This window comes from Pseudomonas sp. Irchel 3E20 (assembly GCF_900187645.1).
Taxonomy (GTDB): Bacteria; Pseudomonadota; Gammaproteobacteria; order Pseudomonadales; family Pseudomonadaceae; genus Aquipseudomonas.
In genome coordinates, this window is record NZ_FYEE01000018.1 from 1 (window position 1) to 57,256 (window position 57,256).

General features: G+C 63.5%; 50 protein-coding genes and 2 pseudogenes (1 of these 52 cut by a window edge). 25 read left to right on the forward strand and 27 right to left on the reverse strand.

All coding sequences use genetic code 11. The features are described from left to right. Positions 1–256: 256 nt before the first annotated feature. The 9 genes from msrQ to mrcB form a co-directional block, all read right to left on the reverse strand. The gene (gene msrQ / locus CKW13_RS22700) at positions 257–877 is read right to left on the reverse strand and encodes a protein-methionine-sulfoxide reductase heme-binding subunit MsrQ (protein WP_095111013.1); all 621 of its coding nucleotides are present in this window, start codon (positions 875–877) and stop codon (positions 257–259) included. Beyond that, a complete protein-coding gene (gene msrP, locus CKW13_RS22705) occupies positions 877–1,890 on the reverse strand; it encodes a protein-methionine-sulfoxide reductase catalytic subunit MsrP (RefSeq protein ID WP_095111014.1) in 1,014 nt (337 codons plus the stop codon). The genes msrQ and msrP overlap by 1 nt, the downstream gene beginning before the upstream one ends. A 63-nt stretch (positions 1,891–1,953) precedes the next feature. Further along, positions 1,954–2,811 carry a CDP-diacylglycerol--serine O-phosphatidyltransferase gene (gene pssA / locus CKW13_RS22710; RefSeq protein WP_095111015.1) on the reverse strand — a complete coding sequence of 286 codons (858 nt, stop codon included), beginning with the start codon at positions 2,809–2,811 and terminating at the stop codon, positions 1,954–1,956. A 144-nt stretch (positions 2,812–2,955) separates the two neighbouring features. Next, positions 2,956–3,972, reverse strand: coding sequence for a ketol-acid reductoisomerase (ilvC, locus tag CKW13_RS22715; RefSeq protein ID WP_003228216.1), 1,017 nt, complete (start codon positions 3,970–3,972; stop codon positions 2,956–2,958). 49 nt (positions 3,973–4,021) lie between these two features. Beyond that, positions 4,022–4,513 carry an acetolactate synthase small subunit gene (gene ilvN, locus CKW13_RS22720; RefSeq protein WP_017133046.1) on the reverse strand — a complete coding sequence of 164 codons (492 nt, stop codon included), beginning with the start codon at positions 4,511–4,513 and terminating at the stop codon, positions 4,022–4,024. A gap of 2 nt (positions 4,514–4,515) precedes the next feature. Further along, on the reverse strand, positions 4,516–6,240 hold the full coding sequence (locus tag CKW13_RS22725) for an acetolactate synthase 3 large subunit (protein ID WP_095111056.1): 1,725 nt from the start codon (positions 6,238–6,240) through the stop codon (positions 4,516–4,518). A 431-nt stretch (positions 6,241–6,671) separates the two neighbouring features. Continuing rightward, positions 6,672–7,001, reverse strand: coding sequence for a YqcC family protein (locus tag CKW13_RS22730; protein ID WP_095111016.1), 330 nt, complete (start codon positions 6,999–7,001; stop codon positions 6,672–6,674). Continuing rightward, entirely contained in the window at positions 7,001–7,729 is a 729-nt protein-coding gene (locus tag CKW13_RS22735) for a M48 family metallopeptidase (RefSeq protein WP_095111017.1), read from the reverse strand. Before CKW13_RS22735 ends, CKW13_RS22730 begins: the two co-directional genes overlap by 1 nt. A 15-nt stretch (positions 7,730–7,744) precedes the next feature. Next, a complete protein-coding gene (gene mrcB, locus CKW13_RS22740) occupies positions 7,745–10,069 on the reverse strand; it encodes a penicillin-binding protein 1B (RefSeq protein WP_095111018.1) in 2,325 nt (774 codons plus the stop codon). Positions 10,070–10,186: 117 nt separating this feature from the next. Between mrcB and CKW13_RS22745 the strand changes: the two genes are divergently transcribed. From CKW13_RS22745 to CKW13_RS22755, 3 genes are all read left to right on the forward strand, one after another. Next, complete coding sequence (locus CKW13_RS22745; RefSeq protein ID WP_095111019.1) at positions 10,187–11,743, forward strand: bifunctional aminoglycoside phosphotransferase/ATP-binding protein; 1,557 nt, start codon at positions 10,187–10,189, stop codon at positions 11,741–11,743. A gap of 92 nt (positions 11,744–11,835) precedes the next feature. Then, a complete protein-coding gene (locus CKW13_RS22750; RefSeq protein WP_095111020.1) occupies positions 11,836–12,180 on the forward strand; it encodes a pentapeptide repeat-containing protein in 345 nt (114 codons plus the stop codon). A gap of 246 nt (positions 12,181–12,426) precedes the next feature. Beyond that, positions 12,427–12,699, forward strand: a complete 273-nt coding sequence (locus CKW13_RS22755) for a TfoX/Sxy family protein (protein WP_095111021.1) — start codon at positions 12,427–12,429, stop codon at positions 12,697–12,699. Positions 12,700–12,974: 275 nt separating this feature from the next. On the opposite strand, the gene deoC is transcribed toward CKW13_RS22755, so the two are convergent. The 4 genes from deoC to CKW13_RS22775 all read right to left on the reverse strand — a co-directional run bounded on the left by deoC (position 12,975) and on the right by CKW13_RS22775 (position 16,543). After that, on the reverse strand, positions 12,975–13,721 hold the full coding sequence (gene deoC / locus CKW13_RS22760) for a deoxyribose-phosphate aldolase (RefSeq protein WP_095111022.1): 747 nt from the start codon (positions 13,719–13,721) through the stop codon (positions 12,975–12,977). Between the two features lie 136 nt (positions 13,722–13,857). After that, positions 13,858–14,625 carry a heme ABC transporter ATP-binding protein gene (locus CKW13_RS22765; RefSeq protein WP_095111023.1) on the reverse strand — a complete coding sequence of 256 codons (768 nt, stop codon included), beginning with the start codon at positions 14,623–14,625 and terminating at the stop codon, positions 13,858–13,860. Next, entirely contained in the window at positions 14,625–15,608 is a 984-nt protein-coding gene (locus CKW13_RS22770) for an iron ABC transporter permease (RefSeq protein WP_176465171.1), read from the reverse strand. Before CKW13_RS22770 ends, CKW13_RS22765 begins: the two co-directional genes overlap by 1 nt. Positions 15,609–15,658: 50 nt before the next feature. Then, a complete protein-coding gene (locus tag CKW13_RS22775) occupies positions 15,659–16,543 on the reverse strand; it encodes a hemin ABC transporter substrate-binding protein (RefSeq protein ID WP_095111025.1) in 885 nt (294 codons plus the stop codon). 184 nt (positions 16,544–16,727) lie between these two features. Between CKW13_RS22775 and CKW13_RS22780 the strand changes: the two genes are divergently transcribed. After that, positions 16,728–17,045, forward strand: coding sequence for a Rieske (2Fe-2S) protein (locus CKW13_RS22780; RefSeq protein WP_095111026.1), 318 nt, complete (start codon positions 16,728–16,730; stop codon positions 17,043–17,045). On the opposite strand, the gene sfsA is transcribed toward CKW13_RS22780, so the two are convergent. Together sfsA and CKW13_RS22790 are read right to left on the reverse strand one after the other, a co-directional pair. Continuing rightward, the gene (sfsA, locus tag CKW13_RS22785; RefSeq protein WP_095111027.1) at positions 17,042–17,755 is read right to left on the reverse strand and encodes a DNA/RNA nuclease SfsA; all 714 of its coding nucleotides are present in this window, start codon (positions 17,753–17,755) and stop codon (positions 17,042–17,044) included. The genes CKW13_RS22780 and sfsA overlap by 4 nt on opposite strands. Then, positions 17,755–18,927, reverse strand: a complete 1,173-nt coding sequence (locus tag CKW13_RS22790; RefSeq protein WP_095111028.1) for a pyridoxal phosphate-dependent aminotransferase — start codon at positions 18,925–18,927, stop codon at positions 17,755–17,757. The genes sfsA and CKW13_RS22790 overlap by 1 nt, the downstream gene beginning before the upstream one ends. 339 nt (positions 18,928–19,266) lie before the next feature. Between CKW13_RS22790 and dksA the strand changes: the two genes are divergently transcribed. From dksA to CKW13_RS22805, 3 genes are all read left to right on the forward strand, one after another. Beyond that, a complete protein-coding gene (gene dksA, locus CKW13_RS22795) occupies positions 19,267–19,710 on the forward strand; it encodes an RNA polymerase-binding protein DksA (RefSeq protein WP_095111029.1) in 444 nt (147 codons plus the stop codon). 130 nt (positions 19,711–19,840) lie between these two features. Then, complete coding sequence (locus tag CKW13_RS22800; protein ID WP_095111030.1) at positions 19,841–20,857, forward strand: class I SAM-dependent rRNA methyltransferase; 1,017 nt, start codon at positions 19,841–19,843, stop codon at positions 20,855–20,857. Between the two features lie 82 nt (positions 20,858–20,939). Continuing rightward, on the forward strand, positions 20,940–23,888 hold the full coding sequence (locus CKW13_RS22805; protein ID WP_095111031.1) for a DUF748 domain-containing protein: 2,949 nt from the start codon (positions 20,940–20,942) through the stop codon (positions 23,886–23,888). A gap of 51 nt (positions 23,889–23,939) precedes the next feature. Here CKW13_RS22805 and CKW13_RS22810 read toward each other — a convergent pair whose 3' ends face one another. Then, positions 23,940–24,833: a PA4780 family RIO1-like protein kinase gene (locus tag CKW13_RS22810; RefSeq protein WP_095111032.1), complete on the reverse strand. Its 894-nt coding sequence runs from the start codon at positions 24,831–24,833 to the stop codon at positions 23,940–23,942. Positions 24,834–25,453: 620 nt separating this feature from the next. Here CKW13_RS22810 and CKW13_RS25090 point away from each other — a divergent pair. Together CKW13_RS25090 and CKW13_RS25095 are read left to right on the forward strand one after the other, a co-directional pair. Continuing rightward, positions 25,454–26,386, forward strand: a pseudogene (locus tag CKW13_RS25090) (cache domain-containing protein); the annotation flags it as partial. A 129-nt stretch (positions 26,387–26,515) separates the two neighbouring features. Then, positions 26,516–27,244 carry a methyl-accepting chemotaxis protein gene (locus tag CKW13_RS25095; RefSeq protein ID WP_371856253.1) on the forward strand — a complete coding sequence of 243 codons (729 nt, stop codon included), beginning with the start codon at positions 26,516–26,518 and terminating at the stop codon, positions 27,242–27,244. A gap of 124 nt (positions 27,245–27,368) precedes the next feature. Here CKW13_RS25095 and CKW13_RS22820 read toward each other — a convergent pair whose 3' ends face one another. Beyond that, a complete protein-coding gene (locus tag CKW13_RS22820) occupies positions 27,369–28,646 on the reverse strand; it encodes an acetyl-CoA C-acetyltransferase (protein WP_095111034.1) in 1,278 nt (425 codons plus the stop codon). A 122-nt stretch (positions 28,647–28,768) separates the two neighbouring features. Here CKW13_RS22820 and CKW13_RS22825 point away from each other — a divergent pair, with 122 nt between their 5' ends. Both CKW13_RS22825 and CKW13_RS22830 read left to right on the forward strand, forming a co-directional pair. After that, the gene (locus CKW13_RS22825; protein WP_095111035.1) at positions 28,769–30,121 is read left to right on the forward strand and encodes a 3-oxoacyl-ACP reductase; all 1,353 of its coding nucleotides are present in this window, start codon (positions 28,769–28,771) and stop codon (positions 30,119–30,121) included. Between the two features lie 2 nt (positions 30,122–30,123). Next, complete coding sequence (locus CKW13_RS22830; RefSeq protein WP_095111036.1) at positions 30,124–30,978, forward strand: MaoC/PaaZ C-terminal domain-containing protein; 855 nt, start codon at positions 30,124–30,126, stop codon at positions 30,976–30,978. A 15-nt stretch (positions 30,979–30,993) separates the two neighbouring features. Here CKW13_RS22830 and CKW13_RS22835 read toward each other — a convergent pair whose 3' ends face one another. Then, complete coding sequence (locus tag CKW13_RS22835; protein WP_095111037.1) at positions 30,994–31,443, reverse strand: DMT family transporter; 450 nt, start codon at positions 31,441–31,443, stop codon at positions 30,994–30,996. A gap of 396 nt (positions 31,444–31,839) precedes the next feature. Between CKW13_RS22835 and CKW13_RS22840 the strand changes: the two genes are divergently transcribed. After that, the gene (locus CKW13_RS22840; RefSeq protein ID WP_095111038.1) at positions 31,840–33,333 is read left to right on the forward strand and encodes a collagen-like triple helix repeat-containing protein; all 1,494 of its coding nucleotides are present in this window, start codon (positions 31,840–31,842) and stop codon (positions 33,331–33,333) included. Between the two features lie 158 nt (positions 33,334–33,491). After that, positions 33,492–35,159 (forward strand): ShlB/FhaC/HecB family hemolysin secretion/activation protein, encoded by a 1,668-nt coding sequence (locus CKW13_RS22845; protein ID WP_095111039.1) that lies wholly within the window; start codon positions 33,492–33,494, stop codon positions 35,157–35,159. A gap of 19 nt (positions 35,160–35,178) precedes the next feature. Here CKW13_RS22845 and CKW13_RS22850 read toward each other — a convergent pair whose 3' ends face one another. The 6 genes from CKW13_RS22850 to CKW13_RS22870 form a co-directional block, all read right to left on the reverse strand. Next, positions 35,179–37,038, reverse strand: a complete 1,860-nt coding sequence (locus CKW13_RS22850) for a phospholipase effector Tle1 domain-containing protein (protein WP_176465169.1) — start codon at positions 37,036–37,038, stop codon at positions 35,179–35,181. Between the two features lie 161 nt (positions 37,039–37,199). Further along, positions 37,200–37,670 carry a hypothetical protein gene (locus tag CKW13_RS22855; RefSeq protein WP_176465170.1) on the reverse strand — a complete coding sequence of 157 codons (471 nt, stop codon included), beginning with the start codon at positions 37,668–37,670 and terminating at the stop codon, positions 37,200–37,202. Between the two features lie 3 nt (positions 37,671–37,673). Beyond that, entirely contained in the window at positions 37,674–38,138 is a 465-nt protein-coding gene (locus CKW13_RS22860; protein ID WP_218192069.1) for a hypothetical protein, read from the reverse strand. A gap of 6 nt (positions 38,139–38,144) precedes the next feature. Beyond that, on the reverse strand, positions 38,145–38,441 hold the full coding sequence (locus CKW13_RS24305; protein WP_141234012.1) for a hypothetical protein: 297 nt from the start codon (positions 38,439–38,441) through the stop codon (positions 38,145–38,147). A 250-nt stretch (positions 38,442–38,691) separates the two neighbouring features. Further along, positions 38,692–39,102: a response regulator gene (locus tag CKW13_RS22865; RefSeq protein WP_095111041.1), complete on the reverse strand. Its 411-nt coding sequence runs from the start codon at positions 39,100–39,102 to the stop codon at positions 38,692–38,694. A gap of 50 nt (positions 39,103–39,152) precedes the next feature. After that, positions 39,153–39,362, reverse strand: coding sequence for a Flp family type IVb pilin (locus CKW13_RS22870; protein WP_095111042.1), 210 nt, complete (start codon positions 39,360–39,362; stop codon positions 39,153–39,155). A 326-nt stretch (positions 39,363–39,688) separates the two neighbouring features. Here CKW13_RS22870 and cpaB point away from each other — a divergent pair, with 326 nt between their 5' ends. The 8 genes and pseudogenes from cpaB to CKW13_RS22910 all read left to right on the forward strand — a co-directional run bounded on the left by cpaB (position 39,689) and on the right by CKW13_RS22910 (position 47,148). Continuing rightward, positions 39,689–40,642, forward strand: a complete 954-nt coding sequence (gene cpaB, locus CKW13_RS22875) for a Flp pilus assembly protein CpaB (protein WP_095111043.1) — start codon at positions 39,689–39,691, stop codon at positions 40,640–40,642. Between the two features lie 68 nt (positions 40,643–40,710). Next, positions 40,711–41,886 (forward strand): type II and III secretion system protein family protein, encoded by a 1,176-nt coding sequence (locus tag CKW13_RS22880; RefSeq protein WP_371856254.1) that lies wholly within the window; start codon positions 40,711–40,713, stop codon positions 41,884–41,886. Beyond that, positions 41,883–43,076 carry a pilus assembly protein gene (locus CKW13_RS22885; RefSeq protein ID WP_095111045.1) on the forward strand — a complete coding sequence of 398 codons (1,194 nt, stop codon included), beginning with the start codon at positions 41,883–41,885 and terminating at the stop codon, positions 43,074–43,076. Before CKW13_RS22880 ends, CKW13_RS22885 begins: the two co-directional genes overlap by 4 nt. Beyond that, positions 43,073–44,355, forward strand: a pseudogene (locus tag CKW13_RS22890) (CpaF family protein). The gene CKW13_RS22885 and the pseudogene CKW13_RS22890 overlap by 4 nt, the downstream one beginning before the upstream one ends. A 17-nt stretch (positions 44,356–44,372) precedes the next feature. Further along, positions 44,373–45,257, forward strand: a complete 885-nt coding sequence (locus CKW13_RS22895) for a type II secretion system F family protein (protein ID WP_095111046.1) — start codon at positions 44,373–44,375, stop codon at positions 45,255–45,257. A gap of 1 nt (position 45,258) precedes the next feature. Next, positions 45,259–46,140: a type II secretion system F family protein gene (locus CKW13_RS22900; protein WP_095111047.1), complete on the forward strand. Its 882-nt coding sequence runs from the start codon at positions 45,259–45,261 to the stop codon at positions 46,138–46,140. A gap of 10 nt (positions 46,141–46,150) precedes the next feature. Further along, positions 46,151–46,885 carry a tetratricopeptide repeat protein gene (locus CKW13_RS22905; protein WP_095111048.1) on the forward strand — a complete coding sequence of 245 codons (735 nt, stop codon included), beginning with the start codon at positions 46,151–46,153 and terminating at the stop codon, positions 46,883–46,885. Continuing rightward, positions 46,882–47,148: a DUF3613 domain-containing protein gene (locus CKW13_RS22910; protein WP_095111049.1), complete on the forward strand. Its 267-nt coding sequence runs from the start codon at positions 46,882–46,884 to the stop codon at positions 47,146–47,148. Before CKW13_RS22905 ends, CKW13_RS22910 begins: the two co-directional genes overlap by 4 nt. A gap of 763 nt (positions 47,149–47,911) precedes the next feature. On the opposite strand, the gene CKW13_RS22915 is transcribed toward CKW13_RS22910, so the two are convergent. Further along, positions 47,912–48,685 (reverse strand): response regulator transcription factor, encoded by a 774-nt coding sequence (locus CKW13_RS22915; RefSeq protein ID WP_095111059.1) that lies wholly within the window; start codon positions 48,683–48,685, stop codon positions 47,912–47,914. A 133-nt stretch (positions 48,686–48,818) separates the two neighbouring features. Beyond that, positions 48,819–49,289 carry a prepilin peptidase gene (locus CKW13_RS22920; protein WP_095111050.1) on the reverse strand — a complete coding sequence of 157 codons (471 nt, stop codon included), beginning with the start codon at positions 49,287–49,289 and terminating at the stop codon, positions 48,819–48,821. A 75-nt stretch (positions 49,290–49,364) separates the two neighbouring features. On the opposite strand from CKW13_RS22920, the gene CKW13_RS22925 reads away from it, so the two are divergent. Both CKW13_RS22925 and CKW13_RS22930 read left to right on the forward strand, forming a co-directional pair. Then, positions 49,365–49,805: a TadE/TadG family type IV pilus assembly protein gene (locus tag CKW13_RS22925; protein WP_095111051.1), complete on the forward strand. Its 441-nt coding sequence runs from the start codon at positions 49,365–49,367 to the stop codon at positions 49,803–49,805. After that, entirely contained in the window at positions 49,802–52,549 is a 2,748-nt protein-coding gene (locus CKW13_RS22930) for an ATP-binding protein (RefSeq protein WP_095111052.1), read from the forward strand. The genes CKW13_RS22925 and CKW13_RS22930 overlap by 4 nt, the downstream gene beginning before the upstream one ends. Here the strand turns inward: CKW13_RS22930 and CKW13_RS22935 are convergent. Further along, entirely contained in the window at positions 52,546–54,525 is a 1,980-nt protein-coding gene (locus tag CKW13_RS22935) for a pilus assembly protein TadG-related protein (protein WP_095111053.1), read from the reverse strand. The two genes, CKW13_RS22930 and CKW13_RS22935, sit on opposite strands and share 4 nt — an antisense overlap. Positions 54,526–54,713: 188 nt before the next feature. Between CKW13_RS22935 and acs the strand changes: the two genes are divergently transcribed. Together acs and CKW13_RS22945 are read left to right on the forward strand one after the other, a co-directional pair. Beyond that, positions 54,714–56,651 (forward strand): acetate--CoA ligase, encoded by a 1,938-nt coding sequence (gene acs, locus CKW13_RS22940; protein WP_095111054.1) that lies wholly within the window; start codon positions 54,714–54,716, stop codon positions 56,649–56,651. Between the two features lie 48 nt (positions 56,652–56,699). Beyond that, a protein-coding gene (locus tag CKW13_RS22945) for an oxygenase MpaB family protein (RefSeq protein ID WP_095111055.1) crosses the window boundary here: on the forward strand, positions 56,700–57,256 show its 5' portion. Its footprint extends 316 nt past the window's final position; 557 of the gene's 873 nt are visible here — the first part of the coding sequence; the start codon lies at positions 56,700–56,702; the stop codon falls past the right edge of the window.

Below are 57,256 nucleotides of genomic sequence, written 5' to 3' on the forward strand. Positions count from 1 at the left end.
CTTTCAAAGTTTCGCTGGGAAATCTTTAACAACTTCAACCACTTGCGCTGACGATCACTCGTTAGCGGGAGGCGAATTCTACAGCGTTACTCGCTGCTGTCAACACCTCTTTTTCAACTCCTTTCGGACTTCGATGACCTGAAGCTCCGCGCTGTCGAAACCTGCATAACTCTTTGTTTACCAAGGAGTTTTCCGTTTCGACTGCGCCGGAAGTGGGGCGAATTATAGGCGCATGGAACCTGACGTCAAGAACTAATTACGCTTTTGTTACAGAGAGCGCACGCTTGTTAATCAGTCGCGGGATTCGCCGAGCTATGGGCGGGATGCGCAACAGCATGAGAACACCCCCTACCGCGGCATAGATAGCCCACTCCTTAAGGTCTGCCCGAACGATCCAGAGCATATGCAACAAGCCAAGCCCAAGAATTACGTAGACCAGCCGATGTAGTTTTTTCCAACGAACGCCCAGCCGCCGCTGACTGTAACGGTTGGAAGTCACTGCCAACATCAACAGGCAAAAGAACCCCAATGCACCGACGATGATATAGGGACGCTTGCGTAACTCCACACCCAACTGGGACAAGTCCAGTCCTAAAACGAATACCAGGTAAGCACTCAAGTGCAACACGACATAAGCAAAGCACCATAACCCCAATTGACGGCGTACGACGACCCATCCTGGCCAGCCTGTCAGTTTTTGCAGAGGGGTCATGCTCAGGGTTACTAATAGAAGAATCAGCGTCCCCAACCCCAGGCGATCCACCAACACCTTCCCCGGGTCCGGCCCCAGCGCAAAAGCCCAAGCCTGATACACCCAAAGCAATGGCCAGGCCGATGCTGCAGTAAAGACACTAAGACGCCAGTACAGATAACGCATCAGTAATTCTTCCGCAGATCCAAGCCTGTATATAAAGAAGCGACCTCTTCCGAGTAGCCATTGAACATCCGGGTTTCACGCACGTTGGGACTGAATAGTCCGCTTGGGAGGCGACGCTCGCGGGCCTGGGTCCAACGCGGGTGGTCGACGGTAGGATTCACGTTGGCATAGAAACCGTACTCATCCGCTGCGATGCTTTGCCAGGTAGTCTTTGGCTGCTCGCTGACGAGGCTGATTCGCACAATGGACTTGATACTCTTGAAGCCGTACTTCCAGGGCACCACCAATCGCAAGGGCGCACCATTCTGATTCGGGAGCTCGCGCCCATACATCCCGACGGCGAGGATAGCGAGCGGGTTCATGGCTTCGTCCAGCCTCAAGCCTTCAACGTAAGGCCAATCGATCAGAGCAAAACCTGAACGCTGCCCAGGCATTACCTTAGGGTCCTGCAGGGTTTCGAAACGAATGAATCGCGCCTTGGAAGTAGGTTCGACCTGCTTAAGCAGTGCCGAAATCGGGAAACCCAGCCACGGAATGACCATCGACCAAGCCTCGACGCAACGCAGACGATAGATGCGCTCTTCCAACTGATAGGGCTTCATGAAGTCTTCGAGCGCATATCGCCCAGGCTTGGCGACCTCCCCATCGATCACCACACTCCATGGCTCGGTTTTAAGCGCACCGGCGTTGGCGGCGGGGTCGCCCTTATCGGTACCGAACTCGTAGAAGTTGTTGTAATGCGTGGCGTCCTTGAATGGCGTGATCGCTTCATCCTTGACGTTAACCGCTTGCCACTGGGCGTGAGAGAGTTTCTCGGCAAACCAAGTCGGCGCTCTACCCGGTTCGACATCCGCATACCGGGAAGGCTCCTGGGCACTGGCCCAGCTCGGCAGGGTGCTGGCAGCCAAGCCTGTAACCGCACCACAGAGCAGGCTGCGGCGAGAAAGGTAGAGGGACTCTGGCGTGACATCCGATTCGTGGCAATCGGATGACTTGGTGGACTTGATTAACATGGAAACTCCGCAGCATTGGTGAACTGATTCACCCATAGACTGCGGAGTATGGTGGAAATTACATCACTCGGCGTTTTTGTGACGACGCAGGCGCAAGAGGTGCTGGACCGGCCCGGAAGCCGCATAGACGAGGAATACCAGCAGCAGGGTACGCGGCGGGTCGATGAAGACCACGGCAAACACCAATACTACGGCCAGAATCGCAACAAAGGGCACTCGCCCCTTGAGATCGAACTCCTTGAAGCTGTTGTACTTGATATTGCTGACCATCAGCATGCCCGCCGCCGCTACCATCAGCGCCACCAGGAACGACATTTTCGAGCCCTGGATCCCGTAGTCACTGAACGCCCAGACAATACCAGCCACCACACCTGCCGCCGCCGGGCTGGCAAGACCGATGAAATAGCGTTTGTCGGCAGTCCCCACCTGGGTATTGAAGCGCGCAAGGCGCAACGCCGCACCGGCCACATAGATGAAGGCGACCATCCAGCCAACCTTGCCCATGTCGCCCAGCGCCCAGCCAAATGCCAGCAACGCAGGCGCAACGCCGAAGGCGACCATGTCGGACAGCGAATCGTACTCAGCGCCAAAGGCACTCTGGGTATTAGTCATACGGGCAACGCGGCCGTCCAGGCCGTCGAGCACCATGGCCACGAAGATCGCGATTGCGGCGAAGGCAAAGTAGTTGCCCGCCCCTTTGACATCCCCAGCGCTCAGGGCACTTTGGGCGCTCATGGAATTGATGATGGAGTAGAAACCGGCGAACAGGTTCGCGGTGGTGAAGAGGTTGGGCAAAAGATAGATGCCACGATGCCGGACTTTACGGCCTTCAGCGTCATGCCCTTCTTCGACATGCTCATCGATGGGTAGCAGGCTTTCGGCGTCAGAGGCCTGGTGTGGCTCTTCGGGACGTTCGCTCATGGACAATACCTTGCAACGGTGTGGAGAATTTCGACAGGTGTTTGCGGCAACGGTTCGCCAGCAAACGATGCAGCTTTATACCAGATGCCGCCCGCCAAACGAAAAAACGCGGCCTAGGCCGCGTTTTCCGTACAAGTTGACGACTTAGTTCTTGGCTTTGTCGACGATCTTGTTGGCGCCGATCCACGGCATCATGGAGCGCAGTTGCTCGCCGATGATTTCAATGCCATGGGCGGCGTTGTTACGACGCTTGGCGGTCATCGAAGGGTAGCCGGTAGCACCTTCGCTGATGAACATCTTGGCGTACTCGCCGTCCTGAATGCGCTTCAGGGCGTTGCGCATGGCCTGACGGGATTCGGCGTTGATGACTTCCGGGCCGGTCACGTACTCGCCGTACTCCGCGTTGTTGGAGATCGAGTAGTTCATGTTGGCGATGCCGCCTTCGTACATGAGGTCTACGATCAGCTTCAGTTCGTGCAGGCACTCAAAGTAGGCCATTTCCGGCGCGTAGCCCGCTTCAACCAGGGTTTCAAAACCAGCCTTGACCAGTTCAACGGTACCGCCGCACAGAACGGCTTGCTCGCCGAACAGGTCGGTTTCGGTTTCGTCCTTGAAGGTGGTTTCGATGATGCCGGTACGACCGCCACCCACGCCTGCCGCATAGGACAGAGCAACGTTCTTGGCGTTGCCCGAGGCGTCCTGGTAGATCGCGATCAGGTCAGGGATACCGCCGCCCTTGACGAACTCGGAGCGCACGGTGTGGCCCGGTGCTTTGGGCGCGATCATGATGACGTCGAGGTCGGCACGTGGCACAACCTGGTTGTAGTGGATCGCGAAGCCGTGGGAGAAGGCCAGGGTGGCGCCTTTCTTGATGTTCGGTTCGATTTCGTTCTTGTACAGCGAGGACTGGAACTCGTCCGGGGTCAGGATCATGACCAGGTCTGCAGCGGCGACGGCGGAAGCAACGTCAGTCACTTTCAGGCCATGGGCTTCAGCCTTGGCAACAGTGGCCGAGCCTTTACGCAGGCCAACAGTCACGTCAACGCCGGAATCTTTCAGGTTGCACGCTTGAGCATGGCCCTGGGAGCCGTAACCGATGATGGCAACTTTCTTGCCCTGGATGATCGACAGGTCGCAGTCTTTATCGTAGAAAACTTTCATGAATTTCCCCTTTATATCCAGGCCGTTCAGGCCATTCGCTAATTGTTGTTTAGATGCTCAGCACTTTGTCGCCACGGGCAATCCCGGTCACGCCACTACGGACGGTCTCCAGAATCGCAGCAGTGCCGATTGACTGAATGAAACTGTCGAGCTTATCGCTGGTTCCGGTCAGTTGAACGGTATACACGCTCGCACTGACGTCGACGATCTGCCCACGATAAATATCGGTGGTGCGCTTGATCTCGGCGCGCTGGGCGCCGGTGGCCTTGATCTTGACCAGCATCAGCTCGCGCTCGATGTGCGCGCTTTCCGACAGATCGACCAATTTAACCACTTCGATCAGCTTGTTGAGGTTCTTGGTGATCTGCTCGATTACTTCATCGTGCCCCACGGTGGTCAACGTCAGACGCGACAGGGTCGGGTCCTCGGTCGGCGCCACGGTCAGGCTTTCGATGTTGTAGTTGCGTTGCGAAAACAGGCCCACTACACGAGACAAGGCGCCCGGTTCGTTTTCCAGAAGCAAGGAGATTATGTGCCGCATGATTAAGTACGCTCCGTCTTGCTCAGCCACATATCGCGCATGGAGCCGTCTTTGATCTGCATCGGATAGACGTGCTCGCTGGTATCGACCTGAATGTCGAGGAACACCAGGCGATCCTTCATGGCGAAGGCTTCTTCCATCTTCGGCTTCAAGTCCTTGAGGTCAGTGATGCGGATGCCCACATGACCATAGGCTTCAACCAGTTTGACGAAGTCAGGCAGCGATTCCATGTACGAGTGGGAGTGGCGGCTGCCGTAGCTCATGTCCTGCCACTGGCGCACCATTCCCAATACGCCGTTGTTCAGGCTGACGATTTTCACCGGCAAGCCGTACTGCAGGCATGTGGACAGTTCCTGGATGTTCATCTGGATGCTGCCTTCACCGGTGACGCACGCGACGTCGGCGTCCGGGAAGCTCAGCTTCACGCCCATGGCCGCCGGAAAACCGAAGCCCATGGTGCCCAGGCCACCGGAGTTGATCCAGCGGTTGGGCTTGTTGAACTTGTAGTACTGCGCCGCAAACATCTGGTGCTGGCCCACGTCGGAGGTCACAAAGGCGTCGCCCTTGGTCACTTCGCACAGGGTTTCGATCACGGTCTGAGGCTTGATGATGCTGCCGTCGCCCTTGTCGTAAGGGAATAAGCCGCGGTCGCCGCGCCATTCATCGACCTGCTTCCACCAACTGGCCACCGCTTCTTTGTTCGGGGTTTCGCCGATGTCCTTGAGCGCGGCGACCATCTCGGTCAATACGCTTTCGACCGGGCCAACGATAGGCACGTCTGCCTTGATGGTCTTGGAGATCGAAGCCGGGTCGATGTCGATATGAATAATCTTGGCATTCGGGCAGAACTTGGCCGGGCCGTTGATGACGCGGTCATCGAACCGCGCACCAACCGCGAGAATCACGTCGGCATGGTGCATGGCCAGGTTGGCGGTGTAGCTGCCGTGCATGCCGAGCATGCCGATGAACTGGCGATCGGTGCCAGGGTAGGCGCCCAGGCCCATCAGGGTGTTGGTAACCGGCAAGTTGAGCATTTGCGCCAGTTCGGTCAACGGCGCCGAGCCGCCGCCGAGGATCACGCCACCGCCGGCATAGAGCACCGGACGCTTGGCCGCCAGGAGCATTTCCGCCGCTTTGCGGATCTGGCCGGAGTGGCCACGGACCGCGGGGCTGTAGGAACGCAGCTTGGCTTTTTTCGGGAAGATGTATTCGAACTTCTCGGCCGGGTTGGTCATGTCTTTTGGAATGTCGACCACGACCGGGCCAGGACGACCGGATTGCGCCAGATAGAAGGCTTTCTTCATGATTTCCGGGATTTCCGAGGCGTGCTTAATCATGAAGCTGTGCTTCACGATCGGCCGGGAGATACCGATCATGTCGGTTTCCTGGAACGCATCGGTACCGACCATGGTGCTGGGCACCTGGCCAGAGATGATGACCATCGGAATGGAGTCCATGTAGGCCGTGGCAATACCGGTAATGGCGTTGGTCGCGCCAGGGCCGGAAGTCACCAATACAACACCGGCCTTGCCGGTGGCGCGGGCATAGCCGTCAGCCATATGGGTTGCGGCCTGCTCATGGCGAACCAGGATGTGAGTGACATCCGGTTCCTTGAACAGCGCATCGTAGACATGAAGAAGAGCACCACCCGGGTACCCGTAGATGTACTTGACGCCTTCGTCGCGCAAAAAGCGCACGAGCATCTCACCACCAGATAAAAGCTCCACGTTGTTCACCTCTAAAACGCCAGAATACCGTCCACAAAAAGCCGACGGGTCTTAATAGGTTTACTTCTCGGCAGAGCATGAGCGACGGTGGTCGCCGACTACGTCAGCACTGACTGAGCAAGTATTGGGAGCTCCCCAAGTGTTGCGGGGTTTTCCCACCCAGCGCGAGGTAACGCGTTGCGGGTGTAACAGGTCGGCGCGGATGTGCGCCTCATGATCTGCCGAGTGGGCCTGCTTCTGGCAGTCCCTCTACAGCGGACTTTGGATTCTTCTGTTTCGCCCTCTGCAAGTCAAGCAATAATTGCGCTTTTTTGCAGCTAAGCGCATGAGAATGCAGAAAAAAGTGATTGACGGAGGGATAAAACTCGCCTGAGCCCGCTCAAGCGGTAGAAAAATGCGAGAGGCCGCCCCTAAACGCGACAGCCTTGCGCTTATTTCGCGCCGACGATCAATTGATCGAACTGCGCCAGCAACCGGCGCAACTGGGCGCCCCGCCCCGGGCGCTGGGCGAAGACCATCTCAGCCATCTCCAGAATCCCGGAAGCGCTGGGCAGCGGCAGATCCTGCTCCAGAATGACTTTCATCCGTGGCAGGAAGATCCATTGCAGCCACTGCTCGAACTCCAGCGTATCGACACTGAACGGCTCGACGCTGGCCAGGGCCTCGGCGCTAGGCGCTACCTCATCCCACCAGCCCTGGACCCGCAGCTCACGCTCGATCAGCAGCAGTTGGTCGGCGATTTGCCCCAAACGCGCGTCCATCACAGATTCACCTTGGCCTTCTGCCGGGCTAACGCGGCGCCGGCAGGATCACCCTGCTTCTCCCGCGCCTGGGCGATCAGGCCCCAGAGGCTGGCTTGCAGGTCGGGGCGGCCGTTGGCGAAGGTCAAGCCACGCCGGGCGAATTGCTCGGCTTGCGCCGCGTCGCCTTGCGCCATGCGCACCTGGGCCAGGCGATAGAGCACTTGCGGTTCACGTGGGGCAACACGCTGGGCCCGCTCCAGGCTGGAAGACGCGCCATTGAGGTCGCCGCCGGCCTGTTGCTGCTGGGCGGTGGTGAGCAGCGCCAGCACCGGGCCATCCAATTGCTCGTCGGCCGAGAGGCCGCCCGCGTTGGCCGACGGAATGCCGCTGGGCGTCGATGGCATGTTGTAGGTCGGATTGATCGGCGCCGTTTGGATCGGCGCAGAGTCGATCGGCCCAGGCGTGATCGGCCCCGGCGTAATAGGTGCGCTGCTGATCGGCGCCGAAGTGGTCGCGCCGCCACCGGGGATCATCACCACCACGCCCGAGTCCTGGGGAATCGCCTGGGCCTGGGCCTGGGCCGGGCGCTGCACGGTGGTCTGGCGGAAACCCCCATTGGCCGAAATCCGCTCGTTATTGGACACAGCGGTCCCGGAATCCACTACCGGAATCGAACCGCGCTGTACGTTGGCGCAGCCACTGACCATCGCCAGTGCTGCCATCGCCGGAATCCACCACTTGTTCACGTCAAACCCTCTCGCTTAATTCATCCAGCCCTTGACCCAATCCATCACCGAATCGCCGGATGCCGGGGTTTCCCCTGCACAGGCCGCGCCGGGAGGCGGCTCGCTGCCGCGAATATACGGCATCTGCACCGCGCCCGGACAACTGGCTTCAGAGCCCTGCCCGGTGCGTGAATCGACCCACGCCAGAACGATGTTGTCCGGCTGCGGCATGTCCAGCGGCAATGGGTCGGCCTTGCGCATGAAACTGCTCCACACCTGCAATGCCCCTGTAGCGCCGGTAAACGGCGTCTTGCCGTTGTCATCACGGCCCATCCACACCACCGCCAGCAAGTCCTGGCTGAAACCGGCGAACCAACTGTCCCGCGAATCGTTACTGGTGCCGGTCTTGCCGGCCAGCGCCAGGGTCTTGGGCAGCACGTTGTAGACCGAGCTGCCCGTGCCCTCGCGCATCACCCGTTGCATGGCGCTTTGGATCAGGTAGATGGAACCCGGGTCAAAGCGTTGCTGGATCTGGAATGGATAACGCTTGAGCGGTTCGCCCTCGGCGGTCAGTACGCTGCGGATGCCCCGCATTGGCGTGTTGAAGCCGCCGTTGGCCAGGGTCTGGTACATGGTGGCCACTTCCATCGGGCTCAGGCCGCCGGCCCCCAGCAGCATCGATGGGAACGCCGGGAATTCCCGGGTCACGCCCAGGCGAGCGAGGGTCTTGAGCACATTGGGCACGCCCACTTCCAGGCCCAGGCGCGCCGTGGACAGGTTGTAGGAGTGGGCCAGCCCTTGATAGAGGAACACGGTGCCATGGGAGCGGCGGTCGTAGTTCTGCGGCTTCCACACCTGGCCGTCCGCGCCCTTGACCGAGAACGCTTCGTCGGAGAGCCAACTGGTGAGGGTGTACTGGCTCGGTTTCTCCAGCGCGGTCAGGTAAACCGCCGGTTTAATCAGCGAGCCGATGGGCCGCACCGCGTCCAGGGCCCGGTTGAAGCCGGCGAAACTGGCCTGGCGGCTGCCGATCATGGCCTGTACTTCACCGGTTTCCGGGTTGGTGACGACCATGGCCGCTTCAACCTCGTCCGCGCCTTTGCGCCCGGCCAGGCGTTTGAACGTGTCGTTGACCGAGGCCTCGGCTTTCATCTGCAGGATCGGGTCAAAACTGGTGAAGATACGCAGCCCTTCTTCGGTCAAGTCTTCGTCGCGGTAGTCTTCGCGCAACTGGCGCTTGACCAAGTCAAGGAACCCGGGGAAGGAACTGTCGGCCAGGCTGCCACGCTTGGTCACACCCAAGGGCATCTTCTTCGCGGCGGCCACTTGCTCGGCGCTGGCGACGCCCTGCTGCTCCAGCAGGTCGAGCACCAGGTTGCGCCGCTCCAGGGCGCGTTCGGGGTAACGGCGCGGGTTATAGGAGGACGGCCCCTTGACCATGCCCACCAGCAGCGCCACCTGATGCAACTTGAGCTCGGACAGAGGCTGGCTGAAAAAGAACTGGCTGGCCAGCCCGAAACCGTGCACGGCGCGCTGGCCGTCCTGGCCGACGAACACCTCGTTGAGGTACGCCTCGAGAATCTCGCGCTTGTCGTAATGCAACTCCAGCAGCAACGCCATCATCGCTTCGGTCAGTTTGCGCGACAGGCTGCGCTCGTTGGTCAGGTAGAAGTTCTTGACCAATTGCTGGGTCAGGGTACTGCCGCCCTGGCGCATTTTGCCCGACGAGGTGTTGACCCAGACCGCCCGCGCAATCGACTTGGGCGATACGCCAAAGTGCTGGTAGAAGTCGCGGTCTTCGACCGTGACCAGGGTCTCGAGAAGGAACGGCGGCACCTGGTCGATTTTGATGAGGATGCGGTCTTCCAGGTTTTTCGGGTACAAGCCGCCGATCAGCAGCGGCTCCAGGCGCACCACCGCGACTTTCGCGCCCTTGGCGCCAGAGAGCTCGGCTACGTAGTCGCCAGAAAAGCGCACACGCACCGGTTGCGCCTGCTCCATGCCTTCATAGAACTGGAAGCCACGGGTGTTGAGTTCAACGGTATTGCCGTTGACCGAGGCCGCGCCGGGGCCGTTGGCGATACTTTCGCGGCGATAGCCCAAGGCGTCGAGTTCGGTAAGGAAATCGTCCTTGCTCAGCTTTTGCCCGACGAACAGCTCCAACGGGCGGGCATACACTTTGGCGGGGATGGTCCAGCGCTTGCCGGAAAACTTCTCTTGGACCACGGCATCGAGGTAAACCGCAAAGCCAGCGACGATCACAAGGCCTACCAGGCCCAGCTTCAACGCCCAGCCGAGCCAGGGGCGCAGGCCGCTAGAGGAGGTTTTTTTACGGGAACGGGGGGATCGGGTACGAGTCATGGCGGCGGATTATACGCACTTTACTCATCGTCAACAGGCGCTGTCCGAGGTTTGCACGACCGCCGCATGCGGCCATAATGGCGCCCTTGAATTTTCCCCGACTCAGAAGGATCGCCTGTGAGCCAGTCATTGATCGCCGCCCTGCAAAACCCGGCCCTCTACCCCCATACCGTAGAAGGTTTCCAGGTCATTGAGACGCACATCTCTTGGGTACTGCTCACCGGCCCTTACGCTTATAAAGTGAAGAAACCGGTCAATTTCGGTTTCCTGGACTTCACCGACCTGGCCTCGCGCGCGCATTTCTGCGCCGAAGAACTGCGCCTGAACCAGCGCCTGACCCAAGACCTGTACCTAGAGGTGCTGCCCATCACCGGCAGCGCCGAAGCCCCGCAACTGGGCGGTGACGGCCCGGTCATCGAATACGCGCTGAAAATGCGCCAATTCCCCCAGAGCCAATTGCTCAGCACCCTGCAAGCCAACAGCGAGCTGACCGCCAGCCACATCGACGACATGGCGCGCCAGATCGCCCGCTTCCACCTCGACTCCCCGCAAGTGCCCGCCGCCCACGACGCCGGCACCCCGGACAGCGTGATGGCACCGGTGTTGCAGAACTTCGAGCAAATCCTGCCGTTCCTCAGCGACAAGGCCGACCTGGTGCAACTTCAAGCCCTGCAAGCCTGGGCGCAAGCCAGCTTCGAGCGCCTCAAGCCGCTGTTCGCCCAGCGCAAGGCCGAGGGTTTTATCCGCGAATGCCACGGTGACATCCACCTGGGCAACGCCACGCTGATCGACGGCGCCGTGGTGATTTTCGACTGCATCGAGTTCAACGAACCCTTCCGCTTCACCGACGTCTGGGCCGACACCGCGTTCCTGGCCATGGACCTGGAGGACCGCGGCCTCAAGAGCCTGGCGCGGCGGTTCGTCAGCCAATACCTGGAGCTGACCGGCGACTACCAGGGTCTGGTGCTGCTCAACTTCTATAAAGCCTACCGCGCCATGGTGCGCGCCAAGGTCAGCCTGTTCAGCATGCCGGCCGACGCCACCCCGGTGCAAAAGGCCACTACCCTGCGCCAGTACCGCAACTACGCCAACCTGGCGGAAAGCTACAGCACCATCCCGTCGCGTTTCCTGGCCATCACCAGCGGCGTCTCGGCCGTGGGCAAAAGCCACGTGGCCATGCGCCTGGTCGAAGCGCTGGGGGCGATCCGCCTGCGTTCGGATGTGGAGCGCAAGCGCCTGTTCGGTGAACAGCAGCAAGCCAACACCGTCGAAGCCGGGATCTACAGCGCCCAGGCCAGTGCCGACACTTACGGGCGCCTGCACCAGTTGGCCGACACCATCCTGCGCGCCGGTTTCCCGGTGGTGATCGACGCCACCTACCTCAAGCGCGACCAGCGTGAAGCCGCCGCCAAAGTCGCCGAAGCCACCGGGGCGCCGTTTTTGATCCTGGACTGCAACGCCCCGCAAGCCGTGATCGAGAGCTGGCTGGCCCGGCGCCAGGCCGACCGCAACGACCCCTCCGATGCCACCCTGGACGTGATCGCCGCCCAACAGGCCAGCCGCGACGCCCTCAGCCCTGCCGAAGTGCTGTGCAGTAAGCGGGTCGAAACCAATGAAAGCGGCACCCTCGACGCGTTGGTGGCGCACATTCGCCAGCGTCTGCCAGGGCTCTAAGCCCTTTTTGCAGCCGTGAAGCCAAGGATGGCTTCACGGCTGCAAAATACTGGCACTATACTGGCGTCATAAATCCAACAGGTGACGCCCTCATGAGCCAGCCCAAATTGCTCGATACCCCGCTCTTTGCGCTCTTGCACAAAGACGACATCTCAGGCTTCAACCGCGAACGGCCCAAAGACACCCCCATCGACATGCGCGGAGGCGACTTCCGTGGCCTTGACCTGCGGGAACTGAACGCCGAAGGCATCGACTTCACCGATAGCTACTTCCGTTCCGCCGACCTGCGTGGCCTGGACCTGCGCCATTCGTCGCTTGAGGGCGCCAGCCTGGCCCACGCGCAAATCTCCGGCACCTACTTCCCGCCCGAGCTGAGTGCCGATGAGATTCTGATGTCGGTCAATTTCGGCACGCGCCTGCGCTACCGCACCCGCTGACCGCGCCGAGCGCTCAAGCCCGACGCTTTGCTCCCCGTGCTAGATCCTTGCGCAGTGCGCTCGCTGTGCAGAGCGGCTCGCCCTCAAACTTCTCCTACAGGCACTTAGGGCCTTTCCTAAGCCTTGATTTCTAGTTTCTTAGACGCTTTTGAATCAAAACCTACCAAAGAATCACGATTTTCCTACTGAACGCTACACTCCTTGCAGGCATGCCCACGCACCGTTCGGCCGTCGCAAGGAGGCTTGATGAATGATGAATTGCAACACCTGAAAAACCTTGGCAAGACGTCGGCGCAGTGGCTGCATGCCGTGGGCATCCATAGCGCGTCGGACCTGCGGCGCCTGGGGGCAGTGGATGCCTACCGGGCCGTACGCACCCGGGGCTTTCGCGCTTCTAAAGTGTTGCTTTATGCCATTGAAGGCGCATTGATGGACGTGCACTGGAACGACATTCCCGCCGAGCGCAAGGAGGCCTTGAACCGGCAACTGGACGCGATTTCTGCCCGGCACAAAAGTTAAGGCACAAAGACTGCGCCACAGCCACCCGAAAAAAACACCAAACCCCAGTATTTACGGGTGCTCCGGGCCAATCCAGGGCCCGCGCAGAAGAATTTGATAAACAGCCGTTGACTTAAGAATGAGAATCGTTATTATTGGCGCAACTGGTCGCGAGATCAGTCGATAATCTGGAAGGCCAGTGGTTCGGACTCTCAGCTTATCTCCTCATCAGGCTAATCACGGTTATTTGACCCGGCTCATCGCCGGGTCTTTTTTTGCCTGCACAAAAGTGCGCCTCAGGCTTGCAGACACGCCGACAACTCGTCCAACAGGCCGATGGCGCCCATACGCAAGCGCTCAGGATTGAGCCATTCATCGCCAAAACGGCTGTGCACTAGGTCCACGTACAGGCGCACATCGTCCAGGGTACGGATGCCGCCGCAGACCTTGATCCCCACCGGCGCCTCGCTCTCGGCAATGGCCGTCAGGATGATCCGTACCGCCTGCTCCGTGGCGCTGACCGGGCTTTTACCGGTGCTGGTCTTGATGAAGTCGGCGCCGGCCTCGATCGCGTCGAGGCTCGCGCGGCGAATCAGTTGCGGGTCACGCAGCACGCCGGTTTCCAGGATCACCTTGAACCGCACCCGCCCCTCGCACACAGCGCGACAGGCTCCCAGCAGGGCCTTGGCCGGCTCTGCCTCGGCAGCGATCAACGCGTGATAGGGGTAGACCACGTCGACCTCATCCACCCCCGCCGCGATGGCTTGCTCGATGTCCGCGATGATCGGCGCAATACGGCTGCCGCCGAACGGGAAGTTGGCCACCGTGACCAGCCGCACGCTGGGGCAATCGAGTTGGCGCAGGGTTTTCCGGGCCAGGGCGACGAAGCGCGGGTAGACACACACCGATGCCACCGGGCCGAATGGTGTCAGTGCGCGGCGGCACAATTCGACAATGTGTGCGTCATTATCCGCGGCGTTGAGTGAAGTCAGATCAAGTAAACCGATAGCAAGGTGCGCCAGCTCTTTGCCTGTTGATTCCATAAGCTCTCCCGCTGCCCGTGCAGCCTCTACCTGTCAACGGCACAAAGGGTAAAGAGCCTGTGGCGGCGTGTCTCACGCCGGGAGCAAGTAAGGAAGCCAGCTACTCGATTCCGGGAAAGGTCTTAGGAACGCCTCATCAGCGGGCAATAATCAGCGGATGACCGCGCTCCGGGTGTGGCTGCACCAGCACCTCCAGGCCAAACACCGCTTTGAGCGGCACCGGCAGCAGGACCTTGGCCGGGCTGTCCAGGGCGAAGGACCGGCCGTCCTGCAGCAGCAGAATGCGGTCGCAGTAGCGGGCCGCCAGGTTCAGGTCATGGAGGATCACCAGCACCGCCGCGCCGCGGTCGGCGAAGGTGCGGATGGCGTGCAGCGTGGTGTGCTGGTGCAAGGGGTCGAGCATGGAGGTCGGCTCGTCCAGCAGCAGGGTTTGCCCCGCCTCCCCCGGCCACAGCTGCGCCAGGACCCGAGCCAAGTGGACGCGCTGGCGTTCACCGCCCGACAGCGCCAGGTAACTGCGCCCGTGCAAATGGCCGACATCCGCGGCGGCCAGTGCGGCCTCGATGATCTCGTCGTCGCGAACCCGGCCGCTGTGGTGGGGCAAGCGGCCCATGCCCACCACTTCTTCGACACGAAAGGCAAACTCCAGGGTCGAGGCTTGCGGCAACACCGCCAGCCGCTGGGCCCGTTGCATACCGGGCCAGTGGGCCAGTTCGTCCTGGTCCAGCCAGACCTTGCCTTGATCCGGCTTCAACTCGCCACACAAGGCGCCGAGCAAGGTACTTTTGCCCGCGCCGTTGGGGCCAAGCACCCCCAGCACTTCGCCAGGGTTAAGGTGCAGGTTGATATCCGCCAGCACGGTTTTGTCGCCGCGCCGAATGTGCAGGTTTTCTACGCGCAACATCAGGCACGGCCTCGCAGCAGCAAATATAGGAAGAACGGCGCGCCGATAAATGCGGTAACAATGCCAATAGGCAGCTCCGCCGGTGCCAGCGCCAGGCGCGCCACCAGGTCGGCGAACAGCAGCAGAGTCGCCCCGGCCAGCACCGAGGCCGGCAGCAGCACGCGGTGGTCCGGCCCGGCCAACAAGCGCACCAGGTGCGGCACCACCAAGCCGACGAAACCGATCATCCCCGCCGCCGCCACGGCCGCACCCACGCCCAGTGCGGTACAGAACACCAATTCACGCTTGAGGCGCTCGACGTCGATGCCCAAGTGGCCGGCCTCCGATTCGCCCAGCAACAGGGCATTGAGGGCCTTGGCCCGGCGTGGCAGCCACAGCGCCACCGCCGCGCTGACCAACAGCAACGGCCACAACCGCGCATAACTGGCGCCGTTGAGGCTGCCCAGGTTCCAGAACGTCAGGGTGCGCAATGTGGCGTCGTCGGCCAGGTAAGTGAACAGGCCCACCACTGAGGTGGCCAGCGCCGTCAGGGCGATGCCCGCCAGCAGCATGGTGGCGACGTTGGTCTGGCCATTGCGCCGGCCCAGGCGATAGACCAGCGCAGTCACGCCCAAGCCACCGATAAACGCGCACACCGACAACAGATACGGCCCCAGCCCTTCGGGCAAACCACCAAACGCCGAGCCGAAGACGATGGCAATCGCCGCGCCCAGGGCCGCGCCGCTGGAAACCCCCACCAGGCCCGGGTCCGCCAGGGGGTTGCGGAACAGCCCCTGCATGGCCACGCCAGACAACGCCAGCACCCCGCCCACCGCCAACCCCAGCAGGGTGCGCGGTAGGCGGATCTGGCCGAGGATCAATTCCGCCTGCTCCAACCCCTCGGGAGCCAGCGGCACACCGAGCAGGCGCAGGGCCGCGCGCAAGGTATCGAACAACGGCAGGCTCACCGGGCCCAGGGCCAGCGACAGCCAAGTCGCCAACAAACACAGCAGGCCCAGGCCGATGAACAGCGCGCGCGGCTTGACCAGCGTCCTCATGGGGCGGCTTTGGCCGCAGGCGCCTGGGCATAGAACTCACCCGCCAGCGTCAGCAGGCGCTGGGGCAGACGCGGCCCCAGGCCCCCGACGAGCAGGGTCGGGTCCAGCTCGAACACCCGGCCGGCCTTGGCCGCAGGGGTGCTGGCGAAGATCGGGTTTTCCCTGAACAACGCCGCCCGCGCCGCTTCGCCGAACAGGCTGCGGTCGGAGAACACCAGCACGTCCGGGCTGAGGCCGGCCAGGGACTCGACGGAAAACGGCTTGTAGCCCGTGTGGCTGGCCAAGTTGCGCCCGCCCGCGCGCTGCACCACCCAATCGGCGGCGGTGTCCTTGCCCGCCACCAGCGATTTGCCGCCGGCATTGCCGATCACCACCAGCACCCCCGGGGCCTGGGCGCGGGTTTGCGCCTCGCGCACCCATACGGCCTGCTGGTCGAGGCGCTGTTGATACACCGTGAACAGCCGCGCAGCCTCTGCTTCAGCACCAAGTAGCGTGCCCAGGCGTTGCAGGTTGGCCTGCAAGACGGGCAGCTCAGGCTCGGCAGAAAACAACTCGACCTGCACCCCGGCGCTGCGAATTTGCGCCAGCACCGGCGGCGGGCCCATTTCATCGGTGCCCACCAGGATCTGCGGGCGCAGGCTCAAAATGCCCTCGGCCGACAACTGGCGCTGATAGCCAATGCTAGGCAGTGCCTTGAGCGCCTCGGGGTGCTGGCTGGTGGTATCGACCCCGACCAATCTAGACTCCCCGCCCAGGGCACTGACCCACTCGGACAACGCGCCCCCGGCACTGACCCAGCGCTGTGCCACATCGGCCGCGAACGCCGTCGGGTTGAACAGCAGGGCGGCACAGAACGCGACGGTGAGGGTACGCAGGCGCATAGCAGGTTTCCTTTATGGCTAGGCTGGTTGTGTCAGGCCGCGCGGTGGGGGCCTCTATACAGCGGTGCACGGCTGGCGAAGCCGGCATTTGATAATTGTTTGCATTTGAACGTCAAGCACTGACATTTCCCCTTACCGTGGGATGATCGCCCAGGCCCGCCGCCTGCGGCACTTGAGGAAAGACATGAAGTTTCTATGCAACAGCAGTGAACTGGCCGACGCCGCCAGTCGCGGTTTTGAGGTCGAGGGCCAGAAGCTGCTGGCCGTGCGCCGCGACGGCCAAGTCTATCTCTACCTCAATCGCTGCCCCCACCGCGGCATACCGCTGGAATGGCAACCCGACCGTTTTCTCGACGACAGCGCCAGCCTGATCCAGTGCGCAACCCACGGCGCCTTGTTCCTAATGGAAACCGGCGAGTGCATCGCCGGCCCCTGCGCCGGAAAATCCCTGGCGGCCCTGCCCTGCCGGGAAGACAGCCAAGGCATCTGGGTCGGGCTTTAACGGCCCAACTGCACGGGCAAGCGCCGTTCCACGCGGATCTCCTCGCAGGTCAGGCTCACGCCGTAGGCCAGAACTTCCACGCCTGCCGTAACCGCCTCACGCAACGCGGCGGCATAGCCCGGGTCGATTTCCTCGGCCGGGCGCACGGCGTCGATGCCGGTGAGGTTGACGCAATACAACTGCACCGCACGCACGCCGTCACGGGCCAACGCCGCCAGTTCACGCAGGTGCTTGGCGCCGCGTGCCGTTACCGCGTCGGGAAACGCCGCCACTGGCGTGCCATCAAAGCCCAGGGTGACGCTCTTGACCTCAACGAACGCCGCGCCTTGCGGGTAGTCCAGGCGAAAATCGATGCGGCTGTTTTCCTGGCCGTATGGCACTTCGCGCTTGAGCCCGGTGAACCCGGCAAGTTCGGTGATCTGCCCGGCGCGCAGGGCCTCCTCGATCAAGCCGTTGGCCCGCGCCGTATTCACACAGGCCAGGCGTCCTTGAGGGGTCTGGCTGATTTCCCAGGTGCCGGGCAGTTTGCGCTTGGGGTCGTTGGAACGGCTGAACCAGACCACCCCACCGGGCGCCATGCAATTGAGCATCGAGCCGGTGTTGGGGCAGTGGATGGTCAGCAGTTCGCCTTCCAGGGTTTCGATATCGGCCAGAAAACGCTTGTAGCGGCGCAGCAAGCGGCCCTCTTCCAGGGCAGGAGAAAAGCGCATCAGCCTTGCCAACTGCGCAGGCCGCGGGCAATGCGCTCCACCGCTTCTTGCAAGCGCGGCAGGCTCTGAGTGTAGGCAAACCGCACGTGATGCCCGGCCAGGTGGCGGCCGAAGTCCAGGCCCGGGGTGAAGGCCACGTGCTCGGTTTCCAGGAAGTGCTGGCAGAAGGCGAACCCATCACCGCCGAACTGGCTGATGTCGGCGTATAGGTAGAACGCCCCTTCAGGCTCGACGGCGATGCCGAACCCCAACTCCCGCAGGGCCGGCAGCAGGAAGTCGCGACGCCGGCCGAACTCGGCGCGACGTTCTTCGAGGATGTCCAGGGTCGCAGGCTCGAAACACGCCAGCGCCGCGTACTGGGCCATGCTCGGCGCACTGATGTAGAGGTTCTGCGCGAGTTTCTCCAACTCGCCTACCGCGTCCGGCGGGGCCACCAACCAACCCAGGCGCCACCCGGTCATGCCGAAGTATTTGGAGAAGCTATTGAGCACAAAGGCGCTGTCGTCCACTTCCAGCACGCTGGCGGCGTCGGTGCCGTAGGTCAGCCCGTGGTAGATCTCATCCACCACCAAATGGCCATTACGCGCCTTGACCGCCGCCGAAAGCCCGGCCAATTCGTCACGGCTGAGCAGGGTCCCGGTGGGGTTGGCGGGCGAGGCCACCAGGGCGCCGACGCTGCCCGCGTCCCAGTGCCGCGCCACCAGTTGCGGGGTGAGCTGATAGCGCACATCCGGCCCCACCGGCACCAGTTGCGCCGCGCCTTCGACCAGGCGCAGGAAGTGGCGGTTGCACGGGTAGCCGGGGTCGGCCAGCAACCAGTGCTTGCCCGGGTCCACCAGCAAGCTACTGGCCAGCAGCAAGGCGCCAGAGCCGCCGGGAGTAATCAGGATGCGCTCGGGGTCGATGCTCAAGCCGTAGCGCTGCTGGTAGAAACCGGCAATCGCGCCGCGCAACTCAGGGATGCCACGGGCCGCGGTGTAGCGGGTCTTGCCGGCGGTCAGGGCAGCCTGGCCGGCCTGGATGATCGGCTCGGCGGTGGTGAAGTCCGGCTCGCCGATTTCCAGGTGGATCACATCGTGGCCGGCGGCTTGCAGCTCATTGGCGCGGGCCAGCAGGGCCATGACGTGGAACGGTTCGATCGCGCGGCTGCGCGCACTGTAGGGCTGAGCCATGGGTAGCCATTCCTTCAATGGGAGGCAAAAGAGCCGATTCTACCCAACCCGGGGAACGAGCGAGCGGCTAAAGCGGTCAGAGCCGTCAGCCAGGTCCCGACCAACAACCGGGGCGTACACCCCAGGCTTGACTAAAATCACTAATCACGCAGGCCACCCGACTTACCAGACGCGGCTTTGCAACCTTTTGCATGCAAGGCTGGCCGTACGCTCGACAACCGGGAGTAGCGCGGCCCGATTTGATCTGGTAAGTTCGCCCGCTTGCAGCCGCAGGGCCGGCAGGTGTCGGTGAAGGAACAATCCTGCGCAATGGATTACAAGAGTAGAGGCGGTCCATTCATGCCCACCCAAGCAAAGCAACAGCCAAACCAGTCGATCAGCGGCTTTGAACCCTACAAAGAGGTCAAGGGCGAGGAATACATGGGCAAGCCCATGCGCGATCACTTCACCAAGATCCTGAACAAGTGGAAACAGGACTTGATGCAGGAAGTCGACCGCACTGTTGACCACATGAAAGATGAGGCAGCCAACTTCCCCGACCCGGCCGACCGTGCCAGCCAGGAAGAAGAATTCAGCCTTGAACTGCGTGCCCGCGACCGCGAGCGCAAACTCATCAAGAAAATCGACAAGACCCTGCAACTGATCGAAGACGAAGAATACGGCTGGTGCGAATCCTGCGGCGTCGAGATCGGTATCCGCCGGCTCGAAGCGCGCCCGACCGCCGACATGTGCGTCGACTGCAAGACCCTGGCAGAAATCAAGGAAAAACAGGTCGGCAAGTAGTCGCCGGCTTGTATAAAAGAACGGAGCGTGCGAACGCTCCGTTTTTGTTTGCCCCGCTTTATCGCCCCGCCCGCCGCCCCAGGCAATGCTGTTAAACTCCCGCGCCCCATTCCCCAGCAAGGCGCTTTGCATGTCTTCCTTGAATCAGGCGCTGCGCGCCGCCCTCGATCATCGCCAAGACCTGCTCGCCACCCTGCACGGGCAAGGCACCGATTGCTATCGCCTGTTCCACGGCAGCCAAGAAGGCGCCGGGGGCCTGACCATCGACCGCTACGGCCCGCAACTGCTGGTGCAAAGCTTCCACCAAAGCCTGGAACGCGACGCCTTGCTGCAACTGCATGCCCTGGTGGATGAGCATCTGGGCCTTGCGACCCTGCTCGTCTACAACGACCGCTCCCGGGGCAACTCGCGCATCGACCGCCAAGACAGCGTTTACCAGGCGCACGACGCCGCCCTGCAAGACCTGGTCGGCCATGAATGGGGCCTGAACTACCGCGTGCGCGGCCGCCATGCCGGGCAAGACCCGCTGCTGTTTCTCGACCTGCGCAACACCCGCGGCTGGGTCAAGGACCACAGCGCCGGTAAAAGTGTGCTCAACCTGTTCGCCTACACCTGCGGCGTCGGCCTCAGCGCAGCGGCCGGTGGCGCGCGCGAGGTATGCAACCTGGACTTCGCCGAAGGCAACCTGGCCGTGGGCCGGGAAAACGGCCAGCTCAACCCGCACCTGCCGGCCATGGAATTCGTGCAGTCGGACTACTTCCCCGCCATCCGCCAACTCGCCGGGCTGCCCATCAGCCAGCGCCGCGGGCAGAAACTGCCCAGCTACCCACGCCTGGAACAGCGCCAGTACGACCTGGTGCTACTCGACCCGCCGGCCTGGGCCAAAAGTGCGTTCGGCACTGTCGATTTGCTGCGCGACTACCAGAGCCTGCTCAAGCCCGCCCTGCTGGCCACCGCCGACAATGGCGTGCTGATCTGCTGCAACAACTTGGCGAAAGTCAGCCTCGACGACTGGCGCGAGCAGGTGCTGCGCTGTGCCGACAAGGCCGGGCGGCCGGTACGCGACTGGCAGGTGATGACGCCGGGGGCGGACTTCCCCTCCCACGACGGGCAGCCGCCCCTCAAGACCCTGATCCTGCAACTCTGAGACAAACTTCAGGCGCCAATAAACACGGCTACTTCGGAACCAGAATGGCGTGCCATACTCCAAGGCACTCCGATTCAGACAGATGACGCCGCACATGCCCAAAGGATTGATTCGCGCTATTGGCGCCCTGTTGACCGCCCTCGCTCTCTACAGCTTGCTGGGCTTCTTGATCCTTCCAGGCATTGCCCTGCGCATCGCCAACCAACAGTTAGCCAACTACGCCACCACCCCCGCCCACATCCAGCGTATCGAACTCAACCCGTTCAGCCTGGAACTGAGCGTCTGGGGCCTGAACATCGGCGAACCGGGCAAGGAGCAAGTGGCCTTCGAGCGCCTCTACGCCAACCTGCAATTGGACAGCCTGTGGACCCGTGCCCTGCACCTGGCGGACGTGGAGCTGGACAAGCCCAAGACCCAGATCCTGTTCGGCAAGGACGGCAAGCTCAACCTGCTGGGCCTGTTCAACCTGCCCGCCAGCGAACCCACCCCCGCCGACCCCGAGGCCAAGCCGTTCCCACTGCGCATCGAGCGCATCAAACTGGCCGGCGGCTATGTGCACTTCCAGGACCTGCGCCCCAGCGAGCCGATCGAATTCCTCTACGACAAAATGGACCTGGAGCTGAAAAACCTCAGCACCCTGCCCGACGACAACGCCGACATGACCCTGGTGGCCGCCGGCCCCGAGGGCGGCAAGATCGATTGGACCGGCAACTTCAGCCTGGTGCCGATTGCCTCCGAAGGCACCCTGAAAGTCACCGACGGCAAGATGAAAGTCTGGTGGCCCTACGTGCGTGACGCCGTGCCCCTGGTGCTCGAAGACGGCGTGCTCAACCTCAGCACCCGCTACAAACTCAACCTGAGCCAGCAGACCGAACTGCTGCTCAGCGACGTGGCGGTCAGCGTCGCCCCTTTCGCCATCAAGGCCCCCGACGGCCGCCCACTGGCGCGCCTGGAACGCCTGGACATCAGCGAAACCACGGTCGACATGGCCAAGCAACAGGTCATCGTCGGCAAGATCCGCAGCCAGAAGCTGGAAACCTGGGCCGCCCGCGAAGCCGATGGCCAACTCGACTGGCAAAAGCTCTTTGCCAGCCAACCGGCCAAGCCGGCGTCCAAAGCGGCCGCCACCGCCCCGGCCACCGCCGACACCCCAAAAGCCGACCAACCGGCGCCGCCCGGCAAGCCTTGGCAAGTGCTGCTCAAGGACGTGCAACTGCGCAACTACCACGTGCACCTGGCCGACCGCCAGGCCAAACCGGCCGTGGCCCTGGAACTGGGCCCGCTGAACCTGGACCTGCAAAACTTCGACAGCCTCAACCAGTCGCCCTTCACCCTCAAGCTCGATACCGGGTTGGGCAAGCAGGGCAAGATCCTGGCCAATGGCGAGGTCAACCTGAACCCGGTCAGCGCCAAGCTCGCGGTGCAAACCAAGGACATCGACCTGCGCGTCGCCCAGTCCTACATCAGCCCCTTCATTCGCCTGGAACTGCGCAGCGGCATGCTCGGCAGCGACCTGGCGGTCAACCTCAAGAGCACCGAACCGCTGGCCCTGAGCATCACCGGCCGCGCCCAGGTCGATCAGTTGCACACCCTCGACACCCTGAAAACCCGCGATTTCCTCAAGTGGCAGCAAGTGGTGGTCGAGGGCCTGGACTACCGCCACGGCGACAGCCTGTCGATCAACCGCATCAACCTCAAGCAGCCCTATGTGCGCTTCATGATTAACGATGATCGCACCACCAACATCGACGACCTGCTGATCCCGCAACCGGCCGACAGCGGCGCGAAAAAAGCCGCCGCCAAACCCGCCGCCAGCCAGGAAAAACCCCTGGGCATCCACATCGGCGGCATCGCCATCAACGACGGTTCGGCCAACTTCGCCGACTTCAGCCTCACGCCCAACTTCGCCACCGCCATCCAGCAGCTCAACGGCCAGATCGGCACCATCGACAGCCGCCAGGCCAAACCGGCCACCGTGGACGTCAAGGGCAAGGTCGACCGCTATGCGCCGGTGACCATCAAGGGCAGCGTCAACCCCTTCGACCCGATGGCCGCACTGGATATCGCCACCAGTTTCAAACGGGTCGAACTGACCACGCTCACGCCCTACTCCGGCAAGTTCGCCGGCTACCGCATCCGCAAGGGCCGCCTCAACCTCGACCTGCACTACCTGATTACCAAGGGCCAGCTCAAGGCCCAGAACAAAGTGGTGGTCGAGCAACTGCAACTGGGCGAAAAGGTCGATAGCCCGGACGCCGTCAGCCTGCCGCTGAAACTGGCGGTGGCGTTGCTCAAGGACGTGGACGGCAAGATCTCCATCGAACTGCCGGTCACGGGCGATCTGAACAACCCGCAGTTCAGCGTGATGCCCATTGTCTGGCAAACCCTGCGCAACCTCATCGTCAAGGCCGCCGCCGCGCCGTTCAAGTTGATCGGCGGGCTCGTCAGCGGTGGCGGGTCGCAGGACCTGGGCACCGTGTCCTTCGCCCCCGGCTCCAGCGAGTTGGGCAGCGACGCCAAAGCCGCCCTCACCACCCTGGCCAAGGCCCTCAAGGAACGCCCGGCCCTGCGCCTGGAAATCGAAGGCACCAGCGCCGCCAGCAGCGACGGCCCGCTGATTGCCGAGCAACGCCTGGAGCGCGAATACCAGTACACCTACTACAAGATGCTCCAGCGCCGTGGCGACAAAGTGCCGGCCCAGGCTTCGCTGCTGCAAGTGCCGGAAGACGAGAAAGCGCCCCTGCTCGAAGGCATCTACCGCACCCGTCTGAAAACCCAGCCACCGGCCGAATGGGAACAACTGAGCCGCCGCGAGCGCACCGAAAAACTGCATGAGGGCGTCATCAAGTTCTGGAGCGAAAGCGATGTGCTGCTGCGCCAACTCGGCCAGGACCGCGCCAGCAGCATCAAGGACTACCTGGTGGATAAAGGGCAACTGGCCGACGACCGCGTGTACTTCATCGACGCCAACCTGGGCGAGGCCGAAAGTGATGGCCGGGTGATTACCCCGCTGCACCTGGACGCCGAATAGCTTATCGGCGAACACAAAAAATCCGGCCGAGGCCGGATTTTTTGTGGGCGATCACTGCATCCAGGGTGGAGGCGGTTCTTCAGCCTTGCTCGGCGGTGCGTCGTCGGCGGCGCGTACCGCTTGCCGACGCTCCTCGTCGAGGCGCGCGGCCTCGATCTCGCGCATGATCCCGCCCACGTCCGCCAGCTCTTCGGGTTCGTCGAACTCGCCGGTCAGCACACTGGCCGGGTGCAAGGTGCCGGCTTCGTACAACGCCCACATTTCCTTGGCGTACTTGGTCGCCTTCAACTCCGGGGCAAAACGCCCGAAGTAGGACGCCATGTTGCCCACGTCCCGCTCCAACATGCTGAACGCGTGGTTGTTGCCCGCCGCGTCCACCGCTTGCGGCAGGTCGATAATCACCGGCCCGGTGGGCGTAAGCAGCACGTTGAACTCGGAAAGGTCACCGTGCACCAGGCCGGTACACAGCATCAGCACAATCTGCTGGATCAGAAAGGCGTGGTATTCGCGCGCCTGCTCCGGTTCCAGCACCACGTCGTTCAAGCGCGGGGCCGCATCGCCGTACTCGTCGGCAATCAGCTCCATGAGCAGCACGCCTTCAAGAAAATCGAACGGCTTGGGCACCCGCACGCCCGCGCCGGCGAGGCGGAACAGCGCCGCCACTTCGGCGTTCTGCCAGGCGTCCTCGGTCTCTTTGCGACCGAATTTTGAGCCCTTGGCCATCGCCCGCGCCTGGCGGCTGTTGCGCACCTTGCGGCCTTCCTGATACTCGGCCGCCTGGCGGAAACTGCGTTTATTCGCCTCCTTGTAGACCTTTGCGCAACGCAGCTCATTACCGCAGCGCACCACATAAACAGCTGCTTCTTTACCACTCATGAGTGGGCGCAGCACCTCGTCGACCAGACCGTCCTCGATCAGGGGTTCAATGCGTTTTGGAGTCTTCATCAGCTTTTATTGTGGGTCCTTTATTACCAAACACGCGAATGTCACTCGTTATACGGCAATCCTCTCTCCGGTGGGAGAGCCTGCCGACCTATGAACGCAACCGATGCACTCAATGTGCCAGATTATTCGGACAAAACCCGAGGGCCTATGCCGACCGCGAGGAATCATAGCCGACGCGGCAAACCCAGCATGCCGCACACCCAGCACCATTTGCGACAGAATCTGACACAGCAGCGCCAGGTGTCTGAGGATTTTTCCTCAGACACCTCAATTTCCCGCCGCGCCAGCCGAAGCCCTTACAGACAAGGGAGTTTGTCTGCCTCCAACAAAAAACCGTCATCGACCCGGTGACAAAGGCTTTCCCCGCTGCGGGACGAAAGGACTCGACGCACCACACAAGACGTTTACGGCTGCCGTCAATCCGCGATCACTTCGTGGGCCTACAAGAAAAATCTGGAGCGCGGATGAACATCAAACAAAAGCTGACCTGGGCGTTTGCAATCATCGCCTGCTTGCCGGTCGTACTGGTCGCCACCCTGGTGGTGCTGAACTTGCGCAACGATGCCAAAGAGGCCTTTGTCGATAGCAGCGGCCGCGAGATCCGCCAGGTCAGCAACGCCATGCAGATCTTCTTCGACAGCATCAGCCAGAACGTCAACTACCTGGCCTCCCAGCCGCTGATCCGCAACACCGACGACAGCCTCAAGACCTACATGAGCGCCGATGCCGCCCAGGTCCCCCAAGGCGACGTGGACAAGCAGATCTTCCGCCTGCTGGAAAACCTCGGCACCACGCACCCGGCCTACGCCTACGCGATTGTCGGCACCAACGCCGGCGGCTACGTGTCGTGGCCCGATGATGCCACGCTGAGCAACTACGACCCACGCCAACGCCCCTGGTACCAAGCCGCCCAGGCCAACCCCGGCAAGCCGATACGGCCACCGGCCTACTACTGGGCGCAAGACAACGCCACCTACGTCAGCACCGTGCGCACCATCGACAACAAATTGGGCAGTAACGGCGGCGTGGTCAGCATCGACGTGACGCTCAAGCAGCTCACCGAGATCGTCAAGCAGATCAAGCTCGGCGAAAGTGGCTACCTGATGCTCATGGAGAACTCCGGCACCGTCCTGGTGGACCCGGCGCAACCGGAGCACAACTTCAAGGCCCTGGGCAGCCTTGGCGAGGGCTACAGTGACCTGGCCAAAGCCGGCAAGGGCCTGGTGGAAGTCCAGCTCAATGGCGAGCGCTACATGGCCAACGTGTGGCCTTCCGAGCAACTGGGCTGGACCTTTATCGGCCTGATTAAACACAGCGAAGTGATGAGCTCGGCCACCCAGTTGACCTGGTTGATCGCCCTGATCGCCGGGGTGCTGGCGGTGGTGTTCGCCGGGGTCGGTGCCAGTTTCGCCAGCCTGATCGTGCGCCCGATCCGCAGCGTGGCCAGTGGCCTGGAAGGCATCGCCCAGGGCGAAGGCGACCTGACCAAAAGCCTGAACATTCGCGGCAGCGACGAAACCGCGCAACTGGCCAACTGGTTCAACCAGTTCCTGGCGGCGATCCGCAGCCTGATCCAGCACATCGGCCAAGCGGCCGGCAAGATCCTCGACACCTCGCGCAGCTCCACCCAGGTGTCCCACGACATGGCCGAAGCCGCCGGGCGCCAGCGCGAAGCGGTGGACATGGTGTCCACGGCGTTCCACGAAATGGTCGCCACCGCCAACGAAGTCGCGCGCTCGTGCAGCCAGGCCGCCGAATCCGCCGACAGCGGCCAGCGCCAGGCCCGCGAAGGCCAGCAGCAGATTGACGCGGCCGTGCAGAGCGTCGATCAGTTGAGCCAGGAAATCGAACAGTCGGCGCAGTCGATGCAACAACTGGAACGCGACAGCAACGACATCCAGTCGATCCTCGGCACCATCCGCTCCATTGCCGAGCAAACCAACCTGCTGGCCCTCAACGCCGCCATCGAGGCCGCCCGTGCGGGCGAGCAGGGCCGCGGCTTTGCCGTGGTCGCCGACGAAGTGCGCGCCCTGGCCAAGCGCACCGCCGACTCCACGGCGGAGATCGACGGTTTGCTGGGCAACCTGGCCAAACGCACCAGCCAGGTCACCCAGCAAATGCACGCCAGCCTGCAGGTGTCCCAGGAGTCGGTCAGCCGCATCGGCCTGGCGCGCAACAGCTTCGGGCAGATCCGCGAATCGGTGGACGTGATCCGCGACATGAACACCCAGATCGCCACCGCCGCCGAAGAACAGCACCAAGTTGCCGAAGACATCAACCGCCACATCAGCCAGATCCACGGCGATGCGCAACGGGTGGCCGAACTGGCCGACTCCGCGCGCCTCGACTCCCAGAGCCTGGCCGGGCTGTCCCATGAACTCGATGGCTTGGTGCGCCGGTTCAAGACCTGAGGTTCTCCCCTGTGGGAGCGGGCCTGTGTGGGAGCGAGCCCTGCTCGCGATAGGGCCGGCACAGCCTATGGGCAGCCATCGCAAGCAGGGCTCGCTCCCACCCAAGCCCTGCCCACAGCCCGCGTCAGCGCTCGACGATAGCCGTCACGCCTTGCCCGCCCGCCGCGCAGATGGAAATCAGGCCCCGGCCGCTGCCTGCGGCGTCCAGCAGTTTGCCCAGGTTGGCGAGAATGCGCCCGCCCGTGGCGGCAAAGGGGTGGCCTGCGGCCAGGGAGCTGCCCTTGACGTTGAGGCGGCTACGGTCGATGGCGCCCAGCGGTGCGGCCAGGCCGAGGCGGCTCTGGCAGTAGTCGGGGTCTTCCCAGGCCTTGAGGGTGCACAGCACCTGGGCGGCGAAGGCTTCGTGGATTTCGTAGTAGTCAAAATCCTGCAGGCTCAAGCCATTGCGCGCCAACAACCGTGGCACCGCGTACACCGGGGCCATCAAGAGGCCTTCGGCGCCGCCGACGAAATCCACCGCGGCCGCCTCGCCATCGCGCAGGTAGGCCAGAACCGGCAACCCGCGCTCCTTGGCCCAGGCCTCGCTACCGAGCAACACCAGGGACGCGCCGTCCGTCAGGGGCGTGGAGTTGCCTGCCGTCAGGGTGCCCTTGGCGCTGCGCTCGAACGCGGTCTTGAGGCCGGCGAGTTTTTCCAGGGTCAGGTCCGGGCGCACGTTGTTGTCGCGGGTTAGGCCCATGAACGGCGTAAGCAAATCGTCGTGCCAGCCTTCGGCGTAGGCAGCGGCCATGTGCTGATGGCTGAGCAGGGCCAGTTGGTCCTGTTCGGTGCGGGGGATGCTCCAGGCCTGGGCCATCAATTCGCAGTGCTCGCCCATGGACAACCCGGTGCGCGGCTCGCCGTTGCGCGGGAACTGCGGCACCAGGTGCCCGGGGCGCAGTTGCAGGAAGGCCTTGAATTTGTCACCGGTGGTTTTCGCCCGGTTGGCTTGCAGCAGGATGCGGCGCAACCCTTCATTGATGGCGATCGGCGCGTCGGAGGTGGTGTCCACGCCGCCCGCCACGCCGCATTCGATCTGCCCCAGGGCGATTTTGTTGGCCACCAGCAGCGCCGTCTCCAGCCCCGTGCCGCAAGCCATTTGCACGTCATAGGCCGGCGTGGCCGGGGACAGCCGCGAGCCAAGCACACATTCGCGAGTCAGGTTCAGGTCGCGCGAATGCTTGAGCACCGCCCCGGCCACCACCTCGCCCAGGCGCAAGCCGTGCAGGTTGTAGCGCTCGATCAACCCTTCCAGGGCGGCGGTGAGCATCGCCTGATTGCTCGCGGTGGCATAGGCGCCGTTGGAGCGGGCGAACGGAATGCGGTTACCGCCGATAATCGCGACGCGGCGCAATTGAGTCATGGAAAGCTCCCTAGGGTTTGAAAGGCTACAGACCCACAAGCGTAGGCCGTATCCAAGGCGATCGAACGACTGATCGCCATTCATGGTCCACACTTTGAGTCCCCGCCCTTGGAGAGTGTTCCATGTCTGACCGTTATATCGACTTCGCCAACTCGGCCCTCGGCCATCGCCTGGTCGGCGCCCTTGGCCTGCCGTCGCCGGTTCGCCTGGAACGCTGGCAGGCCGGGCGCCTGCGGCCCATCGAAGGCGCATTGCTGCTGGGCGGCGGGCCGCTGGTGGCGCCGATCGCAGCCTTTGCCCACAAATTGACCGACGCGGTGTACAGCTACGCCAGCGACGCCGCCCCCGCCCAGGCGTGGATTCCCGGCCACGGCCCGCGCCTCAAGGCCGTGGTGCTCGACGCCAGCGCCCTGACCTCGGTGGAGCAGCTCAAGCAACTGCGCGAGTTCTTCCAGCCGCTGCTGCGCAACCTGGACAACAGCGCCCACCTGGTGCTCCTCGGCCGCGCCCCGCAAAGCCTCGACGAGCCCTTCGCCGCCAGCGCCCAGCGTGCCCTCGAAGGCTTCGCCCGCTCGCTGGCCAAAGAACTGCGCAACGGCGCCACCCTGCAATTGCTCTATGTGGGCGCGGGCGCCGAAAGCCAGCTCGAAGGGGCGCTGCGGTTTTTCCTGTCACCCAAAAGCGCCTACGTCTCGGGCCAGGTTGTGCGCCTACAGGCCTGCGCCACCCAAGTGCAGGACTGGAGCCGCCCGCTGGCCGGGCGCAAGGCGTTGGTCACCGGCGCCGCCCGCGGCATTGGCGCGGCCATCGCCGAAACCCTGGCCCGCGACGGGGCCCACGTGGTGCTGCTGGACGTGCCCCAGGCTCGCGCCGACCTCGATGCCCTCGCCGCACGCCTGGGCGGGCGCAGTGTGGCCCTGGATATTTGCGCGGCGGATGCCGGCGCGCAGTTGATCGAACAACTGCCGGACGGCATCGACATCGTGGTGCACAACGCCGGCATCACCCGCGACAAAACCCTGGCCAACATGACCCCGGAATTCTGGGACGCGGTGCTGGCGGTCAACCTGCAAGCGCCGCAAACCCTCACCCAGGCCCTGCTGGACAGCGGCACCCTGGCGGACAACGGCCGGGTAATCCTGCTGGCGTCCATCAGCGGCATCGCCGGCAACCGCGGGCAAACCAACTACGCGGCGAGCAAGGCCGGCTTGATCGGCCTGGCCGAGGCCTGGGCGCCGTTGCTGCATGGCCGCGGCATCAGCATCAACGCCGTGGCGCCAGGGTTTATCGAAACCCAGATGACCGCCCACATCCCCTTCGCCCTGCGCGAGGCCGGGCGGCGCATGAGTTCCCTGGGCCAGGGCGGGTTGCCCCAGGATGTGGCCGAAGCCGTGGCCTGGCTCGCCCAACCCGGCAGCGGTGCGGTCAGCGGCCAGGCCTTGCGGGTGTGCGGGCAAAGCGTGCTGGGGGCCTGACCATGACTGTTCATTGGCACGACCTCAGCCATCCGCCCGCGTTACCGGGGCTGTATGTGAAAGCCGCACTGCGGCGCAAGGTCCACGGCAGCGACCTGCCGGTCGATGGCCTGCGCTGCGCCGTGCAGGTCGAGCCGCGACGGTTGGCGGCGTATCGCCAGGTCTGTGGCTTTGCCGAGAGTGCGTGGCTGCCGCCGACCTATCCCCATGTGCTGGCCTTCCCCCTGCAAATGCAGTTGCTCACCGCCCAGGACTTCCCCTTCCCGCTGCTGGGGTTGATCCACCTGCACAACCGCATTCGCGTGTTGCGGCCCCTGGGCGGCGTGGCCAGTGCCTGGGTGAGCGTGCACGTGCACAACCTGCAACCCCACGCCAAAGGCGCCGTGTTCGATTTGGTCACCCGCTTGGAAGACAACCTGGGCCTGCTGTGGGAGGCCGAAAGCCGCCTGCTGTGCAAAGGCGTGAAGTTGCCCGGCGAACCCACCGCGCCAGAAGCGCCCGAGCCCCTGGCGCTAACGGCGCTGGAGCACTGGAACGCACCCGCCGATATCGGCCGCCGCTATGCCCGGGTGTCGGGGGACTACAACCCGATCCACCTCAGTGCCTTGAGCGCCAAACTGTTCGGCTTGCCCCAAGCCATCGCCCACGGCTTGTGGAGCAAGGCCCGCACCCTCGCCGCCCTGGGCGAGCGGTTGCCGGCCAGTGGCTACGAGATAAGCGTGAGCTTCAAAAAACCGCTGCGCTTGCCCGGGGCGGTGACGTTGCTGGCCAGTGAACCGGGGCCGCAGGGGGGGTTGTGTTTGGTGGGTGGCGAGATCGAACACATGACCGGGCATTGGCGTGCGCTGACGCCGTAGGTAGCAAGCAGGGGGTCAACCGCGCCGGATCAGGAACACCCCGGCCAAAATCAACACCAACCCGGCGATTTTGAAGGCGCTGATAGGCGCTTCGCGAAACCCTGCCCAGCCGAAGTGATCCAGCGCCAGGGCCATGCCCAACTGCCCGGCCAGCACCAGGGCCATGAACAGCATGGCGCCGATACGCGGCCCGGCGAAGGCTGCCGTGGTGATGAAAAACGCGCCCAGCAAACCGCCACTCCAGTGCCACCAGGTCAGGGTTTTCAGCGCCGCCAGGGTCGGCACTTCACGCTGTACCAGCACCAGCAACAACAGCGCCATGGTGCCGACGAAAAACGAGATAAACGCCGCCGCCAACACACTCGATACGTTTTTCGCCAACTGGCCATTGATGCCCGCCTGCAACGGCAGGAACGCACCGGCGACAAAGGGCAGGCACAACAGCCACCAGACAGGGGCAGGCATAAAGCTCTCCAACAGAAAATAAGGTGCGCGGAGTATACGGCAATACCTAGTTACACCTGAGTATTCATTAAGTAAAAGAATAAAGGGCCCGTGATTAACCCTGTGCTGGCGGGGTGTCGCACTGCTTAATTGTATATATATAACTAAAGTTTATTTCTCGTTAGCTTCGCCTCTTACGGCCTGCCATGTCACTGATTAAAAACATTTTTTATTCCGGATAAAGCCAATGGAACCGGGCCTTGGCGGCCGGGTATATAAGTTATTAATACCAAGTTGAGAATGGCGCCAAACAGCATCTGGGATTGTTATGGGCTCACGGACGAAGGCATCGCCAGCGACAGAACTGGCGAGCCATCGAAAACAACGAGCGTTGTACAGGTGCAAGGAATAAATCCCATGAAAACTCAAATTTCATTGAAAGCATGCACGGCAGTGGCCCTGATCCTGGCCCTTTCCCTGGGCGGTTGCAGCAGCGGCGGTGGCGGCCATAAGAGCCGTTCCAGCAGCTCCACCCCGGACAGCTCCACCGACGCAGGCAATGGCGGCACCGATGACGGCACGGGCGGAACCGGCGGCGGTACTGGCGGTACAGGTGGTGGCACCGGAGGCGGCACAGGTGGAACCGGCGGCGGTACGGGCGGCGGCACCACCACCCCACCCCTGGTCACCAGCACCGTGGTCGATCAAGTGGGCGATACCGTCACGGGCGTGGGCGATGGCGTGGGCGCCATCGGCGATGGCTTGGCGGGCACCCCTGTGGTCGGCGGCATCGTGCAAAGCGTCACCCACACCACCGACAATGTGGTCGGTACCGTTGGCGATGGTTTGAGCGGCGGCCTCGGCACCCTGGGCAGCAACCCCAACGCCCTGAGCGACACCACCGCCACCGTAGGCAAAGTGGTCGGCAATGTGGGCGATGGCGTGACGGACCTGAGCGGCAAACTCAACACCGCCACCGGCAGCATTCCCCTGGTGGGCGATATCGTCGCCAAGGTCACCCCAGTGGTGGGCCAGGTCGGGGAGAAAGTCAGCATGCTCGGCGACACCCTGACCCACATCACCAGCGACGGCCCGCTGGGCAAGCTCACCGACGCGGTAGGCAATAAAGTCGCGGTGCCGGTGGTGACCCTGGCAGAAAACGTCATCAGCAAAGCCACCAATGCCACGGGCCTGGCAGCCGCGCTCAATGGCACGGTGAACGGCGTGGCGAACGTGGTCGATGGCCTGGGCGACAAAGTGACCGCCGCCGGCAACGGCAACCCGCTGACCAACACCCTCGGCGGCGCCCTGAGCAACGTCGGCGGCACCCTGGATAAAGCCGGCAACTACGTGGCACCCGCCACCGGTGGCGGCAGCACGCCAGGCCTGGGCGGCACTGGCCTGCTGGAAGTGGTGGGCGGCGCAGTGGTCAACGTCACCGGCGGCCTGAATGCCGGCAACACCAACCCACTGGTCAGCGCCACTGCCGTCACCGGTGGCAGCGCCGGCACCCTCGTCGCCGTGACCGGCGGTGCCCTGGGCGGGACTGGCGTGGCCAACACCGCCGCCACCGCGCCCCTGGCCAGCCTCGGCAACGCCATCGGCAGCGGCCTGAACCCGGTCACCACTGCGGTGGCCAGCGCCACCCAACAAGTGACCGCCGCCACGGGCCTGGCCGCCCCGGTCAGCGCCATCACCAGCCAACTGGGCGGTGCGGTCAGCGGGGCCGGCGCAAGCATCGCGGCCAGCACGCCTAACCCTGTGGTCAAGGCGGTCGGCGGTGTGGTTACCACCGCTGGCGGCACGGTCTCGGCGGTCAGCACCCTCACGGGCACCGGCAGCACGGGGGGTGCCACTAACGGCGGTTTGGGTGGCCTGCTCAACAACCTCAAGGGCAGCCTGAACCACTAAAAAATGCACCTGGCCGATTCGACGGCCCTTCCTACAGCGCCTACGCTTGGTTGGAGACAGAAGGTTCAGGCGAATCTTCTGTCTTTTTCTTTTTGGAGCATAACGGTCCACTCGGATCGACAGTCCTTTCGCGATGTGGTCTGACCATGGAGTGTCCTATGCGCGCTTTGGCTTCCCTGTTGTTGCTCAGCCTGTGCCCTTACGCCTACGCCGAATCCCTGCCCACCTTCCTCAACAGCAACGAAACCATCCGCAACCTGCCCGCGCCCAACCTGCCCGCCGACGCCTACCGCCCGGTGACGCCGCAGTTGCAGTTACCCACCCCGGCGCCTCAGCCGCAGCAGTTGATGATGGACACCCAGGTCACCATCAAGAAGCTCAACATCGAGGGCGGCACGATCTACCCGCTGGAGGACGTGGCCCAGGCCTACCAGCCGCTGCTGGGCCACGAAGTGACCCTGGCGCAATTGATCGAAGCCACCCGCGCCGTCACACGCCGCTACCAGGACGATGGCTACTTGCTGTCCTACGCCTTCCTGCCCCAGCAAAGCTTTGATGGCGGCGTGGTGCGCGTGGTGCTGGTGGAGGGCTATATCAAGGACTACCAACTGCAGGGCGACATCGGCCGAGTCTCAGACTACTTCGAGCAATTGGTGGCCAAGCTCAAGGCCGAACGCCCGCTCACGCGCGCAACGTTCGAGCGCTACACCACGCTGATGAGCCGCATCCCCGGCATCACCGTGCAGGCACAAGTGCCGCCGCCGGGCACCACCGACGGCGCGGCGTACCTGATCGCCCAAGCCAGCCGCAAACCCTTCACCAGCAGCCTCAACACCACCGACGACAACCGCAACGGCCCCCAGGCCCTGCTGGGGCTGACCAGCAATGCCCACACCGCGATGGCCGAGCAGGTCAGCGTCAGCGGCCTGTTCCCACCGGGGGACGACCACGAGCACTACTATCGCCTGGACTACAGCCAGTTCCTCAACGCCGAAGGCACCCAATTGAGCCTGTACGGTTCGCGCTACCGCGCCGACCCAGGCACCCACGTGCAGCTCGCCAATGGCCTGCAACTCAAACCGCACCGCGAAAACGACCGCTACTCCATCGGCCTCACCCACCCCTTCATCGCCTCGCCCACCGAAGTGCTCAACCTCAGCTCGCGCTTCTACGCGGTCAACGACAAGACCCGCTACCAAGTGGTCGGCTACCCCCTGAGCGTGGAAGACAAAACCGACATCCGCGCCCTGGCCTTTGAAGGCGACTGGCGCAAAGCCAACGAAACCCAATTGCGCATCCTCAGCGGTGGCGTCTACCAGGGCATCGACAGCCTCGGCGCCAACAGCGACAACCGCGCCTACGACCTGGACTTCATCCGTCTGCGCCTGTCCGGGGTGCAAAGCGACAAGTTCTTCAGCAACTGGCAAGGGGTACTTTCCGCCGCGCTCTACTGGACCCAAGACACCCTGCCCGACAGCGAACGCGCCGTGTTCGGTGGGCAGAACTTCGGCCGTGGCTACCCCGACGACCAAGCCTCCGGCGACAAGGGCTGGGGCGTGGCCTACGAGGTCAACTACAGCCACAACCGCGACAGCACCTGGCTGCGCATCCTGCAACCCTACGTGGTGCTCGACCGCTCCAAGGCCTGGTTCAACGACCTGCCGGTCAAAGGCAACGACCTCTCCTCCGCCGCCATCGGCCTGCGCTTTGGCGACGCCAAGTACTACAACATCGCCCTGGAAGCGGCCAAACCCCTGGCCGACGAAGCCCTCGACACCTTCAACCGCAAGCCGCGCTATAGCCTGAGTTTCAGTTATCAGTTGTAGAGGCCGCTGCACACGGCCCTCAATGGGCGAAAAACCTTTCATACGCCCACTCCAAACGCTGCAAGAAACCGGGGTCCGGCGCGGTGGATAACCGATGGATCGCCCGGCGGTTCATGTAGTGCCGGGCATGCACCCACGCGCCGAAGGCCGTCTCGATATCCGACTCGGCCATGCTGTCGTGGATGTCGTTGAGAAAGTGCGGGTACAGCGCTTCGATCTCGGCGATTCGGCTGCCGGGGTTGTTCCACAGCCAAAACAACGCCTGGGCCTGCGGGTCGCTGATGAAGATGTCCGGCGCCACTTCGCCGTCGAGTTGGCGCCGCGCTTGCGGCGGGTCGAACTGCGGGCCGGAGCGGGCGTGGCGGTCCATGTAGGCCAACTCGTCGGCCAGTTTCTGGTAGCGGCCAAAGGCTTTGGGGTCCAGCGGCACGCCCAGGCCCCAGCCACGGGTCTTGCGCCCGGCGCTGTGCTGGTGCTGGTCGTACCACATGCGCAGCCAGTGGATGAAGATCACCGTGTGGCCGCTGAGTTCTTCTTCGATGGTTGTCGGCAGTAGGCTGATGAACAAGGGCGCTGCCGGCACCGTGCATTGGTACGCCGAGGCCTGTGCGTTGACGATCTGCGGCTTGAAACGCTCGGTGGCCCGGCCCGACTCAAGCACCAGCGAGGGGATTTCCCGGGTGGTGGCCGCCAGTTGCTTAACGGCGGCGCGGTAGTTGCGCTGGAAGGTGGTGATTTCGGGGGGGATGAGGAAGGTTTGATATAGCCGGGCATCAATATCCTCCAACTTTTCCAGGCTCGGCATCGGCACTCCCGCCGCGTAGGCGCGGTGATACATCATCTGCAATGGGTACCGCGAAACGTTATCCGACACGCTCTCGTCATCCTCATCGGCCCCACCGCCCACATCGACCTGGGCACCGGGAAACAAACGCTCCTGGCGGGGGCCGCGACAGTCCTCGGGGTCGGCGCCGAGCATGCTCAGGGGTTTGTAAAAACGCAGTTCGTGGGCGGCGGCGTAATGCACGCAACGCTCAACCTGGGGCGAGAGGTGCAGTTGCGAAGACACCTGGTTACTCAGCGGCATAAACCCCGTCAGCAGGTTGTCGTCATAGCGGTTGGTCACGCAATCGAACAAGCCCATGAACCGGATGTGCACGGGAATGCCCTGGTAAGCCCCGCCCTCCATGAGGCCTTCCAGCAGGCGTTGGGCAAAGGCCAGGGCCAGGCCACCGCCCGTGTCGTAGCCGAAAATCGCCACGTTGATCTTATGGATCGGCAGGCGCTGCTGGGCACTCATCACCGCCAGTTGAAAGTCGCGCCGAGCGGCGTTGAGGCGCACCTCCACGCCGGTATTGAACAGCGCGGCCCCTAGGGAGCCATCACGCACCCAGCCCCAGGACTCGGCCACAGCCCCTGCCGAAACCTTGGCCCCGGCTTGCCCCGCCGACTGGGCGGCGCGCCAGGGGTGGCGCGTCACCTCCTCCCAATAGTCCTGCCACTCACGGCGCAGGTTGCGCTCGATACGCGCCCATTGTTTACGGGGTTTGGCCACCAGGCGCTTGGCCTGGCGCCCCGCCCTGCCGGCCGCCTCCTTGCCTTGCTCCAAGACCTCTTGCGCCGTCCAAATCGCCCGCCGAATCAGGCTGCGATCGCGGATCCCCTGGCTGCGGGCCCAGGCATCTTCCACGGCGGCCTTCGTGCGTTCCCGGGCCTTGTCTTGGGCCATCTCAGGGGTTTTATCGTAAATAGCGTCACCGGCCTTATCGGCGATGGCGGCGGCCAATACTCGGGTTTCAGGGTCGAAGTCGGCGCCGAGGCCGGGGTAGTAAAACTTGCGCTTGCCTTCATCCTCGAATTCATAGCTTGCATTATGCAATTTGAGTACGTTAGTAGCCGGCGTTGTAGCTTTTGAACAACCAAACCCATCAAAGTAAAAACTTAGCCACAAGACCTGCTGACAGATAGGGCACAACTGCTCAGACTCTGACTTAACTCTTTCAAAGAAAACATCATCCAACCCGAGTTCAATATCATCCTTCATTTCAGATCCTCCACGGACGACGGCATTATTCTAGGAGCGCGTAAATCGTCTACCCACTGCAATTTAGGAACTCCATCTTTCATAAAGAAGATTCGGAAATAACGAGAAGTAGAAGATTCGGGTTGCGGAATAATTACCTCTGTAGAAAATTCTTTCCTAGGGATTCCCGCTTCAAGCTCATCCAAGCTACGCGCCATACTCCAAGTTAAAGTCACCTGTTTCCCCGGAGTTACACGACAACCACACGAAAGCCCCCCTCCACCGCCATACATGTAGTTTCCCTTACGCGCAGATGGGTTACCTGAACACCCCGTCTTATTTGCAGCATCCAATCTAAATTCATGAATTGGCCATTCATACTGGTTATACCCAGTAATACAAACCTCCTTCGAGGCAGGTGCAAAAACATCACCGCAACCCGCCAGCGAAGTCACCAACAGGCCTGCCATCAGTAGTTGTTTATTCATCCCTTATTCTCCTTCGATTGGTGGCATGATTCTTGGGGCACCCAAATCATCCACCCACTGCAACTGCGGAATTCCATTTTTCATAAAGAAGATTCGGAAATAGCGAGAAGTAGGAGATTCAGGCTGAGGAATTGTGACCTGCACTGTATGTTCAACTTCCGGAACCTTAGCGGCATACTCCGCCTTATTCTGAGCGAAAACCCAATACAAACTAACCTGCCCCCCAGGAGTTACACGACAACCACACGAAAGCCCCCCTCCACCGCCATACATGTAGTTCCCCTTACGCGCAGACGGGTTACCTGAGCAACCAGATTTGTTTTCTGCATCCAATCTAAACTCATAAATTTGCCGCTCATACTGGTTATACCCAGTAATACAAACCTCCTTCGAGGCAGGTGCAAAAACATCACCGCACCCTGCCAGCAAAGTCAGCAACAGGCCTGCCATCAGTAGTTTTTTATTCATTGCTTATCATCCTTCGATTGGCGGCATGATTCTCGGAGTACGTAAATCGCCCCACCCAAGTAAGCAGCGCAATCGAAACTTCAAACTGTCTTGATATCGTTCAACTAATTCTTGCAGCTTGAACGTGCTGAGCAACAGCCAGGTCAGCCGCAACAAGATTGCACCTATGTAATAACGCTGGGTTTTGCACGCCTGTGGGTGGGCAGGGAGTTGTGCCGCATCGCTGAATACGTTGGGCGAACGCGGGGGGCCGTTTTCGGTTTTTTTTGTGTGGGGAAGCCAGCGCGTCAGTGTGGTTTGCATCGGCAAGCCTTTTGGCAACGGTCAATAGGGCGGCGAAACCCGGTGCAGCAGGCATCCATCAACAGCCCTTCACGCCCGGGGCCCACAAGAACGCAGAGCGTAAAGACTGAACATCCTTGCGTAATGTCGGAGAATTCCCGTTTTCAAGACGGCCACTTCCTGATCCCCCTATTGGGTGCAATGTTCAGTGGGTGTCTACGGGCGACGGGGTGGGACGTGCGGCACCAGAAGGGAAGCAAGGCAGGGCCGGCTACGGATTAACCAAAAACACCTTGGGCTGCGGGAACAGGTTGTTCAGGGTTTCGAGCAGGCGTACGTGGTAGATGGGTTTGCGGAACAGGTCCAGCACTTGCAGGCGCAACAGGTCGCTGACGTCGTCCATGTCGGCGTGGCCGGAGGTGACGATCACGGGCAAGTGTTGGCGCAGGGTGTGTTCGCGCAGGCGGCGGATCAGGGTGATGCCGCTTTCTTCGGGCATGCGCAGGTCGGTGATGACCAGGGCGATGTCCGGGTGTTGGGTCAGGGTTTGCAGGGCGCACTTGACCGAAGTGGCGGTGAAGCAGTGAAAGCCTTCGCCTTCGAGCAGTTCGGCCAGTTCCAGCAACGCCTCTTCTTCGTCGTCTACCAAAAGCAACTGCTGTCGCGACGAAGAAGAGGTCATGGGCGTGGCTCAACTCAAAGAGATGAAGGTGCAGGCACAACCGCCCACGGCTAAGGCACTGGTTTGCCACCCGGGGAGGTTCCGCCCAGGCTGGTGGTCACCGAGTTGAATTTATCCCACACGGCCCCGCCCAGCGGCGTGACGAACAGCACCAATACCACCGCCACCATGGCCACCAGCAATGCGTATTCGATGGCGGATGCACCGTCATCGCGTCTCAGAAAACGCCGCGCTTTGCGCAAAAAGTTCTGAAGGATCATTGGACTTCTCCTTATGCGCCATCGAGTGCGCTTGATACTGGGACTGCAACATGAGTCCTCTGTGCCACCTGAGCATTGTCAACAATCCCCCACCCAACAAGTGTAAGAACTGATTAATCACAAAGTATTAATCCAAAGGTTTGCGCCAGCAAAACACCGTGGATAAAGGGCCAAGAACCCGCCGCCAATTATTTTTCGCGCAGTAATGGCGTTTTGGCTTAGCTGCACTACCTTCAAATAGCAAAATCGTTGCATGTTCATAGCTGCCTGATTGCCCGACTGGCCCGTTTTACGGCCGCTGAAGCAGCAGGAAAGGGAGAGCCGTCATGAACAGTCGAGTCACCATGACCCTCGCCGGGTTGCTGTTGCTGGGCGCCGTATTCGTCGGCTACTGGGGCCTGATGCTCAACCGCCAACCCGAACCCGTAGCCGAGCCGGCCGCCCCGGTGGCCGTCAGCCAAACCGTGGAAAAAGCCGTTACCACAGCCCAAGACCAGACCCGCACACCGGTGGTGGTGCTGCTGCGCGATGTGCCGGCCTTTACCCCGTTGACCGCCGAGGATCTGACCCTGGAAAAACTGCGCAACGCCCCGGCCGGCAGTCTTTCCAGCCTAGACCAGGCCCTGGGCCGCACCCCCTGGCGCACCCTCGCAGCGGGCACCTGGCTCAACGATGAAAGCTTCAGTGCCGGCGGCCCGCTGGCGCGGATGATCCACAGCAACGAGCGTGCTTTGGCCATGGCGGTGGATGAAGTCATCGGTGCCGGCGGCCAGTTGAACCCCGGCGATTATGTGGACGTGCTGCTGTTTTTACGCGCCGACGCGAGCAACCTGCAACAGTCGGTGCAAGTGGTGATCCCGGCCATGCGCCTGCTCGCCGTGGGCGAACAATTGGGCCTGACCAACGATGGCCAACCGGCCTCGCCGGCCACCACGGCGGAAGAAAAAATGAAGCTCGAACAGCGCCGTTATGGCGCGCGCACGGTGATCCTCGCCGTGCCGCAAAAGCTCCTCAGCCGGATGATGCTCGCCACCCAGGTTGGCACCTTGCGCCTGGCCGTGCGCAGCAGCGAAGAGAAGAACCTGGCGCGTTACTGGGCTGGTGAAAATGACAGTATTGGCACAATCGATGCGACCAACAGCCAACTGTTCCAGTTCACCGAACTGGCCATGGCCCGGGCACCCAAGGGCGGCATGGTCGCCGGCCCCGTCGCCAGCGGCGGCACCCCTGCGCCACGGCGCGGCATCGAGGTGATCCGCGGCAACCAGGCCAGCCAATGAACCCCTTGATCGAGCAAGGATGCATGCGCATGCAAAAACCTTCCTTCAGCACCACGCTTGGCGCCCTGATGCTCGCCGGGCTGCCGCTGCACACCGCCCTGGCCGCGCCTGCCAATTGCAGCGCCCTGGCCGGGTTGCCGGCGGTGCTGGAGGTGGGCGAGGGCCTGCAACAGAACATCGAATCCCCCGTGGCCATCACGCGCTTGGCGGTGGGCGACCCCAAGGTCGCCGACGTGCACCCCAACGGCGACAAATCCTTCCTGCTCACTGGCATGGCCAGCGGTGCCACCAGCCTGATGGTCTGGACCGGCTGCGCCAGCACCCCACGCCAGAGCATGGTGTTCGTGCGCGGCAAGGCCACCGCCGCCCTCACCCGCGCCGCCCTGGGCCCCACCGAGGACCCCCTGCTGCCCAGCCAGGTGCAAACCGATATCCGCTTCGTCGAAGTCAGCCGCAGCAAGCTCAAGGAAGCCACCGCCTCGCTGTTCGGCACCCGCGGCAACTTCCTGTTCGGCGCGCCCAAGACCCTGCCCACCATAGACGGCGTGGTCACCCCCAAGCTGCCGGTGGACAACGGCCAGTTCAACTTCTCGTGGATCGGCGGCAAAACCATGGTGATGATTAACGCCCTCGAAGGCAGCGGCTTTGCCTACACCCTGGCGCGGCCCAGCCTGGTGGCCCTGAGCGGGCAGAGTGCGAGTTTCCTGGCCGGTGGCGAGATCCCCATTCCGGTGCCCAGCTCCGGCAGCGACAGCGTGTCCATCGAGTACAAGGAATTCGGCATCCGCCTGACCCTCACCCCGACCATCATCGGCCGCGACCGCATCGCCCTCAAAGTTGCCCCGGAAGTCAGCGAGCTGGATTACAGCAACGCGGTGAACATCGCCGGCACCCTGGTGCCAGGCCTGACCGTGCGGCGCACCGACACCAGCATCTCCCTGGCCGACGGCGAGAGCTTCGTCATCAGTGGCCTGATTAGCACCCGCAACAGCTCCCAGGTGAACAAGTTTCCGGGCCTGGGCGACATCCCGATCCTGGGGGCGTTTTTCCGCGACTCAGAGATCAAGCGCGAAGAGCGCGAACTGCTGATGATCGTCACCCCGCACCTGGTCCAACCGCTGGCCGCCGATGCGCGCCTGCCGTCGCTGCCGGGCGAGCAGATGCGCAACTACGACCCCAACTTCTACCGCATGTTCTTCCTTGAAAACGGCAACTTCGACAACCGCAGCGGGTTATCGCAATGAGCCAGAACCTGAGCCAGACGTTCCTCGCCATCACCCGCAACCCCACCGACCAGGAGTGGCTACAAAGTGCCCTCGCACCGTTGGGGCAAGTGGTCAGCGCCGGCGGAGGCAGCCTCGACGAGTTGCTCGCGCTGGTGGACGTGACCTTCGCCAGCCTGGTGTTCGTGGGCCTGGACCGCGAGAACGTGGTGGCCCAGTGCGCGATGATCGAGGGCGCCCTGGAGGCCAAGCCGATGCTGGCGATCGTCGCCTTGGGCGATGGCATGGACAACCAACTGGTGCTCAACGCCATGCGCGCTGGGGCGCGGGATTTCGTCGCCTACGGCTCGCGGGCCAGTGAGGTCGCCGGGTTGGTGCGGCGCCTGGGCAAACGCCTGCCGCCGGTGGCCCACAGCACCTTGCTCGGCGGCCTCACGGTGCTCTACAGCACCCAGGGCAACGGCGACGGCGCGCTGATCGCCAGCCACTTGGCGCTGGTGGTGCAAAAGAGCGGCCAGCAAACCCTGCTGCTGGACCTGGGCCTGCCCCGGGGTGACTCCCTGGCGCTGCTGGGCCTGGAGAGTTCGTTCAACTTCGGCGATGCCCTGCGCCACCTGCGCCGCCTCGACGCCACCCTGATCGACAGCGCCTTCACCCGCGCCGAAGCGGGGCTGCGCATCCTCGCCTACGCCCCGGGCGATGAGCCCCTCAAACGCACCAGCGCCGCCGAGCTGTACATGCTTCTCAGCGCCCTGCGCCAGCATTTCCAGCACATCGTGGTGAACCTCACCGGGCAGTCGGACAGCGAAGCGCTGCGCACCTTCGTCAGCCACTGCGACAAGTTGCTGTGGCGCACCGACCAGAGTGTGCTGGACTGCCGGCGCAACCTGGCGGTGCTCAACCTGTGGCGCGAAAAAGGCATGAAGCTCGACCACGCGCGCCTGCTGGTGGACAGCTACCTGCGCAGCGTCGCCCCCGACGCCGAAACCCTGGGCAAGACCTTTGGCATGGAAGTCATCGCCGTGCTGGCCCTGAGCCCCGAGCTGCGCCTCAACGCCAAGAACCAGGGCGTGAGCCTGTTTGAGCTGGCCCCGCGCGAGAGCCTCACGCAGAGCCTGCACACCCTGGGCGAACGCCTGGCCAAGCGCTCCGAAGGCCTGGCCAAACCCAAGGGCGGCTGGCTCAGCCGACTGCGAGGAACGCCCCCATGACTGGCGAAAAACTGTTCGGCGCGCCCACCGCCAGTGTCGGCGCCAAGGGCAATGCCGACCACGAAGGCCTGAAACTGGTGCTGCACCGCTACATCATCGACGCCATCGAGGAGTCGGGGAAAAACCTGCTCGAAGGCTCACGCCAGAACCTCGCGCAATTTGTCACCGATAAAGTGGCCGAGTACATCGCGCGCCTGCACCTGGCCATTTCCCGCTACGAGATGGAACGCCTGGGCGAAGAGATCGTCGACGAGCTCACCGGGTTCGGCCCCCTCGAAGTGCTGCTGCGCGACCCGGCCGTGACCGAAATCCTGGTCAACGGCCCGCACCGCGTGTTCATCGAGCGCGACGGCGTGCTGCACCTGAGCGACCTGCGCTATTTATCGACTCGCACCACGTCGAGCGCGTGATGCAGCGCATCCTTTCGCCCCTGGGGCGGCGCCTGGACGAGTCTTCGCCCATGGTCGATGCACGCCTGCCCGACGGCAGCCGGGTCAACGCCATCATTCCGCCCATCGCCCTGGACGGGCCGTGCCTGTCGATCCGTAAGTTTCGCAAGGACATGCTCAAAAGCAGCGACCTGGTGGCGATGCAAACCATCGACCAGAACATCTTCGAGTTCTTCCAGGACGCGGTGGGCAAGCGCTGCAACATCCTTATCAGCGGCGGCACCGGCACCGGCAAGACCACCCTGCTCAACATCCTCAGCCAGTTGATTAACCCCCACGAACGCCTGGTGACCATCGAAGACGTGGCCGAGCTGCAATTGGGCCACCCCCACGTGGTGCGCCTGGAAACCCGCCCGCCCAATGCCGAGGGCCACGGCGAGGTCAAGGCCAGCGACCTGATCCGCAACGCCCTGCGGATGCGCCCCGACCGCATCATCCTCGGCGAGATCCGTGGCGTCGAAGTGCTCGACGTGCTCACCGCGATGAACACCGGCCACGACGGTTCCATGAGCACCGTGCACGCCAACAACGCCCAGGACGCCCTGTTGCGCCTGGAAACCCTGGTGGGCCTGACCGGCCGGCAAGTGGCCGAACGCACCTTGCGCCAGATGATCTGCGCGGCCCTGGACGTGGTGATCCAACTGACCCGCATGCCCGATGGCCGGCGCTGCGTCAGCGAGGTGGTGGAAGTGGTAGGCGTGCGCGACGACGTGTACGTCACCAACACCCTGTTCCGCCTCGACCGGCGCAGCGGCTTCGGCTTTTTGCGCGAGGCGCTCAACCCGGCCGGCGACAAGCTGCGCCGCGAATTCGCCCTGAGCCAGGACTGACCCGCGAGGTGCCGACCATGTTGCTGCCGTTGCTGCTGAGCGTGGTGTTTTTGCTCTTGGTGAGCCTGTCGATTCGCCTGTTCTACCAGGGCCTGCGCAAAACCGGCAACGAGCGGGTGATGCAGCGCCTGGCCCAGGGCCAACCGCAACTGGCGCCGGAAAAAGCCGCTTGGACCGGCCTGGAGCGGGCCTTCCTGCGCGCCGGCCTGGGCCGCCCCACCGATCGCCTGGGGCTGTGGCTGGCGGCGTGGGCGCTGCTGCTGATGCTCGGGTTTGTCCTCGAAGGCTGGGTGGGCCTCTTGGTGCTGGTGGTGCTGCCACCGTTGGTGGTGCGCCTGGTGATTGCTTGGCTGTACCGGCGCCGGGTCAACCGCATGATTGCCCAATTGCCGCCGCTGCTGGACCACACGGTGCGCAGCCTCAAGGCCGGGCGCACCCTGGCCGACGCGGTGCTGGGCGCCATCGAGGCCAGCAACGACCCGCTCAAGAGCGCCATGAGCCGCATCCAGCGCAACGTGCAACTGGGGGTCAACCTGCCCGAGGCCGCCAGCGACTTCGCCGAACTCTACGAACGGGACGAACTGCGCCTGTTCGCCCTGGGCCTGAAGGTCAACCACCGCTACGGCGGCAACGCCAGCGAACTGCTGGAAAACCTCATCAGGATGATCCGCGAGCGCGAACAGGGCGCGCGCCAACTCGCCGCCCTGACCGGCGAAACCCGCATGACCGCCGTGGTCCTGGCGGTGTTGCCGGTGGGCATGGTCGGCTACTTCATGCTCACCAACCCCCACTACATGCTCAGCATGTGGCACGACCCCAGCGGCCAGCGCATGCTCATCACCGCCGTGGTGCTGCAAGTGTCGGGCTGCCTTGTGCTGTGGCGCATGTTGCGGAGTATCTGAGATGGCCCTGCTCGCCGCTGCCCTGATGGTTGTCGCCGCCCTGGCCCTGGCACTGCTGGCCCTGCTGGGGCAAAAACGCCGCAAACGCCAGGTTGCCCAACGCCTGCAAGGGCACCTGGTGCGCGACAACAAACTGGGCAGTTGGCTGCGCCTGTTGGGCGACAGCCGTTTCGGCCAGCGCTCGGTGAGCCTGGACAACGAAACCCAACGGCTGCTCAACCGCCTCGGTTGGCGCAAGGCCAGCCAGCGCTCGCTGTACGCCGCCAGCCAGGTCGGCCTGCCCATCCTCGCGCTGTGCCTGGTGCTGCTGGCGCAAACCCTGTTTTTCCCCAACATCGAGCACCAGTGGCTGGCGCCGTTCTTCGCCCTGTGCCTGGGCTACCTGCTGCCCAAACGCCTGCTAGCGGCAGCGGCCAAACGCCGGCAAAGACAGATCAGCGTAGAAATCGCCACCTTCATTCCCTTGCTGCGCATCCTGTTCGAGTCGGGCATGGCGGTGGAGCAAGCCCTGCGGGTGCTGAGCGTGGAAGCGCGACGGCTGCTGCCGGAGCTGACCCAGGAACTGCGCATGATCCTGGCCCGGGTCGATTCGGGCCTGGAGCTGGGCCATGAACTGAACCTGTCGGCCAAGTTGCTGGACACCGACGAATTCACCGACACCTGCGTGATCCTCCAGCAACTGCTGCACCAGGGCGGCGGCGCGATGAAGTCGCTGCTGGCCCTCAAGCAACTGCTCGACGACCGACGCCTGACGCACTTGCAGGAATACATCTCGAAAATGTCCGCCAAGATGTCCGTGGTGATGATGCTGTTTCTGTTCCCAGCCTTGCTGATCGTGCTCGCCGGGCCCGGGTTCACCGCCATCGCCCGCGCTTTTTCCTAGAGGGAACACCATGAAAAAACGCCTGATGATCGCCAGCCTGCTACTGCTCGGCGGCTGTGCCAGCAACGGCCAGGCCCCTTGGGCGACGCTGGGCGCCGCCAGCAGTTGCGGCAAATTGAGTGCCGACCAGGAACTGGCCCTGAACCTGGCCGACGACATGGCCCGCGACGGCAAACTGCACGCCAGCCTGGCCAACCTGCAAAGCCTGCCCGACACCCTCAGCCAGGTGCGCCTGAGCAAGGCGCGGGTGTACCGCTTGCTCGGGCGCGGCGAGGCCAAAGCGCTGTACCAGAGCCTGGCCGGCGGTTGCCTGGCGGGCGAGGCCGAACATGGCCTGGGGCAACTGGCGGCGGCCCGCGGCGACAACGCCCAGGCCCTGGCCCACTTGCAACGCGCCGCCAGCCTGGCGCCCACCGACGAGAAAATCCGCAACGACCTGGGCGTGGTCTACCTCAACCAACTGCGCCTGAACGAGGCGCGCTTTGAATTCCTCACCGCCATGGAACTCAAGCAAAGCGACTCGCTGGCGGCGGTCAACCTGGTGACCCTGCTGCTGTATCAGGACAACTGGGCGCAAGCGGGCGAAGTGGTCAGCCGTGCCGGGTTGAGCCCGCAACAATTCACCCTGGCGCAATCGCGGGCCGAGCAACTCAAGGCCGGCGCCAAACCGGCCCCCGTCAAACCCGAACATGTGGCGACCACCAGCCACTTGCCTGTGACCCAAGCGAACCAGGAGTGGCCATGAAACGACTCACCCTGCTGTGCTGCGCCGCGCTGCTGGCCCTGCCCCAAAACGGCAACGCCATCGAACCCGGCCCCGCCTCCAAGCAACAACAGGAAACCGAAGGCTGGCTGCACCTGCAAAGCAGCAACGCCGCGCCCTCGCCCACACCGCAAACCGCCAGCAGCGCCGAACGGGAACTGGCCATGCAGCGCTGGCTCAAGAGCTACGAAGACCAGATACCGGATTTCTATGATGCGGATGTGGGTGGGGAGATCAGCAAGTAGGACACAGGCACCCAGGCACTGCGGGCCCGCCCCCACACAAGGCCCAGGCAAAACCAAAATACCGCTGACACCGCAAAACCCTTGTGGGAGCGGGCCCGCCCGCGATGGCACCGGTACACCCCACACACCTCCACTGCCTGTCCTACCGCCATCGCGGGCAAGGCCCGCTCCCACACAAGGCCCAGGCAAAACCAAAATACCGCTGACACCGCAAAACCCTTGTGGGAGCGGGCCTGCCCGCGATGGCGCCGGTACACCCCACACACCTCCACTGCCTGGCCTACCGCCATCGCGGGCAAGGCCCGCTCCCACACAAGGCACAGGCAAAACCAAAATACCGCTGACACCGCAAACCCCTTGTGGGAGCGGGCCCGCCCGCGATGGCGCCGGTACATCCCACACACCTCCACTGCCTGGCCTACCGCCGTCGCGGGCAAGGCCCGCTCCCACACAAGGCACTGGCAAAACAAAAATACCGCTGACACCGCAAAACCCTTGTGGGAGCGGGCCTGCCCGCGATGGCGCCGGTACACCCCACACACCTCCACTGCCTGGCCTACCGCCATCGCGGGCAAGGCCCGCTCCCACACAAGGCACAGGCAAAACCAAAATACCGCTGACACCGCAAACCCCTTGTGGGAGCGGGCCCGCCCGCGATGGCGCCGGCACACCCCACACACCTCCACTGCCTGGCCTACCGCCGTCGCGGCCACAGTGGGCCCGCTCCTACAGGGAGGATGTACTGCTCAGAAATACAGCAGGCTCAATGCGCGGTGACTTGGTGGCGCATGCCCGAGCGGCTCGGGGAGAGGGCCAGGGCCAGTTGGGTGCGGTTGTGCATGTGGGTCAGGCGCAATACCTGGGAGACGTAGAGCTTCACGGTGTTTTCGGTGATGCCCAGTTCGCAGGCGATCTGGTAGTTGGTCTGGCCTTTGCCCACCAGGCGCGCCACATCCAGTTGCCGGGGCGAGAGTTGGTGGAAGATCGCCGGGATTTCGTCCGGCTCCGCCTCGTTGGCCATGGGCGCCGGCGTGCCGGGGCTGCGGCGCACTTTGTCGAGGTCCTGGTAGAGGCCGTCGATGGAGGTGGAGAGGTCTTGCAGCTTTTGGTTGAGGTGGCCCAGTTGCAGGGTTTTCTGTCGCTCCTGCAGGGCAACTTCCTGGCGTTGCAGGCCTTGCAGCAGTTCGTCCAGGTCGATGGGTTTCTGGTAGTAGTCGGCGATCCCGGCGCGCAGGGCCTTGATGACGTCCTGTTTGTCGGCACGGCCGGTGAGCATGATGGCCTCGAACGCCCGTTGATTGCCGGCAATGCGTTGCAGCGCCTGGACCAGTTCGATGCCATCCATGTCGGGCATGTGCAGGTCGCACAGCACCAGGCCGATGTCGCAGTCTTCGTTGAAGCGCTCCAGCGCCTGGGGGCTGGATTCACACGGCACGCACCGATACCCGCTGCTTTCGAGAAACTCGCAGAGCTCTTCGACAATCAGTGGCTGGTCGTCGACCACGAGCACTTTCACCTGGGACGTTAGCTTGTTCACGCGAAACTCCATGCCTGGCAAGCCTGGGAGGGGGCAGCCTCTTCCTGTACCAATAGCCATAGGCTGTATAGGGTGTGATTTCAAAGTAGACGCACTTTGCCACTCTGTACATAAAGCGGCCGGGGCCACGCGACTAGTGGATCCAGGCCAGGGATAGCAGCAGGCCCAGCAAGACGAAGGGCGCGAAGGGTTGGTTTTTTGACTCTTTCGGGTCGAGCCACCGTACGTGCGCCCTAACCCGTTGACTCATAAGCGGCCAGACTTTTGGCGCGATCAACAGCCACAGCACGCTGACCACGCCGGCACCGATGAAGGTGCCCAGCAGGTGCAGGGTGTCGGTGGCCAGGCCCAGGGCGGCCATCAATTTCACGTCGCCAGCGCCCATGCGGCCCATGGCGTAGCCGGGCAAGGTCATGGCCGCCGCCAGTAAAAAGGCGAATACGCCTTGCTGGGCGCTGGCACCGATCCACGTGGTGTCGTTCCACAACAGGTAGACCAGGGCCACCACTGTTGCCCCGAGGGTCAAGCCATTGGAGATCTGCCGCTGCCGAGCATCCTGCGCAGCACAAAGCGCCAGCCACATGAATAGGAAAAAGGTGTGCATCAGGTAAAAAACGTCCCTTTTTGCCGAATGATTCTATGCTGACATTACGTCGTAGTTGTCAGGGTAGACGCGCGCATGAAAACCAGCCTCCCTCGAAAGCAAAAAGGCGCCGTAGCGATCGAATTCGCCTTGGTGTTCGTGATTTTTTTCGCGGTGTTTTATGGCCTCGTCACCTACAGCCTGCCGCTGCTGATGATGCAATCGTTCAACGAAGCCACCGCCGAGGCGGTGCGCCGCAGCGTGGCCCTGGACCCGGCCACGCCCAACTACAAGAGCGCCGTCGAAGCCCTGGCCAACGCGGTGCTGCGCCAGAAGCTGGAATGGCTGCCCAGCACGCTGAACATCACGTGGGGCGTGGACACCAGCGCCGACTACACCGCCGGCGTGCTCACCGCCAAGGTCAAGTACCCCAGCAGCAAGTTGAACCAGGTACTGCCCTTCCTCGTGCTGCCAGGCGTGGGCAAAGTGCCTAACCTGCCGGACTACCTGAGCGCCCAGTCGAGCCTGCAATTTTGAATTCCGGGGGACGATTGTTCGGCCGCTTGCTGGGCCGCAACCCGGCGTTGCTCAACGACCCCTGGGCAGCCCTGCCGGCGCCCAGTGTCGGCTTGCAGTTGTACCTGAACCACGACGGCGGCGTGCTGCACATGGCCGGGCCGCTGCGCCACATGCTGGCCCAGCTCCGGCCGCTGGACCGGCCGCCGCTGCTGGATTTTCTGCTGCCCCACAGCGCTCTGGTGGTCGAAGGCACGCCCGGCGATTGGCTGGGCCACAGCCTGGACCTGGATTTCGCCAGCCTGATCGGCCCGCCCTTGCAGTTGCGCGGCTGGGTGTCGCCCCTGGCCGAGGGCTGGCTGTTACAACTGCTCGACATCAGCGACCTGCGCCAGGGCCGCCAGCAGGCGCAAAGCCGCGAACATTGCCAGAGCCTGGCCGCGCAAATCAGCCAGCAGTTGCGCCAGTGCAGCCTGTCGCGCCTGCCCCAGGTGCTGGGCGAACAACTGCAAATGATCGCCCAGCACTGGTACATCCCCTGCGTGGCGGTGGCGCTGCTCGATGAGCGCAATCAGGGCTGGCAGATCCACTGCCAATACCGCGCCCACGATGCCCCGCAGCTGTGGCACAACGGCCAGTTGCTGGGCAGCAGCCTGGACAGCCTGAGCGGTAACACCCCCCTGCGCCTGAGCGTGCAGCAGGGGCTGAGCGAACACCCGCGCTTGCAAGGCCTGTTCGCCCACAGCGACGGCTGGCTGGTGCCGTACCGCGACGACCACGGTGTCGGCGCCTGGCTGCTGTGCGGTTTTTACCCAGTGTTGCAGCACGCCCCGGATTTGAGCTCGCGCGACTGGCTGCTGCTCACCGCCGCCCTCGCCGGGCCATTGCTCAGCCGCTTGCGCGAGCAGCGCCACCACCTGCAACTCGAACGCCTCGATGCCTTGCAAGGCCTGCTCGGCGCCGGGTGGTGGGAATGGCAGCAGACCGACAACCAGATCCACCTGGCGCCGCCGCTGGCCCACAGCCTGCAATTACCAGCGGACACCTGGCAGTTGCCCCGCGAAGAGTGGCTGGCGCTGATCCACCCGGCCGAGCGCGAAGAACTCAACCGCCGCTTGCTCGACTTGCAGCAGCACGGCAAACCACTGGTGCTGAGCGTGCGCCTGCACCACGAGGAGGCCGAGCACGGGCCGCGGTGGTATCGCGTGCAGGGCCAGGCGTTGGGTGTGGGCGATGCTCGGCGGGTGGTCGGCTTCATGCTCGACATCAGCGACATCAAGAACCAGCAGCAACAGGCTGCCGCGGCCCACGCTCGGCTCGATAACCTGATCGCCAGTTCCCCGGCGGTGATCTACGTGCAGCGTTACGCACAAGGGGCGCTGGAGCCGAGTTTCTTCAGCGCCAGCCTGTTACCGCTGCTGGGCTGGACCCTGGCCGATTGCAGCGCCGCCGGCCTGCTGGAGCACTTGCACCCCGACGACCGCGAGGCGTATTTCCAGCGCACCCGGCAATTGCTGCGCGAGGGCTCGGTACGCAGCCGCTATCGCCTGCGCGACGCCGCGGGCAGCTACCACTGGCTGCTGGACGAAGCCAAGTTGCTGCGCGATGACCTCGGCCTGCCAGTGGAGGCAGTGGGCCTGTGGCTGGACATCACCGAGGCGACCCAGGCCGGCGAGCACGTGCGCCAAAGCGAGGAGCGCTACCGCATGCTGGTGGAGGATTCGCCAGCGATGATCTGCCGCTATCGCCCGGACTTAAGCCTGATCTTCGGCAATCGCCCCTTGGCCACTTACCTGGAATGCGCCCCCGAGGCGCTGCCGGGGGTCAACCTAGGCCAGTGGATGAGCGCCGAACAGCGCGAGGCCTTCGCCCAACGCATCGCCCAACTGACCCCGCAACGGCCCATCAGCACCGCCGAAATCAGCCTGCAACTGCCCGGGCGCGCCAACGCCTGGTGGGTGTGGTCCGACCGCGGCGTGTTCGACGAGCACGGCCAGTTGCGAGAAGTGCAAGCCGTGGGCCGCGACAACACCGAGGTGCGCCGCGCCCAGCAGCAACTGACCCAGAGCGCGAAAATGGCCACCCTCGGCGAGATGGCCACGGGCCTGGCCCACGAGATCAACCAACCGCTGAACGTGATGCGCATGGCCGTGGTCAACGTGCTCAAGCGCCTGGACAGCGGCGACGCCGAGCCCGCGTACCTGCAAGACAAACTCAAGCGCATCGACGCGCAGATCCAGCGCGCTGCCCGGGTGGTGGACCACATGCGCGTGTTCGGCCGCCGCTCGGAGGTTGAGCAACAGCCGTTCGACCCGGCCCGCGCGGTGGAGGGCACCGTTGCGCTGTTGGGCGAAGGGTTGCGTGGCAAAGGCGTGGAACTGCGCATCAGTGAAGTGCCGTTTGCGGTGCAGGTGCACGGCCATGTCGATCAATTGGAGCAAGTGCTTATCAACCTGCTGGTCAACGCCCGCGATGCGCTGCTGAGCAAGCGCGAGGCCGACCGCCCGTTCAAGCCGTGGATCAGCGTGCACGCCGAGCGCGACGAAAACGCTGTGCGCCTGTGGGTGCAGGACAACGGCGGCGGCATCGACCCGCGCTTGCTGGAGCGCATCTTCGAGCCATTCTTCACCACCAAACCCGTGGGCGTGGGCACCGGCCTGGGGTTGTCGGTGAGCTACGGCATCATCGCCAACATGGGTGGGCGCCTGAGCGCCGGCAACACCGCCGACGGCGCGCGGTTTTGCGTGGAGCTGCCGCTGGTTTAGATGAGCAATTGCGCCCGCCCGCCGGCATGGCAACTGAGGTTGGCGCCCACTTCGGCATTGCCCAGGCTCACCCCCAAAACGCTCAACACGCTGTTGACGATAGGGTCCAGCAGCGGCCCGAGAATGCTTTTGATCGCCGTCACCAACGCCGCGCTGATATCGCTCAACAACCCCGCCACCCCGGCCAGGGCCGCCGCGCTGATGCCACCGCTGGGCGCGGCGTAGGAGGTCAACTGCACGCCGGTGAGGGTGTCGCCCAGGCTGGTGATGATGTTGGTGGTGGCCAGGCCTTTGTACAGCGGGCCCAGGCCGATATTGGGCGGTAGCGGGTAGGGAATGCTCTGGCTGCGCGAGGCCACGCTGGTTTGCACCTTGAGGTCGAGCCAGCCGCCGACGCTGGGGATGCGCGCCTCGCAGCCCAGGCCAATGAACAGCAAGGTGTAGCAGCGCTCGGTGCCGATATCCACCAGGCGCACCGGGTCGACCACAATGGCCGCCGCCGAAGAAAACGCCTGGGTGGCGTTCACCCGGCCTACCCCCAGGTTGGCCAGCGCGGTGGTGACCTGGGCGGTGAGGCTTTTGGAGGTATCGGTGTCGCAGTTGTAGTCGGTGACAAAGCTCTTGGCCGGGGCTGCCTCCACGCTGACGTCCAGGCTGGAGATCAGTTGCAGCGAGGGGTGCACGCAGGGCTTGGTGAGGATGCACAGCAACGGGTCGAGCAGGGTCGTAAGCTTGAGGCCCAGCAGGTTGTTGACCACCCCCACCACCGGGGTCAGCACCTGGGACAAGCCGTTGGTCAGCGCGCTAATGTTTTTGAGTACCGGCAGGTCGAGGGTCACCAGGGTACGCACCTGGGCGGTGCGCACGAAGATCTGCCTGGCGGTCACCACCGGACCGACGGCGGCGTATTCGGCCTTGGCTACTTTCGGGTTGCCGATGGCCGACATCTGCGGGGCCTCGATGACCTTGGTCTTGATCGTGACCGTGGCGACATTGGGCACGCCAACGCTGTAGTCCACCGAGACGGCGGTCTTGCTGTTGGACAACTGCGCCACGCCTTGTACCAATTGGAACAGTTGCAGGGTGGAATCCAACCCCGCCGTGGTGGTGCCGGTCTGCACCTTGATGAGGTCGCCCAACTTGAGCAATTGCGTGTTGCGGCTTATCAGGCTCAGGGCCTGCATCGCCTGCAAGGTGACGGTAGCCACCGAGCCGTCCTTGGGCAGCACTTTGATCGCGGCGTCGAGCAGTTTGGTCGGCGACACATCGGTGGCGAGCAGGGTGTCGTAGTCGCCGGCCTTGACGTTGAGGTCCACCGCCAATTGATCGAGGAAGCTGAGCAACTTGATGTCGGTCTTGGCCAAGCCGTCCCAGCCCAGGGCGCTGATGTTCACCGTGCCGCCCAGCAGGCCGCCGACCACCGCGTTGAGCACGGCCGACTTGGTGCTATCGATGGTGCCCAGCACGGTGCGGATAGTCAGCATCGCCAAGGGCGAAGGCATGCCTGCCACCGCCGTGGCGCTGAGGGTTGTGGTGGTGGTCGCCGCGCGGCCGCTGAACAGGGCGCCCACGCCCGCGGCAATGCTGGTGGTGACGGTACGGGTGGCGACCACGCGGATGGCTTCGCTCTTGGCCGCATCCACGGCAAAGGTGCGCAGGTTTTGCCCATTCACGGTGAGCGCGCCGCACGTGGTGGCCAGGGTCTGGTTGGCGTCAACGGTGAAGCCGTTGCGGGTGGCGTTTTGCGCGGCGTAGGTGGCGGCGCTGGTGTCCGGGGTGCAATGGCCACCACGGCTGGCGGCTTCCAGGGCGGCCATGTCGGCCACGCGCTGGAGCTTGCGCTGCTCCAGGTACAGGCGGCCGCTGTCGACCACCACCAGCATCATCAATGCCGCCAACCCCAGAGTGATGGCCGCCACCAGGCCAATGGCCCCGCGTTGGCGGGTACGGCTGCTGCGTCCTGAACCGGGAGACATCGAGCACTCCTGTGCCGGCCTGAGGCCGAGCGCTTCCTCCGTTGATGCAGGGCAGTGTAGACAAGGCAGTGGCACTGCGCTGGCAACCGGCCAGCCCAGGCGACTGGCGGCGGCCGCCAGGGTTGAACCCCGCCGCCAGTGCGTGCATGGTTGTGCTTCGTCGCCAAAAACAACAATAAGGAACCGTCATGTTCGATATCAGCACGTTCCCCAAAGCCGATGCCGTGCGCCGGGCTGCCCAACTGAGTCAGGACGACTACCAGCGCCTGTACCGCCAATCCATCGACCATCCCGACACCTTCTGGGCCGAGCAGGCCAAGCGCTTCCTGGATTGGTCCACTCCCTGGCAGAGCGTGCAGCACAGCGACCTCACCCACGGTACCGCCACCTGGTTCGACGGTGGCGAGTTGAACGTCAGCTACAACTGCATCGACCGCCACCTGGCCACCCGTGGCGAGCAAGTCGCGCTGCTGTGGGAGGGCGATGACCCGGCGCAGTCAGCCAACATCACCTACCGCCAACTCCACGAACACGTCTGCCGTTTGGCCAACGTGCTGAAAAGCCGCGGCGTGAAAAAGGGCGACCGGGTGTGCATCTATATGCCGATGATCCCCGAGGCGGCCTACGCCATGCTCGCCTGCACCCGCATCGGCGCCGTGCATTCGGTGGTGTTCGGCGGCTTCTCCCCGGACGCCCTGCGCGACCGCATCCTCAACGCCGACTGCCGCACGGTGATAACCGCCGACCAGGGCGTGCGCGGCGGCAAATTCGTGCCCCTCAAGCAGAACGTCGATAAGGCCCTGCTCAGTTGCCCGAAAGTCAGCACCGTGCTGGTGGTGGAGCGCACGGGCGCCGAGGTCGACTGGACCCCGGGCCGCGATATTGGCTACCGCCAGGCCTGCGCCGAGGTAAGCGCCGACTGCCCGCCCGAGCCCATGGGCGCCGAAGCACCGCTGTTTATCCTCTACACCTCCGGCAGCACCGGCAAACCTAAAGGCGTGCTGCACACCACCGGCGGCTACCTGCTGCAAGCGGCGATGACCTTCAAGTACGTGCTCGACTACCGCGACGGCGAAGTGTTCTGGTGCACCGCCGACGTCGGTTGGGTCACCGGCCACAGCTACATCGTCTATGGCCCGCTGGCCAACGGCGCCACCAGCCTGATGTTCGAGGGCATCCCCAGCTACCCCGACAGTTCGCGGTTCTGGCAGGTGATCGACAAGCACCAGGTGAATATTTTCTACACCGCGCCCACCGCCCTGCGCGCCCTGATGCGCGAAGGCGACGGGCCCCTGCAAGGCACCTCCCGCGCCAGCCTGCGCCTGCTGGGCAGCGTCGGCGAGCCGATCAACCCGCAAGCCTGGGACTGGTACTTCAACACCGTGGGCCAGCAGCGCTGCCCGATTGTCGACACCTGGTGGCAGACCGAAACCGGCGCCATCATGCTCAGCCCCCTGGCCAGCGCCCAACGCATCAAACCCGGTTGCGCGACACAACCGCTGTTCGGCGTGCAACCGGTGCTGCTGGATGAACAGGGCCGGGAAATCGACGGCGCCGGCAGCGGCATCCTGGCGATCAAGGCCAGTTGGCCGGGGCAGATCCGCAGCGTCTACGGCGACCCGCAACGCATGGTCGACACCTACTTCAAGCCCTACCCCGGCTACTACTTCACCGGCGACGGCGCACGCCGCGACGAGGACGGCGATTACTGGATCACCGGGCGCATCGACGACGTGATTAACGTCTCCGGCCACCGCATCGGCACCGCCGAAGTGGAAAGCGCCCTAGTGCTGCACGACAGCATCGCCGAAGCCGCCGTAGTGGGTTACCCCCACGACATCAAAGGCCAGGGCATCTACGCCTTCGTCACGCCGATAAACGGCATCGCCACCGACGACGCCCTGATGAAAGCACTGCGCGACCACGTCAGCCAGGAAATCGGCAGCTTCGCCAAACCGGACCTGATCCAATGGGCCCCGGCCTTGCCCAAAACCCGTTCGGGCAAGATCATGCGGCGCATCCTGCGCAAAATCGCCTGCAATGAACTGGACACCCTGGGCGACACCTCCACCCTGGCCGACGCCAGCGTGGTCGATGGCCTGATCGCCAAGCGCCTCAACACCTGACCCACCACGCGGCGCGCCGGCCGGGCGCGCCGCCCCTATCGAGCCGCCATGGACTTTATCCGCAACCGCATCGAAACCCAGATCATGAGCCTGAGCGGCCTGTCCCTAGGCCGACTGGACCTGGAAAACCCCAAGGGCGACCCGGGCCTGTTCGGCCCCGACTCCGTCAGTTGGCAGGTACACGGCGACTTCACCAGCATGCTCATCGGCGGCATCAGCGCCCTGCTGCTGCAAGCCCTGCATCCGCTGGCGCTGGCCGGGGTGTGGGACCACTCCAATTTCCGCCAGGACATGCTCGGGCGCCTGCGCCGCACCGGGCAGTTCATCTCCGGCACCACGTTCGGTTCACGCCAGGACGCCCAATGGCTGATCGATAAAGTGCGCACCATCCACCTGCAAGTGGTCGGCACCGCCCCTGACGGCCGCCCCTACGCCGCCAGCGACCCCGACCTGCTGACCTGGGTGCACGTGGCCGAGGTCAGCAGCTTCCTCGCCGCCCACCTGCGCTACCGCAACCCCGACCTCAGCCCCGCCGACCAGGACAGTTACTACGCCGAAATTGCCCTGATCGCCGAACAACTCGGCGCCCGCGACGTGCCCCGCTC

Excerpts from the sequence above, each read along its gene's own strand:
- CKW13_RS25095 (WP_371856253.1), top strand. The coding sequence starts at position 26,516 with ATGGTGTCCACGGCGTTCCACGAAATGGTCGCCACCGCCAACGAAGTC.
- CKW13_RS22935 (WP_095111053.1), bottom strand. The coding sequence starts at position 54,525 with ATGTCTCCCGGTTCAGGACGCAGCAGCCGTACCCGCCAACGCGGGGCC.
- ilvC (WP_003228216.1), bottom strand. The coding sequence starts at position 3,972 with ATGAAAGTTTTCTACGATAAAGACTGCGACCTGTCGATCATCCAGGGC.
- CKW13_RS22920 (WP_095111050.1), bottom strand. The coding sequence starts at position 49,289 with ATGCACACCTTTTTCCTATTCATGTGGCTGGCGCTTTGTGCTGCGCAG.
- CKW13_RS22800 (WP_095111030.1), top strand. The coding sequence starts at position 19,841 with ATGTCTTCCTTGAATCAGGCGCTGCGCGCCGCCCTCGATCATCGCCAA.
- ilvN (WP_017133046.1), bottom strand. The coding sequence starts at position 4,513 with ATGCGGCACATAATCTCCTTGCTTCTGGAAAACGAACCGGGCGCCTTG.
- CKW13_RS22865 (WP_095111041.1), bottom strand. The coding sequence starts at position 39,102 with ATGACCTCTTCTTCGTCGCGACAGCAGTTGCTTTTGGTAGACGACGAA.
- CKW13_RS22870 (WP_095111042.1), bottom strand. The coding sequence starts at position 39,362 with ATGATCCTTCAGAACTTTTTGCGCAAAGCGCGGCGTTTTCTGAGACGC.
- acs (WP_095111054.1), top strand. The coding sequence starts at position 54,714 with ATGTTCGATATCAGCACGTTCCCCAAAGCCGATGCCGTGCGCCGGGCT.
- sfsA (WP_095111027.1), bottom strand. The coding sequence starts at position 17,755 with ATGCGCTTTTCTCCTGCCCTGGAAGAGGGCCGCTTGCTGCGCCGCTAC.
- CKW13_RS22885 (WP_095111045.1), top strand. The coding sequence starts at position 41,883 with ATGAGCCAGAACCTGAGCCAGACGTTCCTCGCCATCACCCGCAACCCC.
- CKW13_RS22880 (WP_371856254.1), top strand. The coding sequence starts at position 40,711 with ATGCTCGCCGGGCTGCCGCTGCACACCGCCCTGGCCGCGCCTGCCAAT.
- dksA (WP_095111029.1), top strand. The coding sequence starts at position 19,267 with ATGCCCACCCAAGCAAAGCAACAGCCAAACCAGTCGATCAGCGGCTTT.
- CKW13_RS22820 (WP_095111034.1), bottom strand. The coding sequence starts at position 28,646 with ATGACTCAATTGCGCCGCGTCGCGATTATCGGCGGTAACCGCATTCCG.
- deoC (WP_095111022.1), bottom strand. The coding sequence starts at position 13,721 with ATGGAATCAACAGGCAAAGAGCTGGCGCACCTTGCTATCGGTTTACTT.
- CKW13_RS22840 (WP_095111038.1), top strand. The coding sequence starts at position 31,840 with ATGAAAACTCAAATTTCATTGAAAGCATGCACGGCAGTGGCCCTGATC.
- CKW13_RS22835 (WP_095111037.1), bottom strand. The coding sequence starts at position 31,443 with ATGCCTGCCCCTGTCTGGTGGCTGTTGTGCCTGCCCTTTGTCGCCGGT.
- CKW13_RS22845 (WP_095111039.1), top strand. The coding sequence starts at position 33,492 with ATGCGCGCTTTGGCTTCCCTGTTGTTGCTCAGCCTGTGCCCTTACGCC.
- pssA (WP_095111015.1), bottom strand. The coding sequence starts at position 2,811 with ATGAGCGAACGTCCCGAAGAGCCACACCAGGCCTCTGACGCCGAAAGC.
- CKW13_RS22910 (WP_095111049.1), top strand. The coding sequence starts at position 46,882 with ATGAAACGACTCACCCTGCTGTGCTGCGCCGCGCTGCTGGCCCTGCCC.
- CKW13_RS22855 (WP_176465170.1), bottom strand. The coding sequence starts at position 37,670 with ATGAATAAACAACTACTGATGGCAGGCCTGTTGGTGACTTCGCTGGCG.
- CKW13_RS22765 (WP_095111023.1), bottom strand. The coding sequence starts at position 14,625 with ATGTTGCGCGTAGAAAACCTGCACATTCGGCGCGGCGACAAAACCGTG.
- msrQ (WP_095111013.1), bottom strand. The coding sequence starts at position 877 with ATGCGTTATCTGTACTGGCGTCTTAGTGTCTTTACTGCAGCATCGGCC.
- CKW13_RS24305 (WP_141234012.1), bottom strand. The coding sequence starts at position 38,441 with ATGCAAACCACACTGACGCGCTGGCTTCCCCACACAAAAAAAACCGAA.
- CKW13_RS22755 (WP_095111021.1), top strand. The coding sequence starts at position 12,427 with ATGAATGATGAATTGCAACACCTGAAAAACCTTGGCAAGACGTCGGCG.
- CKW13_RS22830 (WP_095111036.1), top strand. The coding sequence starts at position 30,124 with ATGACTGTTCATTGGCACGACCTCAGCCATCCGCCCGCGTTACCGGGG.
- CKW13_RS22905 (WP_095111048.1), top strand. The coding sequence starts at position 46,151 with ATGAAAAAACGCCTGATGATCGCCAGCCTGCTACTGCTCGGCGGCTGT.
- CKW13_RS22730 (WP_095111016.1), bottom strand. The coding sequence starts at position 7,001 with ATGGACGCGCGTTTGGGGCAAATCGCCGACCAACTGCTGCTGATCGAG.
- CKW13_RS22805 (WP_095111031.1), top strand. The coding sequence starts at position 20,940 with ATGACGCCGCACATGCCCAAAGGATTGATTCGCGCTATTGGCGCCCTG.
- CKW13_RS22750 (WP_095111020.1), top strand. The coding sequence starts at position 11,836 with ATGAGCCAGCCCAAATTGCTCGATACCCCGCTCTTTGCGCTCTTGCAC.
- msrP (WP_095111014.1), bottom strand. The coding sequence starts at position 1,890 with ATGTTAATCAAGTCCACCAAGTCATCCGATTGCCACGAATCGGATGTC.
- CKW13_RS22925 (WP_095111051.1), top strand. The coding sequence starts at position 49,365 with ATGAAAACCAGCCTCCCTCGAAAGCAAAAAGGCGCCGTAGCGATCGAA.
- CKW13_RS22775 (WP_095111025.1), bottom strand. The coding sequence starts at position 16,543 with ATGCGCCTGCGTACCCTCACCGTCGCGTTCTGTGCCGCCCTGCTGTTC.
- CKW13_RS22780 (WP_095111026.1), top strand. The coding sequence starts at position 16,728 with ATGAAGTTTCTATGCAACAGCAGTGAACTGGCCGACGCCGCCAGTCGC.
- CKW13_RS22810 (WP_095111032.1), bottom strand. The coding sequence starts at position 24,833 with ATGAAGACTCCAAAACGCATTGAACCCCTGATCGAGGACGGTCTGGTC.
- CKW13_RS22825 (WP_095111035.1), top strand. The coding sequence starts at position 28,769 with ATGTCTGACCGTTATATCGACTTCGCCAACTCGGCCCTCGGCCATCGC.
- mrcB (WP_095111018.1), bottom strand. The coding sequence starts at position 10,069 with ATGACTCGTACCCGATCCCCCCGTTCCCGTAAAAAAACCTCCTCTAGC.
- CKW13_RS22790 (WP_095111028.1), bottom strand. The coding sequence starts at position 18,927 with ATGGCTCAGCCCTACAGTGCGCGCAGCCGCGCGATCGAACCGTTCCAC.
- CKW13_RS22895 (WP_095111046.1), top strand. The coding sequence starts at position 44,373 with ATGTTGCTGCCGTTGCTGCTGAGCGTGGTGTTTTTGCTCTTGGTGAGC.
- CKW13_RS22900 (WP_095111047.1), top strand. The coding sequence starts at position 45,259 with ATGGCCCTGCTCGCCGCTGCCCTGATGGTTGTCGCCGCCCTGGCCCTG.
- CKW13_RS22860 (WP_218192069.1), bottom strand. The coding sequence starts at position 38,138 with ATGAATAAAAAACTACTGATGGCAGGCCTGTTGCTGACTTTGCTGGCA.
- cpaB (WP_095111043.1), top strand. The coding sequence starts at position 39,689 with ATGAACAGTCGAGTCACCATGACCCTCGCCGGGTTGCTGTTGCTGGGC.